A 45,262-nucleotide genomic window follows, 5' to 3' on the forward strand; every position below is an offset into this window, starting at 1 on the left:
TGTTCAATCCACTGCGCAGGCAGGCTGCCTCGCACGACTCCCCACTGCTCGGGCGTGGCGTATTGATGGGTCTCGCACAGGTACTCTTGCAGCAGCATCGGCCGTCCGCCGGCCTCGTCCGGGCTCGGCTTTGTTCATACAGCCTGCACTGTACAAACAGCGAAGGCCCCGAAGGGCCTTTGCTTAACTGAGCGGCATTGCGCTTGCGCGGCCCTTTGCATTGAAAACCCGAAAGACTCAGGCAGAGACAACCGGCGCTTCGCCGTAGTTGTTGGGCTGGGGCTGCGACGGCTGAACGTAGAAGTAGATCAGCACGAGGTTGACGATCGGGATGATCATCAGGAGCTGCAGCCAGCCGCTCTTGCCGATGTCATGCAGGCGGCGGGCGCCGACGGCCAGCGCGGGCAGCAGGAAGGCTAGGGCTGCGATGCCGTAGACGTACTGGTGGATGAGGCTGGCGATGATCAGGACGATCACCTCGGCCAGCACGAACCACCAGTATTCGGAACGCGACGCGCGGCCGTTGAAATCGGCGTACTTGCTGAAGCAGGTCTTGACTGCTGTTTGGAAATCCATTGATCGACTCCTCTTTTGTGACTGGTCCCAGGGAAATTTCCCCGGGCCATCATATCGACGCGTCTTTCAACGGCAAATACGGCCGGAAGCCATAGCCTGGCTTAAAACAAAAGACCCCGGATCAGCGTCCGAGCCGCTTCAGCAGCCCTGCGGTCGAGGCATCGAGCCCCGTGACATCGCCCGATGCGAGGCGCGGTTCGATGTCTTTTGCGAGCACCTTGCCGAGTTCCACGCCCCACTGGTCGAAGCTGTTGATGCCCCACAGCGCGCCGCTGGTGAACACACGGTGCTCGTACATCGCGAGGAAGGCGCCCAGCGCCTCGGGCGTGAGCTTCTCGAACACGAAGAAGCTGCTCGGCCGGTTGCCCGGAAAGTTCCTGTGGCCGCCCTCGTCGAGCTTGCCCACCATCAGCGCCTGTGCCTGCGCGAGCGCATTGGCCAGCAGCTTCGGGTGGTGGCCTTCGAGGTCGTGCGAGGCATCGCGCACCGCCACGAACTCGAGCGGCGTCACGTCGGTGCCCTGGTGCAGCATCTGGAAGTAGGCGTGCTGGCCGTTGGTGCCGGGCTCGCCCCACAGCACCGGCGAGGTGCCGAAGGCCAGCGGTTTGCCGCCTGCGTCGACCTGCTTGCCGTTGCTTTCCATCTCAAGCTGCTGAAGGTAGGCCGGCACGCGCTTCAACGCGCTGTGGTACGGCGCGATGCTGCGGCTCGTGAACTTGTGGAAGTTGCGATACCAGACATCGAGCAGCCCGAGACGCACCGGCAGGTTCCGCTCAAGCGGCGCGGTGCGGAAGTGCTCGTCCATCGCATGCGCGCCGGCGAGCAGCCTGCGGAAGCCCTCTGCGCCGATGGCCAGCGCGATCGGCAGGCCGATGGCCGACCACAGCGAATAGCGCCCGCCCACCCAGTCCCAGAAGCCGAAGGTGGTGTCGATGCCGAACTTCTTCGCCGCTTCCACGTTGGTGGTGAGCGCCGCGAAGTGGCCCGCGATGTCGGTGCCGCCCGATTGCTCGTACCAGCGCTTGGCGGAAAGCGCATTGGTCATCGTCTCGGCCGTGGTGAAGGTCTTCGAGGCAATGAGGAACAGCGTGTGCTCGGGCGCCAGGCCTTGCAGCACGCCGGCCAGCTCGTGGCCATCGACGTTCGAGACGAAGTGGAAGCGCTTGCCCGGCGCGGCGAACTCGGCCAGCGCCAGCACCGCCATCTGCGGGCCGAGGTCGGAGCCGCCGATGCCGATGTTGACCACGTCGGTGATCGTGTGGTCGGCGCGCACCTTCTCGGCATAGGCCAGCATCGCGTCGAGCGTGGCGTGCACTTCGCGCAGCTCGTTGGCCGTCTTCGGGCCCGTGGGCGCATCGGCCGGCGCGCGCAGCAGCGTGTGCAGCACGGCGCGGTCCTCGGTGTTGTTGATGTGCTCGCCGGCGAACATGGCGTCGCGGTGCGCTTCGAGGCCGCATTCGCGGGCCAGCTTGAAGAGCAGCTCTTCGGTGCGCGCGTCGATCAGATTCTTCGACAGGTCGGCGAACACATGAGGCGCCTCCTGGCTGAAGCGCTCGAAGCGGCCGGCGTCGTCCACGAAGGCATGGCGCAGGTCGAACTGGCGGCCCGCGGTGTCGAAGCCGGCCTGCAGTTGCGCCCAGGCCGGCGCGCGGTCGCAGCGAAGGGTCATGGCCATCTTTACTTGCCGCTTTCCTGCATGAGCTTTTCGAGCTTCACGGCGTCGGCCGCGAAGGCGCGGATGCCTTCGGCCAGCTTCTCGGTGGCCATGGCGTCTTCATTGAGCGCGAAGCGGAAGCCCGCCTCGTCGTAGCTGACCTTGGCGATGTCGGCGCCGGTGGCCTTGGCGTCGAGCGCATGCTGCAGCGGCTCGTTGCTCGCGGCCAGCTCGGCCAGCAGTTCGGGGCTGATGGTCAGCAGGTCGCAGCCGGCCAGGGCCTTGATCTGGCCCGCGTTGCGGAAGCTCGCGCCCATGACTTCGGTCTTGATGCCGTGCTGCTTGTAGTACGCGTAGATCTGGCGCACCGACTTCACGCCGGGGTCGTTGGCACCGGAGCTTTCGGCTTCGTTCCAGCTGGCGCCGGCCGACTTCTTGTACCAGTCGTAGATGCGGCCCACGAAGGGCGAGATCAGCTGCACGCCCGCCGCGCCGCAGGCCACGGCCTGCGCGAAGGAGAACAGCAGCGTCAGGTTGGTGCGGATGCCTTTCTGCTCGAGCTGGCGCGCGGCCTCGATGCCTTCCCAGGTGGAGGCCACCTTGATGAGCAGGCGCTTCTCGGTGTCGATGCCTTCGGCCTTGTACAGCGCCACGATGCGCTCGCCGCGCGCGATGGTCGCGGCCGTGTCGAAGGACAGGCGGGCGTCGACCTCGGTGGAGACGCGGCCCGGGATGATGGAGAGGATTTCGGTGCCGAAGCGCACCAGCAGGCGGTCGATGACCTCGTCGAGCGGCTTGCCTGCGTGCTTCTTCACGGTCTCGTCGAGCAGAGGCCGGTACTCGGGCTTCTGCACGGCCTTGAGGATCAGCGACGGGTTGGTGGTCGCGTCCTGCGGCTTGGAAATGCTGAGCTGTTTGAAGTCACCGGTGTCGGCGACGACGGTGGTCCACTGGCGGAGTGCATCGAGTTGGTTCATGAAATCATTATCCTGTGCCGGTTGTGACAAGACCTGCACGCAGTTGCGCGCCGGCCGATGTTTTCATGCGCACCGTAGCACGGGTTTCCGCGCGGCTCCATCGGCCTGCCGCCGGTGGGGTTGTCGGACTTCCGCGCCCCCTGCCTCCCCCGCCCCGCGCCCTACATGGCCTGTGGTCCATGGCTGACGGCCACGCGCACCGCCCCTGGCTAGCCTGAGGCTTACGCCGAACGTCTTCATCCTCAGGAGTGCCCCCATGACCCAACGCCCGCGCCCCGGCGCCACCGCCGTCCAGCCTTTCGACGACCGCCGCACCAGCCATGCGATAGGCGCGATGGCGACGGCATTCGTCGTCGGAGGCGTGGCCGCCTGGTTCGCGATGGGCGCGGCACGCAGCGCCACCCGCGCCCGCCTTGCCGGCCCGGCCGATGGCGCCCCGCTGATGCGCGCGCCGCTGCAGGTGGTGGCGCCCGTCGACCTGCAGCGCTATGCCGGCATCTGGCACGAGCAGGCCCGGCTGCCGAACCGCTTCCAGAAGCAATGCGCTGGCCCCGTCAGCGCCGAATACACGCCGCAGCCCGACGGCACCGTGCAGGTGCGCAACCGCTGCCTGCGGGAGGACGGGAATTTCGACGAGGCCGTCGGCACCGCCCGCGTGGTGCCGGTGGCAGGCCAGCCCGGCGCGGGCCGTCTCGAAGTGCGCTTCGCCCCGGCCTGGCTGGGCTGGCTGCCGATGGTCTGGGGCGACTACTGGATCCTGAAGCTGGACCGCGACTACCAGGTGTCGCTGGTCGGCACGCCCGACCGCGAGTACCTGTGGGTGCTCTCTCGCGCCCCGCGCCTGGAAGACGCGGTGCTGCAGGCCGAGCTGGACTATGCCCGCAGCCTGGGGTTCGACACCGGCAAGGTGATGCTGACCGGCAGGTAGCGCTGCAGTTGCGAGGGCAGCATGGCCGGCGAGGTGCAGTGGATGGCCTGCCAGCCGAAGGCGCGCGCCGCCTCCACGTTGGCGGCCGAGTCGTCGATGAACACGGTCTGCGCCGGATTGAGGCCATGGCGCATGGCCAGCACCTCGTAGATCTCGCGCTCGGGCTTGAGAAACTTCACGTCTCCCGAGAACACACCGCCGTCGAAGCGACCCATGAAGGCGTGCCGGCGCTCGATGGCGCGGGCGTAAGGCGCGGGCATGTTCGACAGGTAGTACAGCTTCAGCGGCTGTCCGGCGTCGCGGTGGGCGATCAGCTGTTCGAGCATCTCGACCGTGACGCCGATGGGCTCCAGCCGCTCGCCCAGCCCGTCGAGCATGGCGAAAAGCGGCTCGGGCGGCAGCGCCAGCCGGGCCGACATGCGGGCGACGGAATCGGCCAGCGTGCGGGTGCCGCAGTCGAAGCTGGTCCAGTCGTCGTGATGGAAAAGCGCGCGGCCCATGGCCGCCGCGGCGGCTTCAGTGGGTGCGTGTGGGGCGAGATGGGCCTGTACCAGCCGGGTGGGCTCCCATGCGAACAGCACGGCGCCCAGGTCGAAAACCACGTTCATGGCGCCATTGTTTCATGCGCCGGGCACCACGCTCACGCCATGGGCTCCGAGGGACAGGGTGGCCCGCGCGCCGGCCGCCAGCGGGCTGGACAGGTCGGTCGACACCACGAAGACCGGCCCCAGCGTGGTGTCGAAGCCGTATTCATAGAAGCTGCCGAGGTAGGCCGCCTTGCGCAGCGTGGCCGGCAGGCCGTCTCCAGCATCGGTGGCGCCGATCCGCCATGCCTCCGGCCGCACCGCCACCTTCACCGCGCCGGGTGCCACCGCATGGCGCGGCCGCAGGCGCAGCGGGCCCAGCGCCACGCTGCCGTCAGCCTCGGCCACCGCCGGGAACACCATCGCCTCGCCCATGAAACCGGCGACGAACTCGCTCTCGGGCCGGCCGTAGAGCTGCTCGGGCGTGCCGCGCTGGGCGATCACGCCGTGGTCCATCACGATGATCTGGTCGCTCACCGCCAGCGCCTCGCTCTGGTCGTGCGTGACGTAGGCCACCGTGAGCTTCAGCCGCTGCTGCAGCGCGCGGATTTCCTCGCGCATCTCGCGGCGCAGCCGGGCGTCGAGGTTCGACAGCGGCTCGTCGAAGAGCAACACCGCCGGCTCCAGCACCAGCGCGCGCGCCAGCGCCACGCGCTGCTGCTGGCCGCCCGACAGTTCGCTGGGCAGCCGCTCGTCGAAGCCGACCAGCCCCACGCCGCGCAACGCCTCGCGCGCCCGCGAAGTGGCCTCGTCCTTCTTCACGCCGCTCATGCGCAGGCCGTAGGCCACATTGCCGATCACGTCCATGTGCGGGAACAGCGCGTAGCTCTGGAACATCATGCTCACGTTGCGCTCGGCCGGCCCCAGCGTGGTCACGTCGCGCCCGCCCATGAAGATCGATCCCGAAGTGGGAGATTCGAGCCCCGCGATCATGCGCAGCGTGGTCGTCTTGCCGCAGCCCGAGGGGCCGAGGATGGTGGTGAGCGTGCCCACCGGCACTTCGAAGCTGATGCCCTTGACGGCCAGCGGCGCGTTCTTGTCCGCGCCGTAGCGCTTGGTGACGTTGCGGAATTCGATTCCGTTGCTCATGGATTCTTCTCTCGTTTCAGTGCACGGGCGCGGGCACCACGGGTGTCCCCGCCTTTCGCCGCCCCAGCTTGCGCTCCCCCACCACCCACTGCACCAGCGCGATGGCCAGCGACATCAGGATCATCAGCACCGTGCAATACGCCAGCGCGATGCCGTAGTCGCCATTGCCCACACGGCCGATGATGTAGGTGGTGGCGAGTTCGTTCTCGGCCGTGACCAGGAAGATCACCGCGCTCACCGTCGTCATGGCGCGCACGAAGCTGTAGACCAGCGCAGCCACCAGCGCCGGCTTCAGCAGCGGCAGCACCACCCTGAAGAGCGTCTGCGAGGTGGAGGCGCGCAGCATCAGCGAGGCCTCGTCGAGCGAGCGGTCGAGTTGCTTGAAGGCCGCCGTGCCGGCGCGCACGCCCACCGGCAGGTTCCGGAACATGAAGCACAGCACGATGATCAGCCCCGTGCCCGTGAGCTCGAAGGGCGGCACGTTGAAGGCCAGGATGTAGCTCACGCCCAGCACCGTGCCCGGAATCGCGAAAGCCAGCAGCGCGCCAAACTCGAACAGCCCCTGCCCCTTGAACTCGTTGCGCGCCAGCAGCCAGGCGATGAGCAGGCCCAGCGCGGCGGTGATCGGCGCCGAGATGCCCGCGAGCTTGAGCGTGGTGATCAGCGAGTTCCACGCCGTGCCCGCCCACACCAGCCCGAACTGCCCCCATTCCAGCGCGAAAGCGCTCTTGAAATGGTTCAGCGTGAAGGTGTAGTCGCGGCCCCAGGTCTGCACGAAGCCGCCCGCGAAGGCGAACAGGTAGACCACGGCGGTGAACGCGATCCACGGCAACGCGATGCACAGGATGGTGCGGCGCACGCCTTCGGGCAGCGCCATCGGGATGCCGGCATCGCCCTTGCCGCTGACGGTCGTGTAGTTCTGCTTGCCCAGCAGGCCGCGCTGCAGCGCGAACACGCCGAGCGCGAAGAGCGTGAGCACCCAGGCCAGCGAGGCGGCACGGCCCTGGTCGTACTGCGCGCCGACGATGGCGAAGAAGATGTCGGTCGACAGCACCGAGAACTGCCCGCCCACCACCACCGGATTGCCGAAGTCGGCAATGCTCTCGATGAAGCCCACCAGGAAGGCGTTGGCCAGCCCCGGCTTCAAGAGCGGCAGCGTAATGGTGAAGAAGGCCCGGCGGCGGTCGGCGCGCAGCATCTGCGCGGCCTCCTCCAGGCTGGGCGCGATGCCCTGCACCACGCCGCGCATGATCATGAAGGCGATGGGCGTGAAGGCGAAGAGCTGCGCCACCAGCACGCCCGGCATGCCGTAGAACCAGCGCGTGGGCTCGATGCCGAAGGCACTTTCCAGCACCTGGTTGACGATGCCCGCGCGGCCGAACAGCAGGATCAGCCCCAGCCCCACCACGAAGGGCGGCGTGATGATCGGCAGCAGCGCCAGCACCCGCAGCGCGCCCTGCCCGCACTTGCTGCCGCGCTCGGCCATCAGCGCCATCAGCGTGCCGAGGAAGGTGGTGCCCGCCGCCGTGAGCAGCGCCAGCACCAGCGTGTTCCAGGCCACGCCGCAGCGCACGCCGCCCGCGAGGCAGCCCAGCCCCCAGATGCGCTCGGTGAACACGCGCGCGAAGAAGGCGGCGACCGACCACTGCCCGTCTTCATCGAAGAAGGCGCCCGAGAGCGCCTTGCTCACCGGATAGGCGATGAAAAGCGCCATCAGCACGCCGCAGCCGACCACCGCCGCCGAGACGAACAGGTCGCCCTTGAAGAGCCCCAGCCGCGCGATGCCGAAGGCCGCCAGCAGCACCAGCGCGGTGAGCGCCACGAAGCCGCCCGCGCCGATGCCGAACTGGTTGACCGCCAGCTCGCCGAACTGCGTGTTGAGCGCCGCCACGCTCCAGCCGCGCGCGCCGATGGTGAAGCCCGCAAGGGCGAGCCCCAGCGCGCCGACCAGCCCGCCGGCCAGCAGCCAGCGCCCCTGCGCCCTGCCGGCCGGAAGCCACGCGCCCACGGCGCACAGCAGCAGGCCGGCCAGCCCCACGAAGAGCCAGGCACGGCCCTGCGTGGCCGCCTGCATCAGGCCGTTGGCGCCCTCGCCCTGGCCGAACACCTGTGGAACGGCCTCGTACCAGGTCGAATCCTGGATCGCATACCAGGGCAGCAGCAGGTAGGCCGCAAGCCCCAGCACCACCCACACCCAGACCCAGCGCCGCGAGCGCCGGGCCGCCGCCAGCGACGCCGGGTTGACCGGCGCGCCTTCGATAGCGCGTGCTTCCACTTAGCGCGGCAGCGAGTTGACTTCCTTCTCCCAGCGCGCGATCAGCCGACGGCGCTCGGCGCTGGCGCCGTACTTGGCATAGTCGTAGTTGATGAACTTGATCTTCTTGAAGTCGGGAATGCGCGGGTCGAGCTTGGCGTTCACGTTGCTCGGCAGCTGGAACTGCTTGTTGGCGRCGCCCAGCTCCTGCGCGGCGGGCGTCAGCGCCCACTCGTAGAACTTCTTGGCGGCGTCGAGGTTGCGCGCGCCCTTGACGATGCTCATGGAGCCGATCTCGGCGCCGGTGCCGTCGCTGGGCGTGATGGTCTCGACCGGGAAGCCCTGCATCTTCTCGCCCGGGCCGTCGTGCACGAAGCTGATCGACACGGCCGTCTCGCCGCGCGCCACCGCCTTGATCGGGCCGGTGCCCGAGCGGGTGTACTGGCCGACGTTCCTGTGCAGCGCCTTCAGGTAGTCGAAAGCCTTGTCCTCGCCCATGAGCTGCACCAGCGTGGCGATCATGGTGTAGGCCGTGCCGCTGGAGGCCGGGTTGGCCACCTGGATGTCGCCCTTGTACTCGGGCTTGAGCAGGTCGGCCCAGGTCTTGGGCACGGGCAGCTTCTTCTTGGCCAGCAGCTCGGGGTTGTAGCCGAAGCCCAGCGGGCCGGAGTAGATGCCGACGGTCTTGTAGCCCGACTGTTTGGCCTGCTGCTGCGCCCAGGGGTGCAACTGCGGCAGCGTGGGCGACTTGTATTCGAGGGTGAGCCCCTGTTCGGCCGCCTGCAGGTGCGGGTCGCCGGTGCCGCCGAACCAGACGTCGGTCTTGGGGTTGTCCTTCTCCGCGATCAGCTGGGCCAGGGCCTCGCCCGAGCCCTTGAGCGCCATGTTGATGCGCACGCCGGTGGTGCGGGCATAGACCGTGGAGATCACGCTGCACCATTCGGCCTGCACCGAGCAGATCACGTTGACGGTCTGGGCCGAAGCCGCGGCCGACAGGCCCAGCAGCGCCGCTGCGGCAAGAACCTTGTTCTTTTTCATCTGGTCTCTCTTCCTCCGAGCAATAAAAAAAAGGCCTCGCGGCCGTCAGGCAGCGTAGCTTTAGTACAGGCCGGGCGAATCCGTACAAGTACCATCGTGGCTGGCGCAGTCGCTTTCTCGACCAGGGTGGCGACCAAGGCCGCGACCAGGGCAGCCTGGCCAGGCATTCAGACAAGGAAGGAAAGTTTTCTCATGAGCTTCGATCTCGTTCTGTTCGGCGGTACTGGCGATCTCGCGTGGCGCAAGCTGATGCCCGCGCTGTTCCAGGCATTCCGCCACGGCAGCCTGCCACCCGACGGGCGCATCGTCGGTGTGGCGCGGGACGACCTGTCGGACGACCAGTACCGGGAACTGATCCAGTCGCGCTTCAGTGCCGTCGAAGGCGCCAAGCGGCCCTCGCCCGAGGAATTCAAGAAATTCGCCTCCATGCTGCACTACCTGCGCATGGACCTCTCCAAGCCCGACGACTACGCCCGTCTGGCCGGCCTGCTCAATCAGCGCGACGCCAAGACGGTTGTGATGTACGTGGCCACGGCCCCGGCGCTCTTCACCCAGGTGGTCGAGCAGATCGCGGCGGCGGGCCTGAACGGCCCGCGCACCCGCATCGTGCTGGAGAAGCCGCTGGGCCACGACCTGGCCTCCAACCGCGCCATCAACTCGGCCGTGGGCAAGGTGCTCGAGGAGAAGCAGGTCTTCCGCATCGACCACTACCTCGGCAAGCCCTCGGTGCAGAACCTGTTCGCGATGCGCTTCGGCAATGCGCTGTTCGAGCCCATCTGGCGCCGCGAGCACATCGCCAACATCCAGATCACCATCGCCGAAGACCTTGGCGTGGAAAAGCGCGGCGCCTTCTACGACCAGACCGGCGCGCTGCGCGACATGGTGCAGAACCACGCGCTGCAGCTGCTGTGCGCCGTGGCCATGGAGCCGCCGATCAACGCGCACGCCGACGCCATCCGCGACGAGAAGCTCAAGGTGCTGCGCGCCCTGAAGCCCTGGACGCCCGAGAGCCTGGGCCTGCACGCGGTGCGCGGCCAGTACACGGCCGGCACGGCCTACGGCGAGCGCGTGCCGGGCTACCGCGACGAGCCGGGCGTGAACCCCGACAGCCGCACCGAGACCTTCGTGGCGCTGCGCACCGAGATCGCCAATTGGCGCTGGGCCGGCGTACCCTTCTACATCCGCACCGGCAAGCGGCTGGCCTCGCGCGACGCACGCATCGAGGTCAACTTCAGGCCGACGCCGCACGCCATCTACCGCGCGCCGGCCGGCAACGTCAACAAGCTGGTGATCAACCTCCAGCCCAAGGACGGGCTGGAGCTGCACATGCTCGCGCAGGCCCAGGACAACCGCCAGCGCAGCAACGGCAACCAGAGCGCGGCCGCGCAACTCGCGCCCGTGCAGCTCGACCTGGACTTCGACAAGCGCTTCGGCGCAGAGCGCGTGGGCGCCTACGAGCGCCTGCTGCTCGACGTGATCGACGGCCGCCTCAACCTGTTCGTGCGCAGCGACGAGCAGGAAGAGGCATGGCGCTGGGTCGAGCCGCTGATCGACAACTGGGAATCGGACGGCGGCCCGCGCCCCTACGCGGCCGGCACCTGGGGGCCGAGCGCATCGAGCGCAATGATCGCGCGCGACGGTTTCTCGTGGGGCGAGGAGCAGTAAGCCCCCGCCCTTTTCTCCGGCCCGCTCAGCCGAACTGCAGGCAACGCATGCTGAGCGTGCCCGACTGGAACCCCTCGTAGACGGTCTTCGCGCGCTCGCCGCTGCCCGCCGCGCCCAGCGCGTAGAGGAAGGGGTAGTAGTGATCGGGCATCGCCACGGCGGTGGCCGCGCCCTCCAGCTTCGCGTAATCGACCAGCGCCCGGTCGTCACGGCCCGCCAGCGCCGACTTCACGGCATCGTCGAAGGACTGCGCCCATGGCCGGCTGGCGCTCGGGCCGTCCGGCGTTCCACGGTCGGTGGCGCGCAGGTTGTGCACCACGTTGCCGCTGCCCATCACCAGCACGCCCTTGTCGCGCAGCGCGGCCAGGTCGCGTCCCACCGCATAGTGGAATGCGGCCGACTTGTCGTAGTCGATGCTGAGCTGGAACACCGGGATGTCGGCCTTGGGATAGAGGTGCTTCAGCACCGTCCACGTGCCGTGGTCGAGGCCCCACTGGTCGGTGGCGATCACCGGCGTCTGCTTCACCGCGTCGACGGCCTCGCGGGCCAGCGCCGGATGGCCCGGCGCGGGGTACTCGACGTCGAACAGCGCCTGCGGAAAGCCGCCGAAGTCGTGGATCGTCTTCGGCCGCTCCTGCACGCCGACGCCGGTGGCGCCCCGGCTGAGCCAGTGCGCCGACACGCTGAGGATCGCCGACGGCCGCGGCAGCTCCCTGCCCCACGCCGCCAGCCGGCGCGTGAAGGGGTTGTCGGCGATGGCGTTCATCGGTGAGCCGTGGCCGATGAAGATCACCGGCATGCGCCGCGCGGGCGAACCCGCGGCCTGCACGCTGCAGGCCAGCGAAGCCAGCACGGCGGTTGCGCCGAGCGCGGTGCCCATCAGGAAGCCGCGGCGGCCGAGGTCGGAGGTAGCGAGGGTCGTGGTCATGGGCATCACCCGACTCTGCAGCGGATCGCGGCGCAAGGCCGTGCCTTTACGCACACTTTTCCGCAAGCCGAAGAAACGGCCGCTAGATGCGCCCCTCTTCCACCGCATGGCAAGCCACCTGCACGCCCCCGATGCTCGACAGCTTCGGCCGCTCCGACGAGCAGCGCGCGTTCGCATGCGGGCAGCGCGGATGAAAGGCGCAGCCCGCGGGCGGGTTCAGCGGGTTCGGCACCTCGCCTTGCACCGGGGTGCGGGCGCGGCCGGTCTGCTTCATCTGCGGGATGGCGTCCAGCAGCATGCGCGTGTACGGATGGCGCGGCGTCGAGAACAGGTCCCGCTTGTCCGCCACCTCGACCAGCCGGCCCAGGTACATCACGCCGACCTGGTCGGCCACGTGGCGCACCACGGCGAGGTTGTGCGAGATGAAGAGGTAGGTCAGGCCCTGCTCGCGCTGCAGGTCCTTCATGATGTTGAGCACCTGTGCCTGCACGCTCACGTCGAGCGCGGAGGTGGGCTCGTCGCACACCAGGAACTCGGGTTGCGTGGCGAGTGCGCGCGCGATGGAAATGCGCTGGCGCTGGCCGCCCGAGAACTGGTGCGGGTACTTGCTCATGTCCAGCGGCGAGAGGCCGACCGACTTCAGCAGCTCGCCCACGCGCGCGCGCAGCGCGGCCTTGTCGCTCAGGATGTCGTGCTCGCGCAGCGGCTCGCCGATGATGTCTTCCACGATCCAGCGCGGGTTGAGGCTCGCGTAGGGGTCCTGGAAGATCATCTGGATGCGGCGGCGCAGCTTGCGGCCTTCGGCGGTCTTGAAGGCGGCGTGCGCGTCCTGCCCGTCGAACTTCAGGCCGCCGCGCGTGGGCGCGTAGAGCCCCACCAGCAGGCGCGCCACGGTGCTCTTGCCACAGCCCGACTCGCCCACCAGTGCCAGCGTCTTGCCGCGCTCGATGGAGAAGCTCACGCCGTCCACCGCATGCAGCAGGACGCGCGGCTTGCGTTCGAGCACGCGGTTGAGCCAGGGCGCAGAGACGTCGAAGGTGCGCGCGAGGTCGTGGGCGACGACGAGCGGTTCGCCCGCCACGGTGCTTGCTGCGGCGCTCATCGCGTCACCTCCACGATGGTCTCCGCCGCCTCGGGCGTGGCGCGCTCGCCGGCCGCCATCGCGTCGTGGTGCTTCGCGGCGATCTCGGCCTGACCCGCATGCGGATCGGCCGCGTCGTGCAGCCAGCAAGCGGCGCGCGTGGCGCCGGCGTGCATGAGCTCGGGCCGTTCGACCAGGCAGCGCGCGAAGGTGCGCGGGCAGCGCGGGTTGTAGGCGCAGCCGGTGGGAATGGCATTGAGCCGCGGCATCGCGCCGTCGATCTGGTTGAGGCGCTCGCGATCGCTGGTCATGTCGGGAATCGAGGCCATCAGGCCCGAGGTGTAGGGGTGCGCGGGCTGGTGGATGACTTCGTGCACCGGGCCGATCTCGGCGATGCGGCCCGCATACATCACGGCCACGCGGTCGCAGGTCTCGGCGATCACGCCCATGTCGTGCGTGATCAGCATCACCGCCGCGCCACGTTCCTTGCAGACCTGCTTGAGCAGCTGGATGATCTGCGCCTGGATCGACACGTCGAGCGCCGTGGTCGGCTCGTCGGCCACGATGAGCTTGGGCTCGGCCGCGAGCGCGAGCGCGATCACCACGCGCTGGCGCATGCCGCCGGAGAACTGGTGTGGGAAGTGGTCGATGCGCTGCTCGGCGGCCGGGATGCCGGTGTCCTGCAGCAGGCCGATGGCGCGCTTGCGTGCCTCGGACTCGGTCACCGGCAGGTGCGCGCGGATGGTTTCCACCAGCTGGCGGCCCACGGTGTAGAGCGGGTTCAGCGAGGTCAGCGGGTCCTGGAAGATCGCGCCGATCTTGCGGCCGCGAATGGGGCGCATCGCATCGAAGCCGAGGTTGTCGATGCGCTGGCCCTCCAGCAGTATCTCGCCGCCGGCCACGCGGCCCGGCGGCTCGAGCAGGCCGATGATGGCCGCGCCGGTGAGCGACTTGCCGGCGCCCGATTCGCCCACCACGCCGAGGATTTCACCGGGCGCGATGTCGAATGAAATGCGGTCCAGCGCGCGCAGCGTGCCGCGGCGATGGGGAAATTCGACGACGAGGTCTTTGACTTGCAACAGGCTCATGGCGCTACCTCTCTCATCGCAGCCGGGGGTTCAGTGCGTCGCGCAGCCAGTCGCCCAGCAGGTTCACGCTGAGGGCGATGAGCACCAGCATCAGGCCCGGGAACACCGTGATCCACCATTCGCCCGAGAACAGGTACTGGTTGCCGATGCTGATGAGCGTGCCCAACGAAGGCGAGGTCGGCGGCACGCCCACGCCCAGGAAGGACAGCGTCGCCTCGGTGATGATCGCCGTCGCCACCTGGATCGTGGCCAGCACCATCACGGGCCCCATCACGTTGGGCAGCACGTGGCGCAGCATGATGCGCAGCGGCGCCACGCCGGTGACGCGCGCGGCCTGCACGTATTCCTTGCTGCGCTCCACCAGCGTGGAGCCGCGCACCGTGCGCGCGTACTGCACCCAGCCCGTCAGCGAGATGGAGATGATCAGCACGCCGAAGGCGAGCGACTCGTGCGCGCCGGGAAAGAGCGCGCGGCCGACGCCCGCGATGAGCAGCGCGACCAGGATGGGCGGGAACGACAGCATCACGTCGCACACGCGCATGAGGAAGGAGTCGAGCCAGCCGCCGAAGAAGCCGGCGAGCAGCCCCAGCAACACGCCGACCGCCACCGACAGCACCACCGACACGAGGCCGACGATCAGCGAGATGCGGGCGCCGTAGATCACGGCCGAGAGGATGTCGCGGCCCTGGTCGTCGGTGCCCAGCAGGTATTTGGAAGAGCCGTCCGCGCTCCATGCGGGCGGCAGGCGCGCGTCACCGAGTTCGAGGGTGGCGAGGTCGAAGGGGTTGTGCGGAGACACCCATCCTGCGAACACCGCGCAGAACACGCAGACCAGCGCGATGAGCGCCGCCGCCATGGCCACGGGCGAGGTGCGGAAGCTGTAGCCGACATCGCTGTCGAGCCAACGGGCGAGTGTTTTTTTCATCGCCGGGCCGCTCCAAGGTGAAAAGCGGCCGCCTCGGGGGGCAGCGGACCTTGCGCAGCAAGGCGAGCGTGGGGGTTATTTTTCATCGTGAGGCAAAAAGGAATGGGCCCGCAAGAAGCGGGCCCATGGTCAGGCCGCCGCGCGAGCGGCCCGCTGTCTTACGGCTTGATGCTCATCCACTTGAAGGGCATGTAGTTGTCGGCCATCTGCGTGAGCGACACCTTCTTGCTGACGCCCCAGGCCAGCGTCTGCTGGTGCAGCGGCAGGTGGCCGATGTCGCCGGAGTGGATGTCGAATGCCTCCTTGATCATCGCGTCGCGCTTGGGCTTGTCGGTTTCCGACTGGATCTTCTTCGTCAGCTCGTCGAGCTTCGGATTGCAGTAGGCGCCCAGGTTGAACTGGCCGGCACCGGTCTTGTCGTCGGGGCACGCCATCAGCGCGGTCAGCGCGTTGTGCGAGTCGTAGGTGGTCGGGGTCCAGCCCAGCATGTAGAAGCTGGTGTCGCGACGCAGCACCTTCGGGAAGTAGGTGCCCTTGGTCTCGGCCGCAAGGTTGATCTTGACTCCGATCTTCGCCAGGTTGGCGGCCACGCTCTGGCAGATCTGCCCGTCGTTCACGTAGCGGTCGTTCGGGCAGTTCATGGTGACTTCGAAGCCGTTCGGATAACCGGCTTCGGTCAGCAGCTTCTTGGCGGCCTCGACGTCGTAGGGCAGGCGCTTGTCCTGCTCGGCCGTCCAGCCGTTGATGCCGGGGCCGACCATCAGTGCGGTCGGGCGCGAAGCGCCGCGCATGACGGTCTTCTGGATGCCGACGATGTCGATGGCCTGGTAGAAGGCCTGGCGCACGCGCTTGTCCTTGAACGGGTTCTTGCCCTTCACGCTGGAGTAGAGCAGTTCGTCGCGCTTCTGGTCCATGCCCAGGAAGATGGTGCGCAGCTCGGGGCCGGCGATGACGCGGGCCGTGGGGCTGGCGTTGACACGCGCGATGTCCTGTACCGGCACGGGCTCCATCACGTCGACCTCGCCCGAGATCAGCGCGGCGACGCGCGTGGCGGGGTTGGCGATGGGCGTGAAGATGATCTCCTGCGCGTTCCCTTCGATCTTGCCCCAGTAGGTCGGGTTGCGCGTGAACACGGTGCGCACGTTGGGCTGGCGCTCGCGCACTCGGTACGGGCCGGTGCCGTTGGCCTTGAACGATGCCGTGTTCTCGATGCCCTTGCGGCGGTCCACGGGCGTGACGGCCTTGTTTTCCTCGCACCATTTCTTGCTCATGATCATGAGCTGCGTGATCACGTCGGGCAGGATCGGGAACGGCCCCTTGGTCTCGATCTCGATCGTGTGCGAGTCGACCTTGCGCACTTCCTTGATGTCGGTGGTGTTCGACTTCATGTCCGAGCCTTCACCCGAGGCGCGCGCGAAGCTGAAGAGAACGTCGTCGGCCGTGAACGGCGTGCCGTCATGGAACTGCACGTTCTTGCGCAGCTCGAAACGCCACACCGTGGGCGAGGTCTGCTTCCAGCTGGTGGCCAGCAGCGGCGCGACGCTCAGGTCCTTGTTGCGCCCGACCAGCGTTTCATACACGTTGGCGGTGGTGCTCAGCTGCAGCGACTCGTTGAGCGAGTGCGGGTCCAGCGATAGCGCATCCCCCTGGTTCGCGATGCGGATGGTCTGCGCGCCGGCGACCATGCTGACGGCGCTCAGGGCGCACAAAACGGCGGCCGCAGCCACATTCTTCTTGGTGAAACTCATGGGAACACTCCTCGGGTTGGAATCGAACAAATCACGTCGCCGCGGTGGCGGCTGCTTTCCCTGGCTGCGCACCGCGGGTAGCGGCAAGCGGCATGCCCTGCTCGATCAGGCCGGCATGCAGCGCGGCCCCGAGCGGCAGGATCTCGTCGTTGAAGTCGTAGCGGCTGTTGTGCAGGTAGGCGCCGTCGCGCACGTCCTGCCCGATGCGCAGGTAGGCACCGGCCTTCTTCTGCAGCATGAAGGAGAAATCTTCGGCGCCCATGCTGGGCTCCATGCTGCGCTCGACATTGCGCGCGCCGACCAGCGACTCCGCCACGTCGGCGGCGAACATGGCCTCGGGCGAAGTATTGATGGTGGCCGGGTAGATGCGCTCGTACTTCACGCTGGCGGTGGCGCCGAAGCCGGAGGCAATGGCCGCGCAAAGCTCGTTGAGCCGCTGCTCGACCTGCGCCTGCACGCGCGAGCTGAAGGTGCGCACGGTGCCGACCAGCGTGGCCTCTCCGGGCACCACGCTCATCGCGCCCAGGTCGCCGGCCTGCATCGCGCAGATGCTGATGACGGCGGCGTCGATGGGGCGCACGTTGCGCGAGATGATGGACTGGGCCGCGGTGATGATGTGGGCCGCGACGATCACAGGGTCGACGGTCTGGTAGGCATGCGCACCGTGGCCGCCCTTGCCCTTGATCTCGATGGTGATGCGGTCGGCCGCGGCCATCATCGCGCCGCGGTTGATGCCGACGGTGCCGGCCGGCATGGCGGGCCAGTTGTGCATCGCATAGACGGCGTCGACCGGGAAGCGGTCGAACAGGCCGTCCTCGATCATCACGCGCGCGCCGGCGAAGCCTTCCTCGCCAGGCTGGAAGATGAGCACCGCGGTGCCGTCGAAGTCGCGCGTCTCGGCGAGGTAGCGCGCGGCGCCGACCAGCATCGCGGTGTGGCCGTCGTGGCCGCAGCCGTGCATCAGGCCGTCGCAGGAGGAGCGCCAGCCGAAGTCGTTGTCCTCGCGCATGGGCAGCGCATCCATGTCGGCGCGCAGGCCGATCATGCGGCCGCTGGCTGTCGAGCGGCCGCGGATGACGCCGACCACGCCGGTCTTGCCGATGCCCTCGTGGATCTCGTCGACACCGCAGGCGCGCAGGGCCTCGCGCACGCGCCCGGAGGTGTAGACCTCCTCGAAACCGAGCTCGGGGTGTGCGTGCAGGTCGCGGCGGAAAGCGGTGATCTCGGGGTAGTAGCTGGCGATATGCGCGAACGCGCGGCCGGAAGCCTTGAGACGCGGGGCCACAGCTGTCGTCGTCATCTCAGTGCCCTCCCGCCTTGCCGACGCGCAGGCGTGGATCGACCACGAAATACAGCAGGTCGACCACGAGGTTGATCACCACGAAGATCAGCGCGATGAGGCACAGGTAGGCGGCCATCACCGGGATGTCGGCGAAGGTCACGGCCTGGATGAAGAGCAGGCCCATGCCGGGCCACTGGAACACCGACTCGGTGATGATCGCGAAGGCGATGAGGCCGCCGAGCTGCAGGCCGGTGATGGTCATCACGGGCACCAGCGTGTTCTTGAGCGCATGGCCGAAGTGGATGGCGCGGTTCGACAGGCCCCGTGCGCGCGCGAACTTGATGTAGTCGGTGCGCAGCACCTCCAGCATCTCCGCGCGCACCAGCCGCATGATCAGCGTGAGCTGGAAGATCGCCAGCGTCACCGCCGGGAGCACGATGTGCTGCCAGCCGTCGACGCTGAAGAGGCCGCTGGTCCACCAGCCGAACTTGACGGTCTCGCCCCGGCCGAAGCTCGGGAACCAGCCCAGCGTGACCGCGAAGACAAGGATCAGCAGGATGCCGATGAGGAAGGTCGGCAGCGACACGCCGAGCAGCGATACCGTCATGAACACCTGGCTCATGAAGGTGCCCCGGCGCAGCGCGGTGTACACCCCCATCGGAATGCCGATGAAAAGCGCCAGCACCGCAGCCACGAGCGCGAGTTCGAGCGTGGCCGGAAAGCGCTCGCCGATCAGGCGCGACACCTTCGCGCCCTGGCGCAGGCTCAGGCCGAACTCGCCCTGGGCCGCATTCACGAGAAAGTGCCAGAACTGCACGAAGAAGGGTTGGTCGAGCCCCAATGCGGCGCGCAGCTCGCGGATCTGCTCGGGCTTGGCGTCCTGTCCCAGAAGGAACACGACGGGGTCGCCAACGTATTGGAAAAGAAGGAAGGCGATGAACGCGACCGCGATCATCACGATCACGGCCTGGATCAGGCGGCGCAGTACAAAGGCGATCATTCAGCAAGCAAAGTGAACGGGCATGCTAGCAGTGCAAGGTGCGTGCCCGCACGGTGGTTCCCCGGGGGTGCACATCGTGATTTCCCGAGGGAATACGGGGAAGGTCCGGACGAAAAAAAGCCACTCGACTTTCGTCGAGTGGCTTTTGACTTTTCAATCGAAGCTGGCTTGCGCCAGCGTCAGATTAGAAAGCGTGACGGATACCGAAGTCGTAGCCGGTGGAGCTCTTCGGGGTGAAGGCGCCAGCTGCGTTGTTGTAGAAGGCCGGGCCGCCAACCGTCAGGCCAGCACCGTTCTTGTTGCTGACGCGAGCGATCGTGGCGTACAGAGCCGTGCGCTTCGACAGGTTGTGCACGTAGCCCAGAGCGATCTTGTTAGCCTTCGGATCAGAGTTGTTGACCGCGAACGGGTTGAACGGCTGGTTCGTGTCGTACTTGACGTGCGACCACGAAGCGCGGATCAGGCCAGCGCCGACCGGCACGGTCACGCCGAGCAGGTAGCCGGTCAGATCGATGTCAGGACGGCCGCCCAGGAGAGGCGTCACTTCGTAGTCGATCTTGTTCTTGGCCTTCGACAGTTCACCGAACAGCTTCACGGGACCGAAGTCATACGAAGCGCCCAGGTTCAGGGTGTTGACCTTGGTGGTCGTGCCAGCGTAGTAGTTGTCGCCGACCGTGCTGCTGCCGTAAGCCAGCGCAACGTCCAGAGGACCGTTTGCGTAGCCGAAGCGGCCGCCGATGTAGCGACCTTGACGCTGGCTGTTGGCCACGTCAGGCGTGTAGATGCCCGAGCTGTACTTGGTCTTCTCGGCCATGCCGTACTGGAACTGGCCATAGAAGCCGCCCAGGTTCGGGGGCAGGAAGTAGCCGATCGTGTTGCTGGCGCGCACGTAGTTGCTGGAACCGACGTTGCTGAATGCACCGGTCGAAGCAGCAGGCGTACCGAAGGCGCCGAACGTGCCATTGGCCGTCGAAATCAGGTTGGTGCCAACGCCGTTGGTGCCGAACGGGTCGAACACGGTGTCGTTCCAGAACGTCGGGGTGTAGTCACGGCCCAGACGGATTTCACCGAAACCGCCCGACAGGCTCACGGTCGAACGACGAGCGAACGTCGCGATACCTTGCTGGCCGTCGTCGTTGGAGATCGGGGCTTCGAGCCAGAAGCTGGCAGCCAGGCCGCCGCCCAGGTCTTCCGTGCCACGGAAGCCGATACGGCTCGAGTTGTAACCCGAGTTAGCCAGTTCACGACGGCTGGTCTTGACCGAACCTTGGTTCAGGTAGACGGGGATGCCGAAAGCATTGGGGAACACGGTCGCGCGGTCGTCGCGGGCGGTGCTCGAATAGCCGCTGATCGACGCGTCGACCACACCAAACAGCGTGACGGACGACTGAGCCGAGGCAACACCGGCAACAGCCAGGGCAGCCAGAGCAACTAGAGATTTTTTCATTGCAAGTTTCTCCAAGGTTAAACATAGGGCTCCGGTGCGAAGGGCTCACCGTGACTGGCACTTTTGTGCTCCCACCGGACCCCGGGCCAACCTCCTTTTGGGAAGTTGATGCTATTGCACCAGAGCCGCTGCGGCAGGGCAAAACAAATCTCCCGAAATCTTGGGTGGCTCGCGCGTTTCGTTGCACGCCTGCAACAAAGGACTTAGCCCCTGAAACACCACATTATGGAATTCAGAGCGGATCGCCAAGGCATTCCGCAGGTGCGTTCAAATAGGCGCATGACGTTCATGATCGACCCCGTCCTTGCCGTGGCGGACTCGGCGTTGCGCACGCTTTTCGCCCGTCCCCATGCCACGCGCGACCTGCCAGTCCCGTCCCAAGCCCAGGGTGAGCTGACCGACGCCGATCGCCGGAAAGCCGGCGCCCTGATGCGGGTAAACCACGTGGGCGAGGTCTGCGCCCAGGCGCTTTACACGGCGCAGGCGGCCGTGGCGCGCGATCCCGCCCTGCGCGCCCATTTCATCGAGGCAGCGCACGAGGAAACCGACCATCTGGCGTGGACTCGCCAGCGGCTGGACGAACTGGGGGCGCGTCCCTCCATCCTCAATCCGCTCTGGTATGCGGGAGCTTTAGGGCTGGGCCTCATCGCAGGGAGACTGGGAGACCCTTTGAGCCTCGGTTTCGTGGCAGAAACGGAACGGCAGGTGGAGGCGCATCTCGACAGCCATCTGGACCGTCTTCCGGTCCAGGACAGCGCATCCAGGGCGGTGGTCGAGCAGATGAAGCTCGACGAGGCCCGCCACGCGTCGCAGGCAGTCGATGCCGGGGCGGCGGAGCTCCCGGCGCCAGCCAAGGCCTTGATGCGCGTGGCTTCCCGCGTGATGACCACACTGGCGCACCGCATCTGATCCAGCCGTTCTCCTGCTCAGGTTTCGATCAGTTCGAAACTGGTTGTGATCTCGGCCGTCTTGGCCAGCATGATGCTGGCGGAGCAATAGGTTTCGTGGCTCAGCGCAATCGCGCGCTCCACGGCAGAAGCGGGGATTCCCTTGCCAGCCACGGTGAAATGCATGTGGATCCTGGTAAAGACCTTGGGATCCTTCTCGGCGCGCTCGCTGGTCAGCTTGACGCTGCAGCGCTCGACGCGATGCCGCCCACGCTTCAGGATCAGCACCACGTCGTAGGCAGTGCACCCTCCCGTACCGGCCAGAACGGTCTCCATCGGCCGCGCCGCCAGGTTCTGGCCGCCGTTCTCGGGCTTGGCGGCGTCGGGGGCGCCATCCATCATCAGGACGTGGCCGCTGCCCGTCTCGGCAACGAAGCCCATGGCCGATCGCGTGCCCGCGTCGCCGGTCCAACTAACTGTGCATTCCATGGTTTTCGGGGTTCCAGGTCGAGGATGCCGGGCAAAATGCACGCCAACATCCATTTGTGTGTGGGAAAAGCATCACTCGCTTGTTGCATCGCAACAAACAGCCGATATACTTTATTTCATTGCGCAAACGTATGCGCACCCAGTTGTCTCCTCCACCCTTCCAATTGGTGGATTTAGCCCCGAGCTGCAAAGCTCGGGGCTTTTTTCTTTCCGAACTACCCTCCAGAGTGCCCCAGTTCGTCCCGTCGCCACTCTAGTTTTCGCGCCGGAAGGGCAGTTGCTCTGGCTGCCCTGGCTGTTGCCGGTGTTGCCTCGGCTCAGTCGTCCGTCACGCTGTTCGGTGTGGTCGACGCATCGATCAGCGGTTACTCGTCCAGTTCGCGTGACCTGAAGCCCACCGTGCTGGCCAACAGCTTCGGCGCTCCCACCTACACGAACCGGGGCAGCGTCAAGGTCAGCCGTACGGCACTGGCCCACTCGGGCTACAACACCAGCCGGCTGGGTTTCCGTGGTACGGAAGACCTGGGTGGTGGCCTGGCAGCCAGCTTCTGGCTCGAAGCGCCCATTACCAATGACGACGGCGCCACCGGCGTTTCGACCTTCGCCCGTCGCTCGACCGTGAGCCTGTCGGGTGGTTTCGGTGAAATCCGCCTGGGCCGCGACTACACCCCGACGTTCTGGAACGACACAGTGTTCGACCCCTTCGGCGCCAGCGGTGTGGGCGCCAACCTGATCAACACTGCCAACGGCTACAACGCCGAGACCTATGGTGCCAAGGACACCGGCGGTTTCGGGGGCAACCAGAACTATGCCCGCGCCAGCAACTCGATCGGCTACTTCCTGCCGTCCAACCTCGGTGGCTTCTATGGTCAGGTGATGTACGCGTTCCACGAGAACGACAAGTACAGCAACGGCGGGTTCACGCCAAAGGACAGCAGCACCTCGAAGAGCCGCGCCGGCCGCTACATCGGTGGTCGCTTCGGCTATGCGAACGGCCCGCTGGACGTGGCGGTGTCCTATGGCAACAGCACGGTCGCCGATCAGTACTACGCAGGCACCACGGACTACGTGAAGACGTTCAACCTGGGCGCTTCGTATGACTTCGGTCCCGTGAAGCTGTTCGGCGAACTGTCGCGCGCCAAGAACTCGCGGGACTATGCAATCACGCCCATCATCGGAGCCCGCCCGGACGTGGATCTGAACGGCTACCTGCTCGGCGTGACCGTGCCCGTCGGCCCGGGGCTCATCCGTGCAGCTTACTCGGCCGTCAAGTACGACTACAACCAGCCGTTCAATCCGTTTGGCTTGAACAACCCCGATCCAAAGGCGAACAAGCTCGCGCTGGGTTACGTGCACAACCTGTCGAAGCGAACGGCTCTGTACGCGACCATCGCTCGCGTGAGCAACAAGAACGGCGCATCGCTGACGGTAGGCGGCCCCGGCTTCTACAAGGCCTCCGAGAACGTGTTCAAGCCGAAGACGTCGACGGGCTACGACTTCGGCATTCGCCACGCATTCTGAGCGTCGAACTCTTCAAGTTCTTTGCCTGACCCCGATGCTGGCTCCTGCCAGTTCGAAGCGGCAACCAAGCCTCAAGTCGCCCGGCTCGCGCCGGGCGGCTTTTTGCCGTTCTGCCCGTTCCGTTTCAGTTCGTCCGGCTTCGCCGGCTCTGCAGCAATCCCACATTCATTTCTCCGCTCAGTACCGACGCGTAGAAACGCTCGACCATGTTGACGCTCGTGCGCGCGTTGCGCGCCAAGGTCAGCATGTCGATTCCCTGCCCGTACAGCAGCCGCAACGTGATCGCGGTGTGGCGCAGGCAGTACAGGGTTCGCGATTGGCCCAGCGGTCCCTTCTCGAGCCCCGCTTTCTCGAGCACCCAGTGAAAAAAGAAGTTGAGCACCGCCAGCGCATGCTCGCGGTTCTTCAACTGCGGCATGAAGAGATAGTCCTCCGCACCGCCATATCCGTGCTGTGCACGGTAGTCGAGCAGGCATTCGTAAACCCGCACGGCGGGGCACAGACTCACGATGGGCTGGCTGTGCCGCTTGGTCTCCGGCAGGTTCATCCGCAGATAGACGTGCTTGCCGCGCACCACCTCGATGTGCTTGTGCTTCATGAACTTGATGTCGCTCGGCCGCACGAAGGTGTTGACCATCCAGCGGACGAGCCACGGCAGTTCGTCCGGCATTGCAAGCAACTCGCGCGCGATCCAGAAGCGTTCGCCCGCCGCGAGCTGATCGAGCACGGGGTGCGAGTGCCCACGCAGGCTACGCGCCGTCTTGATGATCGCGCGGTACTCCGCAACGCTGAAGCTGCCACGCGGCTGGCTGCGCACCTTGACCTTCGGAAAGGCAGGCGCATCCCGAAGCAAGCCAATGTGGACGCCGTGCATCACCACCTTGCGCAGCAGCACAAGGTACTGGGCAATGGTCGTGCTGGTGAAGCCCTGCTCGCCAAGGTGATCGATCAAGCGTTGCGCGTCGGCAGTCGCGAACGACTGCACCGGTACATCGCCCAGCAACGGAACGATGTGCGCACGCAATCTGTTGCCCATCACCTGCCATGTGGCACGCCCGATTTCTTTTCGCTGAACGCGCGCGGCCTCCGCCTGCATCAGCTTCTTCGAAAGGTCGCTGACAGAAATTGATAACAGATTTTGCTCATTTGTAATTAGATCGGCGGCCGTTTGGATCGCGGGATAGGTGCGTCCAAAAAATCCCGAATCATTTGCAGCTGGGGCCTTGCGGAAGAGGTTTATGACATTTGTGTCCATGCCATATCTCGCATGCAATCTCGATGCCTCTTATCATCGGCAGTTAGCAAATGAAAACTCCCTCGGAAAAAATCGTGCAAGACGCACCTCTTAAAACAAAACTCACGCCCGCCGACTATCTCAGAAAAATACTCAATGCCCGGGTCTATGACGTCGCAGTCGAATCCGCGCTCGAGAAGGCGCGCGCGCTCAGCGAACGACTGGGCAACACCGTTCTATTGAAACGTGAAGACCAGCAGCCGGTTTTCAGCTTCAAGTTGCGCGGGGCCTATAACAAGATGGCGCATCTGAGCGCCGAGCAATTGGCAAGCGGCGTGATTTGCGCTTCGGCCGGCAATCACGCGCAAGGCGTTGCATTGGGCGCTCGCAAGCTCGGCACTCGCGCGGTGATCGTGATGCCGGTCACCACGCCCAAACTCAAAATCGATGCGGTGCGTGGTTTCGGTGGAGAAATCGTGCTGCACGGCGACAGCTATTCGGATGCTTATCTGCACGCGCTCGATTTGCAGTCAAAGCAGAACCTGACCTTCGTCCATCCCTTCGACGATCCCGACGTCATTGCCGGCCAGGGCACCATCGCCATGGAGATCCTTCGTCAGCATCAAGGTCCGCTGGATGCGGTGTTCGTCGCAATCGGCGGCGGCGGCCTGATCTCCGGCGTGGCCAACTACATCAAGGCGGTGCGTCCCGAGGTCAAGGTGATCGGCGTACAGATGAACGACTCCGACGCGATGATGCAATCGGTCGCTGCGCGCCAGCGCGTGAATCTTCCGGATGTCGGGCTCTTCTCGGATGGCACGGCCGTCAAGCTCGTCGGGGAGGAAACCTTCCGCATCGCCAGCGAACTGGTCGACGACTACATCGCCGTCGATACCGATGCCGTGTGCGCCGCCATCAAGGACATCTTCGTGGACACGCGCAGCATCGTCGAGCCGGCAGGCGCGCTGGCGGTCGCGGCCATCAAGGAATACATCGCGCAGCACGGCCGGCATGGGGAAACCTATGCGGCGATCCTGTGCGGCGCGAACATGAACTTCGATCGGCTGCGTTTCGTCGCCGAACGCGCCGAGGTCGGCGAGGAGCGCGAGGCCCTCTTCGCCGTCACCATGCCCGAGGAGCGCGGCAGCTTCCGCCGCTTCTGCGAACTGATCGGCGAGATGCCCGCCAGCGAGTCGGAAGCGCCGGGCACCGGCGGCGGCGCGCTGCGCAACGTGACCGAGTTCAACTACCGCATAAGCGATGCAGCCAAGGCGCACGTGTTCGTCGGCCTCACGACCTCGACGCGCGGCGAATCGGCCGTCATCGCACGCGCCTTCGCCGCGCACGGCTTCGACGCGCTCGACCTCACACACGACGAACTCGCCAAGGAGCATCTGCGGCACCTGGTGGGCGGGCGTACCGGCCTCGCGCACGACGAGCGCCTGCTGCGCTTCGTGTTCCCCGAGCGACCGGGGGCACTGCTCAAGTTCCTGAGCCTGATGCAGCCGAGCTGGAACATCAGCCTGTTCCACTACCGCAACCAGGGCGCGGACTACGGCCGCATCCTCGTCGGCATGCAGGTGCCGGCCGGCGAATCCGCCGAGTTCGACGCTTTCCTCAAGACGCTGGGCTATCCCTACGTCGAGGAAACGGCCAACCCGGCATACCGGCTCTTCCTGCAGGCCTGAAAAAGCAGAAGCCGGCGCAAGGCCGGCTTCGCTTCATCGATGCGAGATCCCGAAGAGGCTATTGGGCAGCCGGTTGTTGCTGCTGCTGGAGCAGCGAGCCGCCCGGCGGCTGGGGCTGCATCTGCTGTTGCTGCGGCATCTGCGGCGGAGCCGCAACGGCTGGCATCACCGGTGGCGGCACAGCCACCATCGGTGCCGCTGCCAGCGGAGGGCTGGAAACACTGATCGGCGCACGCACCGGCAGTTGCAGCGTGAAGGCCGCCGGTCCGTCGGCATGCATGCCGATCGTCGCGGAGCGCAGGCCCACCGACTGCAGCACATAGCTCTCGCCGACCGTCGAGCCGACGCGGAACGGCCGTGGCGGCTTGCCATCGATGGAAATAAGCGCCGCACCCCACTTGGAGGGATCGGCCACCACACCCGCAAGAGCGAACCGGCTGGCAGCCTCCGGGGCCACAGGCGCCGTGCGGGACTCGGGCAGCACACCCAGCAGTCGCGCCACCGAATCCGAATCCGCCGCCACCGAGGGCCTGGGCATGGTCGCGGCCGCCGCAACGGCGTCGGTCGGCGACGCGAGCCGGAGTACCCAGAACACCGCGGCACCAGCCGCCAGCGCCCAAAGCCCCGTCGTTGCAAGTGGGGCATGCCAGCGGGCAGCGGAATAAGGACTTGTCATGGCCGCGGATTATCATGCAGCGCGCCTTCCGAATCATGTCTGCCCAAGCTATGAACAAATTCCTCCGTGCCGCTACCCGTACCGCCCAACGCGGCTTCACGCTGATCGAATTGATGGTGGTGCTGGTCATCATCGGCGTGCTCGCGGCACTCATTGTCCCCAACGTGATCGAGCGCGCCGACGACGCCCGTGTGACGGCCGCCCGGACCGACATCAACAACCTGATGCAGGCGCTCAAGCTCTACCGCCTGGACAACCAGCGCTACCCCACCGCCGAGCAGGGCCTGCAGGCGCTGCTCACGCGCCCCACCACCGGCCCGGCCGCCCCCAACTGGAAGCCCTACGTCGAGAAGCTGCCCAACGACCCCTGGGGCCATCCCTACCAGTACCTGAACCCGGGCATCAAGGGCGAGATCGACGTGCTCTCGTTCGGCGCCGACGGCCAGAGCGGCGGCGAGGGCAAGAATGCCGACATCGGCAGCTGGCAGTAGCAGCGGCAGCACGGGCGCGCAGCAGCCCCGCAACCCGCACCCACGCCTTCGCCCACCCCGTTCCGGCGGCTTCACGCTGCTGGAGCTGATCGTGGTGATCGCCATCATCGCGATCGCCACCGCTGCCGTGAGCTTCGCCATCCGCGACACCAGCGCCGCCAACCTCGACCGCGAAGCCGACCGCCTCGCGGCCCTGCTCGAATCAGCCCGCGCCCAGTCGCGCGCCAGCGGCATCGTGGTGCGGTGGCGGCCCGTCGAAGGCAGCTTCAGGTTCGACGGCCTGCTGCCCGGCTCGCTGCCCGACGGCTGGGCCGCCGAGGGCATCACCGCCCAGGTCTCGCTCGCCAACGGCACGCTGATTCCCGCGCTGCAGCTCGGACCCGACCCGATCATCGCGGCGCAGCAGGTCGTGCTGTATTCCGCCGGTCCGCCCGCGCGCGCGCTGCGCATCTCGACCGACGGGGTGCGCCCCTTCACCGTCTCGGCTGTTCAATGAGAAAAACGCGGCGCCCGTTCACTTCGCGCTCCCGCTGCGGCGGCTTCACGCTGATCGAGGTGCTGATCGCGCTCGGCATCGTCGCGATCGCGCTGGCCGCGGGCTCGCAGGCCACCATGTCGCTCACGCGCAATGCGCAGCGCCAGTCCGACCTGGTGCTGGCCGACCTGTGCGCCGAGAACGAGCTTGCCAAGGCCCGACTCTCGCGGCAGATGCCGGCGGTCGGCGACTCGGGCTCGATCTGTCTGCAGGCCGGCGTCTCGTTCAACGTGACCACCTCGACCATCCCGACGCTCAACCCGAATTTCCGGCGCGTCGACGTGCAGGTTCGCGACGAGGCCGACTCGCCCATCCTGCGCATCTCCACCGTGGTGGGGAGGTACTGAGCGATGCGGCAACACGCTGGCACCCGCACCACGCGCGGCTTCACGCTGATCGAGCTGCTCGTGGCGATCGCGGTGATGGCGCTGCTCTCGCTGATGAGCTGGCGCGGGCTGGAAAGCATGTCGCGCGCCACATCGCAGAACCAGCAGCGCGCCGATGCCGTGCTCACGCTGCAGGCCACGCTGGCGCAATGGGGCGCCGACCTCGACGCCGTGACCACGCTGGCGCAGACCCGCCCTATCGACTGGGACGGCCGCGTGCTGCGGCTCACGCGCCGCGGCAGCGACGACACGGCGCCCGCGGTGCAGGTGGTGGCCTGGACACTCAAGTCGGGCCCCGACGGCGTGCGCTGGCGGCGCTGGCAATCGTTGCCCTTCACCACGCGCGGCGAATGGCAGCAGGCCTGGAATCTCGCGGCCGCCTGGGCGCAGGACGGCGGCGCCGGCTCGAACGGCGGCTACAGCGACGTTGCGCTGGTGCCGGCCAACAGCTGGCAGATCTTCTTCTTCCGCGACAACAGCTGGGTGCCGGCCAGCCAGCTGCCCGTGGTCCAGCCCAATCCCAACAACCCCTCGGGCTCCGTCGTCGCCATGCCCGACGGCGTGCGCCTCGTCATCACGCTGCCGCCGGGCGAGGGCCTCTCGGGCACGCTCACGCGCGACTGGGTCAAGCCGACCGTCGGAGCGCCCAGAACCTCATGACGACGACACCCGAAAAAAGAGCAGCCGAAGGCGCACGAGGCAGTCAGCGCGGCGCCGCCCTGCTCGCCGCGATGCTGACGGTGATGCTCGTGGCCACCTTCGCCGCCGCGGCGCTGTGGCAGCAGTGGCGTTCGGCCGAGGTCGAGGGTGCCGAGCGAGGGCGCGTGCAGGCGGCCTGGGTGCTGATCGGCGCGCTCGACTGGTCCCGCCTCATCCTCGGGGAAGACGGCCGTGCCGGCGGGCCCGACCACCTGGGCGAACCCTGGGCCGTTCCGCTGGAGGAAGCGCGGCTCACCAGCTTCCTGTCGGCCGAGAAGAACGTTGCGAGCGATAACCTCGAAGGGCTGCCCGACGCCTTCCTCTCGGGCCGCATCGTCGATGCGCAGTCCAAGCTCAACGTGCTCTCTCTGGTGGACAACGGCAAGCCGGTGCCGGCGGCCGTCGCCACTTTCACCCGGCTGTTCAACCTGCTGGGCCTGCCCGTGTCGGAGCTCAGCCTGATGACCACCGGCCTGACCGCCGCGCTTGCCACCGGCACTTCGACCGATGGCAGCAACAGCGGCGGCGATTCCAGCGCTGCGCCGCTGATGCCGCAGCAGGTCTCGCAGCTGGTGTGGCTGGGCCTGTCGGCCTCGACGGCCGCGGCGCTCGAGCCCTACGTGACGATCCTGCCGGTGAAGACCACGCTCAACCTCAACACGGCGAGCGCCGAGGCGATCAGCGCCAGCATGGAGTCGCTCAACATCGCCAGCGCGCGCCAGTTGGTGGATCGCCGCTCGCGCGCCTTCTTCAAGGACATCGCCGCCGCCAACGCCGCCCTGCCCAGCGGCAGCGCGCCCTTCAACGCGGCCCAGCACGGCGTGGGCACCCAGTTCTTCGAGGTCTACGGGAAGCTGCGGCTCGATCGCACCTACGTGGAGGAACGCTCGTTGCTACGGCGAAGCGGTGTCACGGTGACGACGATCTGGCGCACGCGCGGCGCTGGCGCAACGGTCACTCCGGTCAAACCCTGATTTCGATGCATTATTTGTAGCCAAAAAGCCTTCCAAAGCGCGTCACATCAGCGTGATACGCTATTAAAAACAGAGCGCATTCGTGTCAGACGCGCACCTACAATCACCGGCTTTTCCAAGATCCACATGACTCCGCTGCTGCTCATTGCCCCTCTCCCTCCGGCCGATGCCGCGAGCGAGTACGACTGGGCCCAGGCAGGCGACGACGGCATTGCGTTGCGCAACCAGGGCCGGGCGTTGCTGGCGCTGCTGCCTTCGAGCCCCGAGGTCATGCTCGGCATTCCTTCGGCGGCGTTGTCCTGGCATCGCATCACGCTGCCGAAGGGCAGCATGGGCAGCGCCTCGAAGCTGCGCGCCGTGCTCGACGGCCTTCTCGAAGAACACCTGCTCGACGATCCCGAGGCCCTGCACTTCGCGCTCGAGCCCGACGCCAAGGCTGGCGCGCCCGTGTGGGTCGCAGCCTGCAACCGCATCTGGCTGCGCAGCATCGTGCACGGACTCGAAGCGGCCGGCCGGCGCGTGGTGCGCATCGTTCCCGAATTCACGCCTCAGCCGGCCGACGGCCCGCCGCAGCTGCTGGTGACGGGCGAGCCCGAGGCACCTCGGCTCACCGTATGCGATGCCGACGGCGTGGTCTCGCTGCCGCTGGCCGGCGCGGGGCAGGCGCTGTCGGGCAGCCTGCCGCTGGACACTGCCGTCATCTCCACAGAGCCCGCCGTGGCCGAGGCCGCCGAGGCCCTGCTGCAGCGCCGCGTGCCCATCGTGCAGTCGCCGCAGCGCTGGCTGCAGGCCGCTCGCACGCCCTGGGAGCTCGCACAGTTCGACCTCGCGGTCACCGGCCGTGCGCGCGCCGGCAAGAAGTTCGCCTCGGTGGTGCAGACGCTGCGCTACGCACCCGAGTGGCGCGCGGCGCGCTGGGGCGTGGTCGTGCTGCTGCTGACCCAGGTCATCGGTCTCAATGCCTGGGCCTGGAAGGAACGCAACGCGCTCGAGTCGAAACGCCAGGCCGCCAAGGCAATGCTGACCCAGACCTTCCCCTCCGTGAAGATCGTGGTCGACGCGCCGGTGCAGATGCAACGCGAGGTCGCGTCGCTGCAGCAGGCCGTGGGCGACGTGGCGAACAGCGACTTCGAACCCATGGTCGGCGCGCTTGCCGCCGTGCTCCCGCCCGGCAAGGTGCCGAGCGCCGTCGACTACAGCGCCGGCCAGTTGCGCCTGCGCGGCCTGGGGCTGCAGCCATCGGAGGTTTCCCAGATCACCGGCGCGATGGCGCCACGCGGCTACAACGTGCGCACCGAGGGCGACCTCCTGCTGGTACAGGCCGAGGCCAACCGATGAATTTCAGCGAACAGCTCAAGGCCCGCTGGGCCACCCTGGAAGTGCGCGAGCGCCGCATGGTCTACGCCGCCGCCGCGCTCGTGGCGCTGGCCCTGCTCTGGTGGATCGCGCTCGCTCCCGCGCTGCGCACCCTGTCGGCGGCATCGGCCGAGCACGCCCAGCTCGACGCGCAACTGCAGCAGATGGCCACCCTGCAGGCCCGCGCGAAGGCGCTGCAGTCCCAGCCGCGGCTGAATCGCGACGACGCGATGCGCGCGCTCGAAACCTCCGTGCGCGAAGGCCTGGGCGCGAGCAACGCGCAGCTCATGGCATCCGGCGGCGACGGCGCCGCCACCGTCTCGCTGCGCGCCGCGCCCGCCACCAACCTCGCCCAGTGGCTCGGCCAGGCGCGCGGCAATGCGCATGCGGTGCCACGCGAAGTCCACCTGACACGCGCACCGGCGTCGTCGCCCGCATCATCGTCGGCGCCCGCCGCCAAGGACGCGCCGAAGACGCCGCAGGTCCGATGGGACGGCACCGTCGTCATGGCGCTGCCCGCCGCCCGATGAGGAACTGCAGACCCGCATGCTGAGCCGCCATCCGCCCCCCGAACCCCGACCACGCCGCGGCTGGCGCTGGGCCCTGCTGGGCGCCGCCACCGGCGTGCTGCTGGCGGTGGTGCTGTTCGCGCCGGCGCGCTGGCTGTCGGCGGCGCTGTCGAACTGGAGCCAGGGCCGCCTCGTGCTGACCAATCCGCGCGGCACCGTGTGGAACGGCACGGCCGCCGTGGTGCTCGCCAGCGGCGCGGGCGGCATGCAGGCGGTGTCGCTGCCCGGCCTGCTGCACTGGCGCATGCGCCCGAACTGGAGCGGCATCGCCGCCAGCCTCGACCTGCCGTGCTGCGCCGCGCAGCCGCTCGAACTCAAGGCCAGCCCGCGCGCCGGCGGCATGTTGCTCGCCTGGCAGGACAGCCGCTCCCGCTGGCCCGCCACCCTGCTCATGGGCCTCGGCGCGCCCTGGAACACGCTCAAGCTCGAAGGCGCGCTCGACCTGAGCACCAAGGGCTTCTCGATGCAGTGGGATGGCCCCACGCTGCGCATCGCCGGCCAGGCGACGCTCGACGCCACCGATGTTTCCTCCAGCCTGTCGACCCTGAAGCCGATGGGCAGCTACCGGCTCACGCTCGAAGGCGGCAGCCGCCCCACGCTGCTGCTGAGCACGCGCGAGGGCAGCCTCGAACTGAACGGCAGCGGCAGTTGGACCGGTACTTCCTTCCGCTTCAACGGCGAAGCCAGTGCGGCGCCCGGCCGCGAAGACGCTCTTTCCAATTTGTTGAACATCATCGGACGGCGCGACAACGCGCGTTCGATCATCACCCTGGGTTGATCCTCATGATGAAGCCACTGTTTTCGACCGGCACCGTCGCGCTCGCCGTGCGCGTGCTGATCGCCGCCACGTTCCTGCAGGCCGCGCCTGCCGCATTCGCGCAGACCGGCGACGCGCCGCGCCGCGGCGAGCCGATCACGCTGAACTTCTCCAACGCCGACATCGAGGCCGTGGCCCGCACCATGGCGGTGGTCACCGGCCGCGACGTGGTGGTCGACCCGCGGGTGAAGGGCACGATGAACCTCGTCACCGACCGCGCGATCCAGCCGGCGGCGGCCTTCAACCAGTTCGCCTCGGCGCTGCGGCTGCAGGGCTTCGCGGTGGTGGAGGCCGACGGCCTCTACAAGGTGGTGCCCGAGGCCGACGCCAAGCTGCAGAGCAGCACCGTCAACACCTCCATCGGCGCCACGGCGTCGAACGGCAGCAACCAGATCGTCACGCAGATCTTCAGGCTCAACTACGAATCGCCGAACAGCCTGCTGCCCGTGCTGCGCCCGCTCATCCCGCCGAACAACACCATCAACGTGAACCCGGGCAACAACTCGCTCGTGATCACCGACTACGCGGACAACATGCGCCGGCTGGCGCGCATCATCGCGTCGCTCGACGTGCCTAACGCCTCCGACATCGAGATCATCCAGCTCAGGCATTCGGTCGCGACCGAGATGGTGCCGCTGGTACAGCGGCTGGTCGACGGCGGCGGCTCGGGCGCACCGGGGGCGCCGGCGGCTCCCGGCGCGGCGGACGCGTCGTTCCGCACCACGCTCATGGCCGATCCGCGCAGCAACTCGCTGATCATCCGCGCGGCCAATCCGGCGCGCGTCGCGCTGATCCGCGCGCTGGTCGACAAGCTCGACCGCCCCGCCGTCGAGGGCAGCAACGGCGCGGCCGGCAACATCTACGTGGTCTACCTGAAGAACGCCGACGCGGTGCGCCTCGCGGCCACGCTGCGCGCCGCGATGGCTGCCAACCAGGTGAACGCCACGCCGGGCACGCCGGGTGCCACGGCCAGCGCCGTGCCGCAGCAGAGCGCGCCGCAAGCGATGCAGGTGAACCTGAGTGGCGGCAGCCAATCCGGCGCCTCCGCCGCCGCCAGCGCGCCGCTCAACAACGCGAACCAGCCTTCCACCGGAGGCCAGATCCAGGCCGACCCGTCGACCAACTCTCTGATCATCACCGCGCCAGAACCGCAGTACCGCCAGATGCGCGCGGTGATCGACAGGCTCGACGGCCGGCGCGCGCAGGTCATGATCGAGGCGCTAATCGTCGAGGTGGGCGACACCGCCGCCGCGAAGTTCGGCGTGCAGTGGCAGAGCGCGCTGGGCAACAACGCCGTGCTCGGCACCAATTCGTCGGTGGCGGGCGCCAACCTGCTGACGCTGACGCAGGCGCTGGCCACCAGGAACCCGGCCAACCTCAACCTGAGCTCGGGCCTGAACCTGGGCGTTGCCGGCAAGATCGGCGGCCAGTACATCCTGGGCGCGATTGCCAGCTTCTTCGACAGCGACAAGGACGCCAACGTGCTGTCCAAGCCCAACCTGCTGACGCTGGACAACGAGGAAGCCAAGATCGTCATCGGCCAGAACGTGCCCTTCGTCACTGGCCAGTACGCGAGCACCTCGGGCTCCGTGGGCGTCAACCCGTTCACCACCGTCGAGCGCAAGGACGTCGGCCTGACGCTGCGCGTGCGCCCGACCATCAACGAGAACGGCACCGTGAAGCTGACGATCTTCCAGGAGACCTCCACGGTCGACCAGACCACCGTCAACAACCCCAACGGCCCCACCACCAGCAAGCGCTCGATCGAATCGAGCGTGCTGGTGGAAGACGGCGGCCTCGTCATGCTCGGCGGCCTGCTGTCGGACACCTACAACAACACGGTCGAGAAGGTGCCGGTGGCCGGCGACATTCCGGTGCTCGGCAATCTGTTCAAGAGCCAGGCCCGCACGCGCGAGAAGATCAACCTCATGATGTTCCTGCGTCCGGCGGTGATGCGCGACGCGAACGCCACCGAGGCCTTCGCGTACGACCGCTACGACGAGATCCGCGGCATGCAGCAGCGCTCGCAGCCCGACACCTCCAACGTCATGCTGCGCGGTGTGGACGGCTCGAACATCCTGCCCGAGCTGCCACCTTCGCGCGCCCTGGCGCCCACCTCGGCAGCGCCCTCTGCCGCCACCTCCGCGCGCGGCGGCTCCCGCCTCGAGGGCACGCAGCTGATCCCGCCGCCGCAGCCCGCCGCCGACAGCCGCAAGCTGGCGCCCAGCCCCCTGCGCGGCGCCCTGCCCCCCACCGCCGACCCGGTGAGCGCGCGGGAACTGCCCTGATACTGCCCCGATGTCCATGCGCTACCCCCTGCCCTACGCCTTCGCACGCAGCCAGCAGTTGCTGCTGGAGGAGACCGACGACGGCCGCTACACGCTTTGGATGTCGAGCCACCCGGCGCGCAGCGCGGTCGGAGAGGTCTCGCGCAAGTACGGCGTGCAGGCCTTCGAGGTGCTGGCCGACGGCCCCCTGGCGCAGCGCATCAGCGCGGCCTACGCGCAGGGCGAATCGAGCGCCGCCGCGGTGGTGAGCGAGGTGCAGAGCGACGCCGACCTCTCGCGCATGATGCAGGAGCTGCCGGCCGTCGAAGACCTGCTGGAGAGCGCGGGCGACGCGCCCATCATCCGCATGCTGAACGCACTGCTCACGCAGGCCGCTCGCGACGGCGCCAGCGACATCCACATCGAGCCCTACGAGCGCACGTCTTCCGTGCGCTTTCGCATCGACGGCACGCTGCGCGAGGTGGTGCAGCCGAACCGCGCGCTGCACGCGGCGCTGATCTCGCGCCTGAAGATCATGGCCGACCTCGACATCTCCGAGAAGCGGCTGCCGCAGGACGGGCGCATCTCGCTGCGCATCGGCACGCGCGCAGTCGACGTGCGGGTGTCGACGCTGCCGAGCGCGCACGGCGAACGCGCGGTGCTGCGCCTCCTGGACAAGAGCGAATCGAAGCTCACGCTCGAATCCGTGGGCATGCAGGGCGACACGCTGGAGCGCTTCGAGAAGCTCATCGCGCAGCCGCACGGCATCATCCTCGTGACCGGGCCCACGGGCTCGGGCAAGACCACCACGCTGTACGCCGCGCTCGCCCGGCTCGACGCCAGCCGCAGCAACATCATGACGGTGGAAGACCCGATCGAGTACGAGCTGCCGGGCGTGGGCCAGACGCAGATCAACGCCAAGATCGAACTCACCTTCGCCAAGGCCCTGCGCGCCATCCTGCGGCAGGACCCGGACGTGATCATGATCGGCGAGATCCGCGACTTCGAAACCGCGCAGATCGCCATCCAGGCCTCGCTGACCGGCCACCTCGTGCTGGCCACGCTGCACACCAACGACTCGGTCAGCGCCGTCACTCGCCTCACCGACATGGGCGTGGAGCCCTTCCTGCTGAGCTCGTCGCTGCTGGGCGTGCTCGCGCAGCGCCTCGTGCGCAAGGTCTGCACCTCGTGCGGCGGCGCGGGCTGCGATGCCTGCGGCCAGACCGGCTACCAGGGCCGCACCGGCATCTTCGAACTGCTGGTGGCGGACGACGAGGTGCAGGCGCTCATCCACGGCAAGGCGGCCGAGAGCCAGCTCTTCGAGGCCGGCGAACGCGGCGGCCTGCGCTCGATGCGCGAGGATGGCGAACGGCTGGTGCAGGCCGGCATCACCTCGCGCGCCGAGCTGCTGCGCGTCACGCGCGAGTAGCGAAGAACCGAGATGCCCGCCTACGCATTCGAAGCCATCGACGCCAGCGGCCAGTCGCGCGAAGGCGTGCTGGAGGCCGACACCGCCCGCAGCGCGCGCAGCCTGCTGCGGGCGCAGGCGCTCATTCCGCTGTCGGTCAAGCCGGTGGGCAGCGAGCATGCCGGTGGTTCCAGCCAGCGCAGCGGTCTCGGCCGCTGGCTCGGCGGCGGCAAGCGCGTGTTCAATTCGACCGGGCTCGCCGTGTGGACGCGGCAACTCGCGGGCCTCGTCTCGTCGGGCCTGCCGCTGGAACGCGCGCTCACGGCGCTGACCGACGAAGCCGAATCCGAGCCTCAGCGCAACCTCGTCGCCTCGCTGCGCGCCGAGGTCAACGCAGGCTCGCCGTTCGCTCGCGCGCTGTCGGCACATCCGCGCGAGTTCTCGCCCATCTACACGGCCGTGATCGGCGCCGGCGAGCAGAGCGGCAACCTCGGCCTCGTGCTCGACCGCCTCGCCGACGACCTGGAAGAGCGCCAGGCACTGCAGCAGAAGCTGATCGGCGCGGCGCTGTACCCGGCCATCGTCACGCTGGTGGCGATCGTGATCGTGATCTTCCTCGTGAGCTACGTGGTGCCGCAGGTGGCGCAGGTCTTCGCGGGCACCAAGCGCTCGCTGCCTTTCCTCACCACCGTGATGCTGTCGCTGAGCGCCGGCGTGCGCAACTACGGCTGGTGGATGCTGGCCGCCGTGGTGCTCGCGGCCATCGGCACGCGGCTCGCGCTGGCGCAGGAGGCGCTGCGCCTGAAATTCGACGCCGCATGGCTCAAGCTGCCGCTGGTGGGCAAGCTCGCGCGCGGCTACAACGCGGCTCGCTTCGCGAGCACGCTCGCCATGCTGGCCACGGCCGGCGTGCCGATCCTGCGCGCGCTGCAGGCCGCTTCCGAAACGCTGGGCAACCGCGCGATGCGCGCCGACGCGCTCGACGCGCTGGTGCTGGTGCGCGAAGGCGCGCCGCTGGCCTCGGCACTCGCGCAGAAGAAACGCTTTCCGGGCCTGGTGTCGATGTTCGCGCGCCTGGGCGAACAGACCGGCACCCTGCCGCTGATGCTGCAGCGCGCCGCCAACCAGCTCGGCGCCGAAGTGCAGCGCCGCGCAATGCACCTCGCCACCATCCTCGAGCCGCTGCTGATCGTGGCGATGGGCGGGGTGGTGATGCTGATCGTGCTGGCGGTGATGCTGCCGATCATCCAGCTCAACCAGTTCGTGAAATGAGGCAGCCCCCCAGGCTTGTCCACTTCGTGTGGCCTCCAACCCGCTTGCAGGGGGCTGCCGCGCTCGGCGCACCTGCTCGAAGAAGACAGATCCGCAAGGAAGCGCCATGCCGGTGACCCTCGAAGACAAGCTCGTGGTCGCGATCTCCTCGCGCGCCCTGTTCAACCTCGAAGAAGAAAACAAGGTCTTCGAGGCCGGCGACAACGAGGGCTACATGAAGCTGCAGCTCGACCGCATCGACGTGCCGGCCGCGCCCGGCATCGCCTATTCGCTGATCCGCAAGCTGCTGCGCTTCAACGAAGACGGCGTGCAGCGCGTCGAAGTGGTGATCCTGTCGCGCAACGACCCGGTCTCGGGCATGCGCATCTTCAGGTCGAGCGCGGCGGCCGACATCAAGCTGCAGCGCGGCGTGTTCACCCAGGGCCGCCCGCCCTTCGGCTACCTGCGCCCGCTGCGCGCGCACCTGTTCCTGTCGGTCAATGCGCAGGACGTGCGCGAGGCGCTCAACGCCGGGTTTCCCGCCGCGCGCGTACTGGTCGAGTCGGTGAAAGCCAGCGACGCATGGCCGAACGAAGTGCGCATCGCCTTCGACGGCGACGCGGTGCTGTTCTCCGACGAGGCCGAGCGCGTGTTCCAGGCCCAGGGCCTCGACGCCTTCCAGGCCCACGAACTCAGCAAGGCCGACCTTCCGCTGCCCGAGGGCCCCTTCAAGCCGCTGCTGGCCGCGCTGCACCGCCTGCAGATGGCCGGCAACGCGAAGATGCGCATCCGCACCGCGCTGGTCACCGCGCGCAGCGCACCCGCGCACGAACGCGCCATCCGCACACTGATGAAGTGGAACATCCGCGTCGACGAGGCCATGTTCCTCGGCGGCCTGCCCAAGGGCGAGTTCCTGCGCGAATTCGAGCCCGACTTCTTCTTCGATGACCAGACGGGGCATGTGGATGCGGCCTCGCGGCATGTGCCGGCGGGGCATGTGAGTAGCGGGATCAGCAACGAGTCTTGAGGGCCGCGACAGCCGCGCCGACAAGTTGGCGGGACGCATCGTCGGGTGTCCAGATCTACCGTCGGAACGTACGATCGCCGAACTGCGGAGGGCTTACCAGGTTCACTCCTTGATCTTCAAGAGTTTGCCGCCCATTTGGCGCAAATCACGATATTTACGATCTAGTTAACAACTATTAGCAGCCTCACTTGCCTGAGGGATTTGCTGAACAGATTCGCCGCCCGCTGGATGTATTGATCTGAACCGTGACCGGCAAGGTTTGCCGGCTCGACCATCAGGGGCCCTCACAGGTTCTTGGTCGCCAGTTGGCGGTTCACCGTACATCAGGTGAAACCGTCATGGTTGCAATCGTCAGTGGAAACAGTCTGGGTCTGAGCTTGAACTCTTTGTCCATTTTGGGCCAGCGTGGGGTTCTAGGCTCCTCAACTCAAGGGCGCGGCGGGGAGCAATCCTTCGTCAACATTGCCAACGGCAACCTCGTCCTGCAAGACCTCGACGACAAGCTTATCGGGCGCGGCCTCGACATCAACGTCGTTCGTACCTACAACAGCCAGGGCCTGCTGAACGACGACAACGGCGATAACTGGACAGTCGGCGCATTCGGACAGCGTGTGGTGCTCACCGGCACCGTGGCCACTGCCGGCAGTACCTTGGCGCGCACTGATCGCGATGGCGCCAGCGCCACATACACCTGGGATGCGGCGAGAAACCTGTACGTTAGCAGTGCAGGTGCAGGGGCATTCGACACCATCGGCTACGACTCCACCAACGCTCGATACACCTGGACCGACGGTGCAACCGGCCTTGTCGAGCGCTACGAAAGCACTGGTTCGGGTCGGCTGATTTCGGTGACCGACCCTGCCGGCAACACCGTCAGCTATGCGTACAACGCCAATGGCACGCTGCAACGCATGGTCGATGCCAATGGCGAAACCATCTGGTTCGACTACAGCGGCTCGAACCTGACCCAGGTGCGCACCGCGGCCACCGATGGCACCGTGCTCACGCGAGTGCGCTATGCCTACGACACCACCAACCGTTTGTCGAGCGTCACCGTCGACCTCAACCCAGCGGACAACAGCATTGCCGACGGCAAGGTCTATGTCACCACATACACCTACGACGGCACCAGCAAACGCGTTGCCTCGGTCACACAAACCGATGGCACCAAGCACAACTTCAGTTACGTGGAGGCTGGCGGCGTCTACAAGGTTGCCACCGTTACCGATGCACTGGGCGCAGTCACGCGCTTCAGCTACGACATCACCCAGAACACCACCACCATCACCGATCCCCTAGGCGCGCAGAGCACCTACCTGTATGACGCCCAAGGCCAACTCCTGCAGATGCGGCAAGGCGTCACCGCTGGCAATCCTTCGGGGCTGTCGCAGATCAGCTACCGCTACGACGCCGCCGGCAACGTCACCGGCGTGACCGATGGGGAAGGCCGCGAAGTCGCCTACGAGTACGACGCCAATGGCAATCTGCTGAAGGAGACCGACTCCGCGGGCAACCTCCACACTCGAACCTACAACGCGGCCAATCAACTGCTGACCGAGACCGTCTATGCCGACGCGGCCGTCAGTCGTGGTGCATTCAGCCAACCCGCATCGCTGCCGGAGATCACGCGCTACATCTACGCTCAGGACAACCCCCGTCTCCTTCGCTTCGTCCTGAGCCCTCAGGGCGGCGTCACCGAGCACCGCTACAACAGCTACGGTCAGGCCTTGGCAACCGTCCGCTATACGGGCGGCAGCTACAACGTCACCCAGCTAGGCGCGAGCGCCGTGCCCACGGAAGCGCAAATGAGCGCGTGGGTGGACAGCCAGGACCTGCGACGCACCGAGCGCACCGACCGCGCCTACGATGCGCGCGGCGCGTTGAGCAGTTCCACGACGTACGGTGAGGTCGACGCATCGGGCGCGGGTGTCGCCGCCACGGCGGCCAAGACCCAGTATGTGTACGACCAGCATGGTCAACTGCTCAAGAGCATCGACCCGGGCGCGGGCACCACCACCTACATCTACGACGGCCTGAGCCGGGTGCTGTCGATCAGCGCACCTTCGCTGGATGGCGGCGCAACGCCCAACACCACGATCACCAGCTACGACGACGCCAACGGCAAGACCAGCGTAAGCATCGCCAGTGGGCTGGTCACCGTCTCGGCCTATGACAAGGCGGGACGCCTTGTGAGCGTGACTCAGCAGAGCGTCGGCAGCGGTGTCCTGGGCACGACCTCGAACGCCTACGACAAGGATGGCAACCTGCTGATGACGCAGGATCCGACGGGTGTGTGCAAGTGGATGCTCTATGACGCGGCGAACCGGAAGATCGCCGATATCGATGCGACGGGTGCGTTGGTCGAGTATGTCTACAACGCCAGCGGGCAGCTGCGTCAGACCGTTGCCTATGCGACAAAGCTCAGTGCCGCAAAGCTGGCGCAATTGGTAGATGGAGCAAATCTACCGACCACGGCGTGGAGTGCGTCGAATACGACAACCAGTCTGGCGGCACTGCGGCCAGCGGACGTGGCTCAAGACCAGAAGGTCTGGCGGTTCTATGACAACGCAGGTCGTCTGACGTGGCAGGTGGATGCGTTGGGGTATGTGATACAGACCACCTATGACGGGGCTTCGCGCGTGCTGGGCGTCACACAGTTGGCTAATCCGATCGATGTGACTCCGCTGCTTCAGGGTGCCGATGTCGATCTTGGCGTAGATCCAACTACCCTTGGAGGGATCGCGCTTAAGATAGACAACGCCGCACCAGTGCCGGCGGGGCGCGTAACGGTCCTGACAGCGATAGCCGAAGGGACTCCGTCTGGAAGCATGGTGACTTTCTTCGACGGCGAGACGGTCATTGGCAGCGCAGTACTTGTCGACGGAAGAGTTTCCTTTTTGAGCGACAGGTTGTCTGTCGGCACTCATAACCTTCGCGTCGCCTTCTCTGGAGACGCCTTGAGGCCGGCGAGCGTATCCAAGGCTGTCAAGAAAACCATCACCCCGGCAGTGATCACAGCCGAACTGAGCTATTCAAGTCCTACCGCCGACGGCATCGATCCGTTGATGCTGTCCTTCTCTCTTGCTGCAGATGCAGCGTGGCTGGTTCCACAAACAGGCAAGGTGGTGTTCTACAGCGACAGCGGCGTGCTGGGCGAGGCGTACATAACCACCGGTTTGGCAACTCTCAAGCTGACTAGTTGGCCAACGGCCCGCATGAATGTGCGGGCGGAATATGCCGGGGATGCGATCCATACCCGCGCTATTGCGCAACGGTCCTTTGTTCCTGCCCCTCCCTCTATAACACTCAGTTCATCGATTGATGCCAACACATCAAGCGCCCCATCGCCAAGGTCTATGAGTCTCGTTGCCTCAGCGACAGTTTCGCAGGGTGAGCCTGTCCGACTGCGAGCTCGAATGACTCCAACTGACACAGTCGGCTATGTATCCTTCTTTGCGGGCACTCAATATCTCGGTTCAGCGGTAGTCAACTCCGGAGAAGCAAGTCTTGTTGTCAATTTCCTGCCCGCGGGCACGTACGCGTGGTCTGCGTCATGTGTAGGAGTCGAATACAACCGGATGCCCAATAGCAGCCTGGTTGTGCAAGGCGGGATCACTCAGATCATCGCCAATCAAAATGGTCTCCCTCCGGAAATTTGGAATACCCCGCCTTCGAATCCCTACCAAGTCGAGGTTGATGCAATCGGAGGTTCTCCACGCATCACTATCTCCTATCCAAGTGGTGGCGGGGGTGGCAATACGGGGGGGATGTACAGCGTTTTCGATGGTGACGTTCTCATCGGCAGCACCTACAGAGTACCCGACTCCAAAGAGGATTGGGGTGCGATAAGTTTTTCGTTCGAACCTGCCTTAACTCTCTCGCCAGGCAGACATGTGCTGCGTGTAGTTCACGAGAGTGCGTATTCGGGGATTCTGCAAGCGGTCTCGTCCCAGCCAATTGAGATATCGCAAGACGCCAAGCCGACTGTGGTTGTTTGGGATGGCAGTCCGGTGAACTTGCAGGCAAAAGTATCGGGAGGAAAGCCCGGTGGACGCGTAACTTTTTTCGCCGGGAAGATTTGTCTCGGGGTCGCGAATGTCATCAACGGTATGGCATATCTCGTCGTGGACTATTTGCAGATCGGTACATATGAGTTGAGCGCCACGTATGCGGACGCCGACGAATCGTTTTCTGGGGTTGTTGCGCAGGGCTCAACAATTCAGATCAAAACACAAGACCAAACGAACGTAAGTTCGTTCAATTGGCAGAGCGTCGCAAACGGCAGCTATGAAAGCTCAGGTGACTATTGGGGATTCGATGTCTACGTCAATGCCGGAGCTTGGCAACCCAACGGTCAAGCGCAAGTCGGCGTGGCTCCGAGGATCCTTGTCTTTGACAATGAAAAGAGTGGTGGTGTCGCAGGAACACACAGTATTTTTATCGATGACGTTCTTGTTGGCAGCGCCATCTACGCCGGTAATTCCATGGGCGATCGACGGTTCACTTTTGCGCTGCCTGTCAATTTGCAGCCTAACAGCCAACATCGTCTAAGGATCGTCCTCAACAACGAGAATGTCTCAGCCCCCCCCATTCTTGTCATAAACACCGTATTTTCAGTAGAGAAGGCGTCGACCACCACGACTCTGAGCGCGTCTCCGGCCAGGGCACCCGAAGATGTACCGATCACGCTGAACGCTAGGGTCGCGCTGGTGCTGCCTTACAGCGCGCTCGCTGAACCTCCCCCTGTCAGTGGTCTCATCACGTTCTATGCTGATGGCGCCGTCATCGGCACAGCGATGGCAGTTAATGGCCAAGCGTCCTTGATCGTCAAGAGCCTACCAAGAGGCGTGAGCAACATTACCGCGAGCTATGAGGGCGATGGCAACTATTTGTCGTCGAAATCCTTGAACGCTTCGCCAGTACAAGTCACCCCTCCCGCCGTTGGATTGATCAATCTGACCACGGCATCGATCGCCAAGGACGGCATACTGTCGATACGCGTGATCGGCAAGACACCCACAGGCTTGGTGAGCTTCTACAGCGGCACCACACTTCTTGGCACGGTCACTGTCATGGAAGATGGCACAGCCACCCTGCGTGGTGTCCCGATCCCGGCCGGTACCCACACCTTCAGCACGGTGTACTCAGGCGACGAACTCAACGCGGACGGTGCCCTCACCTTCACCCAGTTGGTCGAAGGCACGCCGAGCACCACGATCCCGGTGAGCCTGGACATCGCCCAAGACCACACCGCCACCAAGCTGTTCAACCGCAACGGCCAACTCCAGGGCGCGCTGGACGCAGAGGGCTACCTCACCGAGTACAAGTACAACGCAGCCGGCGAGCAGATCCAGACCATCCGCTACGCCAACCGAGCCACCAACTTCTCCAGCGTCTCGGCCCGCATGATGGCCGTAGCCATCGCCCGCGCCAGCGGCGACCTCACGGGCCTGCGCCCCAAGGACAGCCCCAACGACATCCGCACCTACAGCTTCTACAACGCCCGCGGCCAGCTCGTCGGGCAGGTAGACGGCGAGGGCTACCTCACTGAAACCGTCTACGACGTGCGTGGCAACGTGGTGCAGACCAAGCGCTACGCCAGCCCCGCGAAGAATCCCGGCAGCGCAAGCGCAACGCTCGCCACCGTTCGCCCGGATCCGAGCGCCCTGGACCAGACTGTCACCCAAACCTGGAGCGCGGCCAACCAACTGCTCAGCCGCACCAACGCGGAAGGCACGATCACCAGCTTCACCTACGACGTGTCCGGCCGTCTCGTGCAGACCACCACAGCGGTAGGCACGGCCGATGAACGCACCCAGCGCCTGCGGTACGACATCCAGGGCAACCTGATCGCCGAGCTCGACGGCCGCGGCAGTGCCGCCGTGGCGCAGAACGATGCGCTGGCAGCATGGGCAGCCAACGGATCCACCCACACCTACGATGCCACCGGTCGTCGCACCAGCACCACCGACGCCAACGGCCATCGAACGCTGTTCTTCTACGACGCCCTCGGTCGCCTGACCTACACCGTCAACGCACTGGGCGAAGTCACCGAGAGCCGCTACAACGCCCACGGCCTGGTTTTCGAGCAGATCGTCTACGGGACTCGCGTGAACGTCTCCACCCTTGGAGCGTCCATCCCCGGCGGACTGAACACCGATACGCTGAAGGCACAACTGGCCGCAGTGGCTTACTCCACCAAGGACACCCACGTCCTGAGCACCTACAACGCCACCGGCACCAAGACCACCACAGTCGACGGGCTGGGCAACACCACCAGCTACTCCTACAACGCCTTCCGCGAAGTCACCGCCAGCACGCAGACGCGCCTGAGCGGCCGGGTCATCACCGACACGGTCGCCTTCGACCGGCGCGGCCAGCAGATCTCGAGCACCCTGGACTCGACCGGTGCCGCCATCACCCGCCGCACCAGCTACGATGCCTTCGGCCGCGTGGACACGCGCACCGATGCCAACGGCAACATCAGCCGCCTGCGCTACGACCGCCTCGGCCGCGTCGTCACCACCACCGACGCCAACGGCGCCGAGCACATCACCACCTACGACGCCTTCGACCGCGTGCTGACCCAGCGCGATGCGCTGGGCAACACCACCAGCTACGCCTACAACCTGGTCGATCGCAGCGTCACCGTGACCACGCCCGAAGGCGTCTCGGTGACCACCGTGCACAACCGCCAGGGCCAGACGTCCAGCGTCACCGACG

36 protein-coding genes are annotated in these 45,262 nt (G+C 66.5%); 18 read left to right on the forward strand and 18 right to left on the reverse strand.

Going from position 1 to position 45,262, the window contains the following annotated elements; all coding sequences use genetic code 11:
- Positions 1-237 precede the first annotated feature (237 nt).
- The 3 genes from QMO14_RS21335 to tal all read right to left on the reverse strand — a co-directional run bounded on the left by QMO14_RS21335 (position 238) and on the right by tal (position 3,207).
- Positions 238-576 carry a DUF805 domain-containing protein gene (locus QMO14_RS21335; RefSeq protein ID WP_301509576.1) on the reverse strand — a complete coding sequence of 113 codons (339 nt, stop codon included), beginning with the start codon at positions 574-576 and terminating at the stop codon, positions 238-240.
- Positions 577-697: 121 nt separating this feature from the next.
- Complete coding sequence (pgi, locus tag QMO14_RS21340; RefSeq protein WP_301509577.1) at positions 698-2,251, reverse strand: glucose-6-phosphate isomerase; 1,554 nt, start codon at positions 2,249-2,251, stop codon at positions 698-700.
- A gap of 2 nt (positions 2,252-2,253) precedes the next feature.
- The gene (gene tal / locus QMO14_RS21345; protein WP_301509578.1) at positions 2,254-3,207 is read right to left on the reverse strand and encodes a transaldolase; all 954 of its coding nucleotides are present in this window, start codon (positions 3,205-3,207) and stop codon (positions 2,254-2,256) included.
- Between the two features lie 256 nt (positions 3,208-3,463).
- Here tal and QMO14_RS21350 point away from each other — a divergent pair, with 256 nt between their 5' ends.
- A complete protein-coding gene (locus QMO14_RS21350) occupies positions 3,464-4,135 on the forward strand; it encodes a lipocalin family protein (protein WP_301509579.1) in 672 nt (223 codons plus the stop codon).
- Here the strand turns inward: QMO14_RS21350 and QMO14_RS21355 are convergent.
- The 4 genes from QMO14_RS21355 to QMO14_RS21370 are packed head-to-tail and all read right to left on the reverse strand — an operon-like array spanning position 4,081 to position 9,100.
- Positions 4,081-4,743: an HAD family phosphatase gene (locus QMO14_RS21355; RefSeq protein ID WP_301509580.1), complete on the reverse strand. Its 663-nt coding sequence runs from the start codon at positions 4,741-4,743 to the stop codon at positions 4,081-4,083. The two genes, QMO14_RS21350 and QMO14_RS21355, sit on opposite strands and share 55 nt — an antisense overlap.
- A gap of 12 nt (positions 4,744-4,755) precedes the next feature.
- The gene (locus QMO14_RS21360) at positions 4,756-5,808 is read right to left on the reverse strand and encodes an ABC transporter ATP-binding protein (protein ID WP_301509582.1); all 1,053 of its coding nucleotides are present in this window, start codon (positions 5,806-5,808) and stop codon (positions 4,756-4,758) included.
- A gap of 16 nt (positions 5,809-5,824) precedes the next feature.
- Positions 5,825-8,083: an iron ABC transporter permease gene (locus tag QMO14_RS21365; RefSeq protein ID WP_301509583.1), complete on the reverse strand. Its 2,259-nt coding sequence runs from the start codon at positions 8,081-8,083 to the stop codon at positions 5,825-5,827.
- Positions 8,084-9,100 carry an ABC transporter substrate-binding protein gene (locus QMO14_RS21370; RefSeq protein ID WP_301509584.1) on the reverse strand — a complete coding sequence of 339 codons (1,017 nt, stop codon included), beginning with the start codon at positions 9,098-9,100 and terminating at the stop codon, positions 8,084-8,086.
- A 192-nt stretch (positions 9,101-9,292) separates the two neighbouring features.
- Between QMO14_RS21370 and zwf the strand changes: the two genes are divergently transcribed.
- On the forward strand, positions 9,293-10,765 hold the full coding sequence (gene zwf, locus QMO14_RS21375) for a glucose-6-phosphate dehydrogenase (RefSeq protein WP_301509585.1): 1,473 nt from the start codon (positions 9,293-9,295) through the stop codon (positions 10,763-10,765).
- Positions 10,766-10,790: 25 nt separating this feature from the next.
- Here zwf and ygiD read toward each other — a convergent pair whose 3' ends face one another.
- From ygiD to QMO14_RS21415, 8 genes are all read right to left on the reverse strand, one after another.
- Positions 10,791-11,693: a 4,5-DOPA dioxygenase extradiol gene (ygiD, locus tag QMO14_RS21380; protein WP_301509586.1), complete on the reverse strand. Its 903-nt coding sequence runs from the start codon at positions 11,691-11,693 to the stop codon at positions 10,791-10,793.
- A gap of 82 nt (positions 11,694-11,775) precedes the next feature.
- A complete protein-coding gene (locus tag QMO14_RS21385) occupies positions 11,776-12,795 on the reverse strand; it encodes an ABC transporter ATP-binding protein (protein ID WP_301509587.1) in 1,020 nt (339 codons plus the stop codon).
- Positions 12,792-13,862, reverse strand: a complete 1,071-nt coding sequence (locus tag QMO14_RS21390; RefSeq protein WP_301509588.1) for an ABC transporter ATP-binding protein — start codon at positions 13,860-13,862, stop codon at positions 12,792-12,794. The genes QMO14_RS21385 and QMO14_RS21390 overlap by 4 nt, the downstream gene beginning before the upstream one ends.
- Positions 13,863-13,875: 13 nt before the next feature.
- Complete coding sequence (locus tag QMO14_RS21395; protein WP_301509589.1) at positions 13,876-14,787, reverse strand: ABC transporter permease; 912 nt, start codon at positions 14,785-14,787, stop codon at positions 13,876-13,878.
- A gap of 158 nt (positions 14,788-14,945) precedes the next feature.
- Complete coding sequence (locus QMO14_RS21400) at positions 14,946-16,535, reverse strand: ABC transporter substrate-binding protein (RefSeq protein ID WP_301509590.1); 1,590 nt, start codon at positions 16,533-16,535, stop codon at positions 14,946-14,948.
- A 31-nt stretch (positions 16,536-16,566) separates the two neighbouring features.
- Positions 16,567-17,835: a M20 aminoacylase family protein gene (locus QMO14_RS21405; RefSeq protein WP_301509591.1), complete on the reverse strand. Its 1,269-nt coding sequence runs from the start codon at positions 17,833-17,835 to the stop codon at positions 16,567-16,569.
- A 1-nt stretch (position 17,836) separates the two neighbouring features.
- Positions 17,837-18,817 (reverse strand): ABC transporter permease, encoded by a 981-nt coding sequence (locus QMO14_RS21410; protein ID WP_301509592.1) that lies wholly within the window; start codon positions 18,815-18,817, stop codon positions 17,837-17,839.
- Between the two features lie 184 nt (positions 18,818-19,001).
- Positions 19,002-20,264, reverse strand: a complete 1,263-nt coding sequence (locus QMO14_RS21415) for a porin (RefSeq protein WP_301509593.1) — start codon at positions 20,262-20,264, stop codon at positions 19,002-19,004.
- Between the two features lie 279 nt (positions 20,265-20,543).
- Between QMO14_RS21415 and coq7 the strand changes: the two genes are divergently transcribed.
- Entirely contained in the window at positions 20,544-21,173 is a 630-nt protein-coding gene (coq7, locus tag QMO14_RS21420) for a 2-polyprenyl-3-methyl-6-methoxy-1,4-benzoquinone monooxygenase (protein WP_301509594.1), read from the forward strand.
- Positions 21,174-21,190: 17 nt separating this feature from the next.
- Here the strand turns inward: coq7 and QMO14_RS21425 are convergent, their stop codons facing one another.
- A complete protein-coding gene (locus QMO14_RS21425; protein WP_301509595.1) occupies positions 21,191-21,640 on the reverse strand; it encodes an OsmC family protein in 450 nt (149 codons plus the stop codon).
- Between the two features lie 282 nt (positions 21,641-21,922).
- Here QMO14_RS21425 and QMO14_RS21430 point away from each other — a divergent pair, with 282 nt between their 5' ends.
- A complete protein-coding gene (locus QMO14_RS21430; protein ID WP_301509621.1) occupies positions 21,923-23,161 on the forward strand; it encodes a porin in 1,239 nt (412 codons plus the stop codon).
- Between the two features lie 124 nt (positions 23,162-23,285).
- Here the strand turns inward: QMO14_RS21430 and QMO14_RS21435 are convergent, their stop codons facing one another.
- Positions 23,286-24,416, reverse strand: coding sequence for a hypothetical protein (locus QMO14_RS21435; RefSeq protein ID WP_301509596.1), 1,131 nt, complete (start codon positions 24,414-24,416; stop codon positions 23,286-23,288).
- A 50-nt stretch (positions 24,417-24,466) separates the two neighbouring features.
- Between QMO14_RS21435 and ilvA the strand changes: the two genes are divergently transcribed.
- Positions 24,467-26,083, forward strand: a complete 1,617-nt coding sequence (gene ilvA / locus QMO14_RS21440) for a threonine ammonia-lyase, biosynthetic (protein WP_301509597.1) — start codon at positions 24,467-24,469, stop codon at positions 26,081-26,083.
- A gap of 58 nt (positions 26,084-26,141) precedes the next feature.
- On the opposite strand, the gene QMO14_RS21445 is transcribed toward ilvA, so the two are convergent.
- Positions 26,142-26,678, reverse strand: coding sequence for a hypothetical protein (locus QMO14_RS21445; RefSeq protein WP_301509600.1), 537 nt, complete (start codon positions 26,676-26,678; stop codon positions 26,142-26,144).
- Positions 26,679-26,809: 131 nt separating this feature from the next.
- Here QMO14_RS21445 and gspG point away from each other — a divergent pair, with 131 nt between their 5' ends.
- The 13 genes from gspG to QMO14_RS21510 all read left to right on the forward strand — a co-directional run.
- The gene (gene gspG / locus QMO14_RS21450) at positions 26,810-27,250 is read left to right on the forward strand and encodes a type II secretion system major pseudopilin GspG (RefSeq protein WP_184634988.1); all 441 of its coding nucleotides are present in this window, start codon (positions 26,810-26,812) and stop codon (positions 27,248-27,250) included.
- The gene (locus tag QMO14_RS21455) at positions 27,225-27,746 is read left to right on the forward strand and encodes a prepilin-type N-terminal cleavage/methylation domain-containing protein (protein WP_301509604.1); all 522 of its coding nucleotides are present in this window, start codon (positions 27,225-27,227) and stop codon (positions 27,744-27,746) included. The genes gspG and QMO14_RS21455 overlap by 26 nt, the downstream gene beginning before the upstream one ends.
- Positions 27,743-28,132, forward strand: coding sequence for a type II secretion system minor pseudopilin GspI (gspI, locus tag QMO14_RS21460; RefSeq protein ID WP_301509605.1), 390 nt, complete (start codon positions 27,743-27,745; stop codon positions 28,130-28,132). The genes QMO14_RS21455 and gspI overlap by 4 nt, the downstream gene beginning before the upstream one ends.
- A gap of 3 nt (positions 28,133-28,135) precedes the next feature.
- A complete protein-coding gene (locus QMO14_RS21465) occupies positions 28,136-28,831 on the forward strand; it encodes a type II secretion system protein J (protein ID WP_301509606.1) in 696 nt (231 codons plus the stop codon).
- The gene (gene gspK, locus QMO14_RS21470) at positions 28,828-29,844 is read left to right on the forward strand and encodes a type II secretion system minor pseudopilin GspK (protein ID WP_301509608.1); all 1,017 of its coding nucleotides are present in this window, start codon (positions 28,828-28,830) and stop codon (positions 29,842-29,844) included. The genes QMO14_RS21465 and gspK overlap by 4 nt, the downstream gene beginning before the upstream one ends.
- 126 nt (positions 29,845-29,970) lie before the next feature.
- Positions 29,971-31,182, forward strand: coding sequence for a type II secretion system protein GspL (gspL, locus tag QMO14_RS21475; RefSeq protein ID WP_301509610.1), 1,212 nt, complete (start codon positions 29,971-29,973; stop codon positions 31,180-31,182).
- Positions 31,179-31,730, forward strand: coding sequence for a type II secretion system protein GspM (gspM, locus tag QMO14_RS21480; protein ID WP_301509612.1), 552 nt, complete (start codon positions 31,179-31,181; stop codon positions 31,728-31,730). Before gspL ends, gspM begins: the two co-directional genes overlap by 4 nt.
- 16 nt (positions 31,731-31,746) lie before the next feature.
- Complete coding sequence (gene gspN, locus QMO14_RS21485) at positions 31,747-32,547, forward strand: type II secretion system protein N (protein WP_301509613.1); 801 nt, start codon at positions 31,747-31,749, stop codon at positions 32,545-32,547.
- Between the two features lie 5 nt (positions 32,548-32,552).
- Positions 32,553-34,874, forward strand: a complete 2,322-nt coding sequence (gene gspD, locus QMO14_RS21490) for a type II secretion system secretin GspD (RefSeq protein ID WP_301509615.1) — start codon at positions 32,553-32,555, stop codon at positions 34,872-34,874.
- Positions 34,875-34,890: 16 nt separating this feature from the next.
- On the forward strand, positions 34,891-36,282 hold the full coding sequence (locus QMO14_RS21495; protein WP_301509622.1) for a GspE/PulE family protein: 1,392 nt from the start codon (positions 34,891-34,893) through the stop codon (positions 36,280-36,282).
- Positions 36,283-36,294: 12 nt separating this feature from the next.
- Complete coding sequence (gspF, locus tag QMO14_RS21500) at positions 36,295-37,533, forward strand: type II secretion system inner membrane protein GspF (RefSeq protein ID WP_301509617.1); 1,239 nt, start codon at positions 36,295-36,297, stop codon at positions 37,531-37,533.
- A gap of 106 nt (positions 37,534-37,639) precedes the next feature.
- A complete protein-coding gene (locus tag QMO14_RS21505) occupies positions 37,640-38,539 on the forward strand; it encodes a 5'-nucleotidase (protein ID WP_301509619.1) in 900 nt (299 codons plus the stop codon).
- Positions 38,540-38,784: 245 nt separating this feature from the next.
- Positions 38,785-45,262: Ig-like domain repeat protein (locus QMO14_RS21510; RefSeq protein ID WP_301509620.1), on the forward strand; the 6,478-nt coding region annotated here is incomplete at its 3' end.

This window comes from Variovorax sp. CAN15 (genome assembly GCF_030462475.1).
In the GTDB taxonomy this organism is placed as follows: domain Bacteria; phylum Pseudomonadota; class Gammaproteobacteria; order Burkholderiales; family Burkholderiaceae_C; genus Variovorax.

Bases quoted from the DNA above. Each gene is read 5' to 3' on its own strand.
- QMO14_RS21335 (WP_301509576.1), bottom strand. From the start codon at position 576: ATGGATTTCCAAACAGCAGTCAAGACCTGCTTCAGCAAGTACGCCGAT.
- pgi (WP_301509577.1), bottom strand. From the start codon at position 2,251: ATGGCCATGACCCTTCGCTGCGACCGCGCGCCGGCCTGGGCGCAACTG.
- tal (WP_301509578.1), bottom strand. From the start codon at position 3,207: ATGAACCAACTCGATGCACTCCGCCAGTGGACCACCGTCGTCGCCGAC.
- QMO14_RS21350 (WP_301509579.1), top strand. From the start codon at position 3,464: ATGACCCAACGCCCGCGCCCCGGCGCCACCGCCGTCCAGCCTTTCGAC.
- QMO14_RS21355 (WP_301509580.1), bottom strand. From the start codon at position 4,743: ATGAACGTGGTTTTCGACCTGGGCGCCGTGCTGTTCGCATGGGAGCCC.
- QMO14_RS21360 (WP_301509582.1), bottom strand. From the start codon at position 5,808: ATGAGCAACGGAATCGAATTCCGCAACGTCACCAAGCGCTACGGCGCG.
- zwf (WP_301509585.1), top strand. From the start codon at position 9,293: ATGAGCTTCGATCTCGTTCTGTTCGGCGGTACTGGCGATCTCGCGTGG.
- ygiD (WP_301509586.1), bottom strand. From the start codon at position 11,693: ATGACCACGACCCTCGCTACCTCCGACCTCGGCCGCCGCGGCTTCCTG.
- QMO14_RS21385 (WP_301509587.1), bottom strand. From the start codon at position 12,795: ATGAGCGCCGCAGCAAGCACCGTGGCGGGCGAACCGCTCGTCGTCGCC.
- QMO14_RS21390 (WP_301509588.1), bottom strand. From the start codon at position 13,862: ATGAGCCTGTTGCAAGTCAAAGACCTCGTCGTCGAATTTCCCCATCGC.
- QMO14_RS21395 (WP_301509589.1), bottom strand. From the start codon at position 14,787: ATGAAAAAAACACTCGCCCGTTGGCTCGACAGCGATGTCGGCTACAGC.
- QMO14_RS21400 (WP_301509590.1), bottom strand. From the start codon at position 16,535: ATGAGTTTCACCAAGAAGAATGTGGCTGCGGCCGCCGTTTTGTGCGCC.
- QMO14_RS21405 (WP_301509591.1), bottom strand. From the start codon at position 17,835: ATGACGACGACAGCTGTGGCCCCGCGTCTCAAGGCTTCCGGCCGCGCG.
- QMO14_RS21410 (WP_301509592.1), bottom strand. From the start codon at position 18,817: ATGATCGCCTTTGTACTGCGCCGCCTGATCCAGGCCGTGATCGTGATG.
- QMO14_RS21415 (WP_301509593.1), bottom strand. From the start codon at position 20,264: ATGAAAAAATCTCTAGTTGCTCTGGCTGCCCTGGCTGTTGCCGGTGTT.
- coq7 (WP_301509594.1), top strand. From the start codon at position 20,544: ATGACGTTCATGATCGACCCCGTCCTTGCCGTGGCGGACTCGGCGTTG.
- QMO14_RS21425 (WP_301509595.1), bottom strand. From the start codon at position 21,640: ATGGAATGCACAGTTAGTTGGACCGGCGACGCGGGCACGCGATCGGCC.
- QMO14_RS21435 (WP_301509596.1), bottom strand. From the start codon at position 24,416: ATGGACACAAATGTCATAAACCTCTTCCGCAAGGCCCCAGCTGCAAAT.
- ilvA (WP_301509597.1), top strand. From the start codon at position 24,467: ATGAAAACTCCCTCGGAAAAAATCGTGCAAGACGCACCTCTTAAAACA.
- gspG (WP_184634988.1), top strand. From the start codon at position 26,810: ATGAACAAATTCCTCCGTGCCGCTACCCGTACCGCCCAACGCGGCTTC.
- QMO14_RS21455 (WP_301509604.1), top strand. From the start codon at position 27,225: ATGCCGACATCGGCAGCTGGCAGTAGCAGCGGCAGCACGGGCGCGCAG.
- gspI (WP_301509605.1), top strand. From the start codon at position 27,743: ATGAGAAAAACGCGGCGCCCGTTCACTTCGCGCTCCCGCTGCGGCGGC.
- QMO14_RS21465 (WP_301509606.1), top strand. From the start codon at position 28,136: ATGCGGCAACACGCTGGCACCCGCACCACGCGCGGCTTCACGCTGATC.
- gspK (WP_301509608.1), top strand. From the start codon at position 28,828: ATGACGACGACACCCGAAAAAAGAGCAGCCGAAGGCGCACGAGGCAGT.
- gspL (WP_301509610.1), top strand. From the start codon at position 29,971: ATGACTCCGCTGCTGCTCATTGCCCCTCTCCCTCCGGCCGATGCCGCG.
- gspM (WP_301509612.1), top strand. From the start codon at position 31,179: ATGAATTTCAGCGAACAGCTCAAGGCCCGCTGGGCCACCCTGGAAGTG.
- gspN (WP_301509613.1), top strand. From the start codon at position 31,747: ATGCTGAGCCGCCATCCGCCCCCCGAACCCCGACCACGCCGCGGCTGG.
- gspD (WP_301509615.1), top strand. From the start codon at position 32,553: ATGATGAAGCCACTGTTTTCGACCGGCACCGTCGCGCTCGCCGTGCGC.
- QMO14_RS21495 (WP_301509622.1), top strand. From the start codon at position 34,891: ATGCGCTACCCCCTGCCCTACGCCTTCGCACGCAGCCAGCAGTTGCTG.
- gspF (WP_301509617.1), top strand. From the start codon at position 36,295: ATGCCCGCCTACGCATTCGAAGCCATCGACGCCAGCGGCCAGTCGCGC.
- QMO14_RS21505 (WP_301509619.1), top strand. From the start codon at position 37,640: ATGCCGGTGACCCTCGAAGACAAGCTCGTGGTCGCGATCTCCTCGCGC.